The sequence below is a fragment of the Pseudomonas viridiflava genome (assembly GCF_001642795.1).
GTDB classification, from domain to species: domain Bacteria; phylum Pseudomonadota; class Gammaproteobacteria; order Pseudomonadales; family Pseudomonadaceae; genus Aquipseudomonas; species Aquipseudomonas viridiflava.
The window spans coordinates 201440-259110 of the sequence record NZ_LKEH01000019.1; the positions used below are offsets into that span (position 1 = coordinate 201440).

Genomic DNA, 57671 nt, shown 5'->3' on the forward strand with positions numbered 1-57671 from the left:
CGCAAACCCAGAGCGCTGCGCCTGAAGTCTCGGCTCCTGCCGTTACAGCGCCTGCGCACACGCAAGCACCTGCCACTGCAACGCCGCCGGCCGCATCGGCTCAGACTCCTGCAGTAGCGCCATCCGTTCCGTCCATGCCGACTACACCAACTGCCGAGCAGATTGCTCCTGTCATGCCCGGTGCAGGTCAGGTCAACGTGCAATTCACGGCCGATTGCTGGACTCAGGTGACAGACGGTAATGGCAAGGTGCTGGTCAGCGGTCTCAAGCGCAAGGGCGAGAGCCTTGACGTCAACGGCAAGCCGCCGCTGACCCTGCGTCTGGGCTTCGCCCGCGGTGCGCAAGTCAGCTACAACGGTCAGCCTGTAGACGTGGCACCTTTTACCAGCGGCGAGACTGCTCGCCTGAAACTAGGTCAATAAGTCATGCACGGCGAATCCCCGATCAAGCGTCGCGAATCCCGAAAAATATGGGTTGGTTCTGTTCCTGTCGGCGGCGACGCCCCGATTGCAGTGCAGAGCATGACCAACAGTGACACCAACGATGTGGCGGCCACGGTCGCTCAGATCAATCGGCTGGAAGCGGCCGGTGTCGACATCGTGCGGGTCTCGGTACCGGACATGGACGCGGCCGAAGCGTTCGGCCGTATCAAGCAGCTGGTAAAAGTCCCGCTGGTGGCCGACATCCACTTCGACTACAGGATCGCATTGCGCGTAGCCGAACTGGGCGTCGATTGCCTGCGCATCAACCCCGGCAACATCGGTCGTGAAGACCGGGTCCGTGCCGTGGTCGATGCCGCGCGTGATCGCGGCATCCCGATCCGCATCGGCGTGAACGCCGGTTCTCTGGAAAAAGACCTGCAGAAGAAGTACGGCGAGCCCACGCCCGCTGCGCTGGTCGAGTCCGCGTTGCGTCACGTCGAGCACCTGGAGCGGTTGAATTTCCCGGACTTCAAGGTCAGCGTGAAGGCCTCCGACGTGTTCATGGCCGTCGAAGCTTATCGCCTCCTGGCCAAGGAAATTGTCCAGCCACTGCACCTGGGTATCACCGAAGCCGGTGGATTGCGTTCAGGCACAGTGAAATCGGCCGTCGGCCTAGGTATGCTGCTCGCCGAAGGAATTGGCGATACTATCCGCATCTCGCTGGCCGCTGATCCGGTCGAAGAGGTTAAGGTCGGTTACGACATTCTCAAATCGTTGCGCCTTCGTTCCCGTGGCATCAACTTCATCGCCTGCCCGAGCTGCTCGCGGCAGAACTTCGATGTGGTCAAGACCATGAACGAGCTGGAAGGTCGTCTCGAGGATTTGCTGGTGCCGCTGGATGTTGCGGTCATCGGTTGTGTGGTCAACGGTCCTGGCGAAGCCAAGGAGGCGCATATCGGCCTCACGGGCGGTACGCCGAACCTGATCTACATCGATGGCAAGCCTGCGCAGAAGCTGACCAATGACAATCTTGTGGATGAGCTGGAACGCTTGATCCGCAAGAAAGCGGCTGAAAAGGCCGAAGCCGACGCCTCGGTCATCGTGCGCGGCTAACCCGTATTGCTAAGGATTTTTTGTGAGTAAGTCTCTGCAAGCCATTCGTGGCATGAACGACATCCTGCCTGAGCAGACGCCGCTGTGGCGTCACTTCGAAGGTACTGTCTCGCGCCTGCTCGATAACTATGGTTATCGCCAGATTCGCATGCCTATCGTCGAATTTACCGACCTGTTCAAGCGTTCCATCGGCGAAGTCACCGATATCGTCGAGAAAGAGATGTACACCTTTGCCGATCGCAACGGTGACTCGCTGACCCTGCGCCCTGAAGGCACGGCGGCGTGCGTGCGTGCAGTGCTCGAGCATGGCATCACGGGTGGCGGCCAGGTTCAGAAGCTTTGGTACATCGGGCCGATGTTTCGTCACGAGCGTCCGCAGAAAGGCCGTTATCGCCAGTTTCACCAGATCGGCGTGGAAGTCTTCAATCTCGACGGCCCGGACATCGATGCCGAACTGATCGTCATGACCTGGCGCCTATGGGGCATGCTGGGTATTCGCAACGCGGTCAAGCTCGAGCTCAACAGCCTGGGCACCAGCGAAGCCCGTGCACGCTATCGCGAGGCGCTGGTGGAGTTTCTGTCGGCACGCCTCGACCAACTGGACGAAGACAGCCAGCGCCGTCTGAAAACCAATCCGCTGCGCGTGCTCGACACCAAGCATCCCGAGACTCAGGCCGTGTTGGTGGACGCGCCGAAGCTGGCCGATTATCTCGATGAAGAATCCCGCGTTCACTTCGAAGGCCTAAAGGCCCGTCTGGACGCTGCCGGTATTCCTTACGTGATCAATCCCAAGCTGGTGCGCGGGCTGGATTACTACAGCAAGACCGTTTTCGAATGGGTTACCGATCAACTGGGTGCTCAGGGCACTGTCTGTGCGGGCGGTCGTTACGATGGTCTGGTCGAGCAGATGGGTGGCAAGCCGACAGCAGGTGTTGGCTTTGCAATGGGCATAGAGCGTCTGGTGCTGCTGCTGGAAACCCTGGAGCAGATCCCGGAAGAAATCTCCCGCCAGGTCGATGTGTACCTCTGCGCATTCGGCGAAGCTGCCGAACTGGCCGGGCTGACGCTTGCCGAGCAGGTCCGCGATCGTCTGCCGAACCTGCGTCTGCAGGTCAATGCCGGTGCCGGAAGTTTCAAGAGCCAGTTCAAGAAAGCCGACAAGAGCGGCGCGCTGTATGCTCTGATCCTCGGCGACGAAGAGCTCGCCCAGAAGATCATTGGCGTCAAACCCCTGCGTGGTCAGGGTGAACAACAAAATATTGCCTGGGACGCTCTGTCAGAGCACCTGGCCTCCTGCGTCGTGCAGGGTTGAAGCTGATTAACAGCCGTTTTAGCGAATAGGAGTATTGGGGTGTCGAGTTCTGAAGATGATGAGCTGGCGGGAGTCAAGGACTGGTGGCAGCGCAACGGCAAACCCCTGGTTGCAGGTGGCCTGCTCGCGCTGATCGTGGTCCTGGGCTGGCAGTTCTGGCAGAGATATCAGGCTAATCAGTCGCAAGGCGCCTCGATGCTCTACCAGCAGTTGCTCGAAACCGCACTGACGCCAAGTGGCCAGGCAGACACCACGCGTGTCGCCGAAATCTCCGGCAAGCTGAAAAGCGAATACGGCGGCACCACTTATGCGCAGTACGGCAGTCTTTTCGTCGCCAAGGTGGCGGTGGATACCGGTAAACTCGACGACGCAGCAGCAGAGCTGAAAGTGGTTGCCGACAAGCCTGCCAACGAAACGCTGGGTGAAATTGCCCGTCAGCGTCTGGCACGAGTGCTGGCTGCACAGAACAAGGCTGATGATGCGCTGAAACTGCTGGACGGCGACGCTGAAAAGTCGTTCCTGGCCAGCCGTGAAGAACTCAAGGGTGACCTGCTGGTTCAGCTGGGTCGTACCGACGAGGCACATGCTGCATACCAAAAGGCCAAATCCGCTCTGTCTGAAGAGGCAGCGGTCGGTGGTCTGCAAATGAAGCTCGACGATCTGGCGAAAGGGGATGCGTGACGTGATTCGTTGGAAACATGCAGCATTGCTGGCTCTGGCCATTCTGGCCGCGGGTTGCAGCAGCAACAGCAAGAAAGAACTGCCGCCTGCCGAGCTGACTGACTTCAAGGAAGAAGTGGTCCTGCAAAAGCAGTGGAGCCGCTCCATCGGTGACGGTCAGGGCAAGACGTACAACATGCTGGTTCCGGCCATCGACGGGGATCGCATCTATGCGGCCGACGTCACGGGCGAAATCGTTTCGCTGGATCGCCTGACCGGCGACGTGATCTGGAAGAAAGATCTCGAGCTGCCGGTCTCCGGCGCGGTGGGCGTAGGTTACGGCCTGGTGATGATCGGCACCCTCAAGGGTGAAGTCGTTGCCATGGACGCCATCACCGGCGAAGAAAAATGGCGCGCTCGCGTAAGCAGCGAAGTGCTGGCCCCGCCTGCCACCAACGGCAGTGTTGTCGTGGTTCAGACCCAGGATGATCGCGTGGTCGGCTTCGATGCCTCCACCGGTTCCCAGCTCTGGATCTACGAAAGCACGCCTGCGGTACTGACTTTGCGCGGTACAGGCGCTCCTTTGGCGACCAACCGTCTTGCGGTGGCCGGTCTGTCCACGGGCAAGGTTGTTGCGCTGGATATCACTAACGGCGTGCCGATCTGGGAGCAGCGTGTAGCGGTTCCACAGGGTCGTTCGGAACTGGACCGTGTGGTCGATATCGACGGCGGTCTGCTGCTGTCCGGCGGTACACTGTACGTCGCGACCTATCAGGGTCGTGTTGCAGGTCTGGAACTGGAAAGCGGTCGTGTGCTCTGGCAGCGTGACGCGTCGAGCTACTCGGGCGTTGCCCAGGGCTTCGGCAGCGTTTACGCCACCCTGGCTTCCGGCACCGTCGAAGGTATCGATGAGCGTTCTTCCTCCGCACTGTGGAGCAACGAATCTCTGGCACGCCGTCAACTGGGCGCGCCGGAAGTGTATTCCAGCTACATCGCGGTCGGCGACATGGAAGGCTATCTCCACCTGTTGAGCCAGGTAGATGGTCGTTTCGTGGGTCGTCAGCGTATCGACAGCGACGGCCTGCGTGCTCGTCCGCTGGTGGTTGGTGACATGATTTACGTGTATGGCAACAGCGGCAAACTGGAAGCCCTGACCATCAAGTAATGATTGACGAAGCCAGAGGCCCAAGGCCTCTGGCGACCTTGCTCAGGCAAGGCTGCGGTGCCCTCGGGCGCCGCTCCGAACTCCGGCCGCTGCCCTGCAGCGGCTTTTGTATTTTCTGAAATAACGAAGTGGAGAGCCTAATGGTTCCCGTAATCGCCCTGGTGGGTCGACCGAACGTCGGCAAGTCCACCATGTTCAACCGCCTGACCAGGACCCGCGACGCCATTGTCGGCGATCTGTCCGGTCTTACCCGTGATCGCCAATACGGAGAGGCGAAGTGGCAGGGGCGCTCCTACATTCTGATCGACACCGGCGGTATCTCCGGTGACGAGCATGGCATGGACGAAAAGATGGCAGAGCAGTCGCTGCTGGCCATTGAAGAAGCCGATGTGGTGCTGTTTCTGGTAGACGCCCGTGCAGGCTATACCGCTGCCGATCAGATGATTGGCGAGCACCTGCGCAAACGTAACAAGCGTTCCTACGTGGTCGCCAACAAGATCGATAACATCGACGAGAACCTGGCCCGTGCCGAGTTCAGCCCGATGGGTCTGGGTGACGCCATTCCGGTGGCCGGCGCTCATGGCCGCGGCATCTCGCAGATGCTGGAAATCGCCCTGCGCGAATTCCCGCGCGATGAAGACGACCAGGAAGACGCCGAAGTCGAAGAAGTCGCCGAAGGTCAGGAAGCCAAGCGCATTCCCGGCCCCAGCGAAAAGGACGGCATCAAGATCGCGATTATTGGTCGCCCCAACGTCGGCAAGTCGACGCTGGTCAACCGTATGCTCGGTGAAGACCGGGTTATCGTCTATGACGAGCCGGGCACCACGCGCGACAGTATCTACATTCCCTTCGAGCGTAACGAAGAGAAGTACACGCTGATCGACACTGCGGGTGTGCGCAAGCGCGGCAAGATCCACGAGGAAGTTGAAAAGTTCTCGGTGGTCAAGACGCTGCAGGCCATCAAGGACGCCAACGTGGTGATCTTCGTGATGGATGCCCGCGAGGGTGTCGTCGATCACGACCTCAACCTGTTGGGCTTTGCGCTGGAAGCTGGTCGCGCACTGGTTATCGCACTGAACAAGTGGGACGGCATGACGCCGGGCGAGCGTGACTACGTGAAGGTCGAACTGGAGCGTCGTCTGTTCTTCGTCGACTTCGCGGACATTCACTTCATCTCCGCCCTGCACGGCACGGGCGTGGGCAACCTGTATCAGTCGGTACAGAACTCGTTCAAGTCGGCAGTGACCCGCTGGCCGACCAGCCGCCTGACCCAGATTCTCGAAGACGCCGTCAGCGAGCACGCGCCGCCCATGGTCGGCAGCCGCCGCATCAAGCTGCGTTACGCTCACTTGGGTGGCGCCAACCCGCCGCTGATCGTGATTCACGGTAACCAGGTCGAGAAGGTCCCGAAATCCTACGTCCGTTACCTGGAAAATACCTATCGTCGTGTGCTCAAGCTGGTCGGTACGCCGATCCGTATCGAGTTCAAGGGCGGCGAGAACCCGTACGAAGGCAACAAGAACACGCTCACTGACCGTCAGGTCAACAAGAAGCGTCGGATGATGTCGCACCACAAGAAAGCCGACAAGAAGCGCCGCGACAAGCGCTGAATCGTCTGTAGGAAATGTACGAAAAAGGCACCTCTGGTGCCTTTTTTTATGCGCGCTCCATGGGCTATCCTGCCTGACCCGTGCCGCCGTGGTGCCGGGGGATTGCAGGGAAAGGGCTCCATGATCGACAGCAAGCTGCCTAATGTGGGCACCACCATTTTCACCGTCATGTCTCAACTGGCTGCCGAAACCGGCGCCATCAACCTGTCTCAGGGCTTTCCCGATTTCGATGGCCCGCAGGCGCTGCGCGATGCGGTGTGCCGTCATGTCATGCAGGGTCACAATCAGTATTCACCGATGACCGGTCTGCCCGCGCTTCGTCAGCAGGTCGCGGCCAAGATCGCCCGCAGCTATGGGCGCACCGTCAGCCCGGAGACTGAAATTACCATCACGCCCGGCGCGACCCAGGGCATCTTCTGTGCGATCCAGACGGTCATCCGTCCCGGCGACGAAGTGATCATTTTCGATCCGTGCTACGACAGCTACGAGCCTGCGGTCGAACTGGCGGGCGGGCGCTGCGTCCACGTGCAGTTGGGGCTTGATGATTTTTCCATCGACTGGCAGAAACTTACCGACGCGCTCAGCCCGCGCACCCGAATGATCGTCATCAACAGCCCGCACAACCCAAGCGGTGCGTTGATCAGTCGTGCCGAACTGGATCGGCTGGCCGCGCTGATTGCGGATCGGGATATCTATCTGCTCAGTGACGAGGTGTACGAACATCTGGTCTTCGACGGCCAGCGACACGTAAGCGTGCTGGATCATGAAGAGCTTTATCAGCGGGCGTTTGTTGTGAGTTCGTTCGGCAAGACCTATCACGTCACTGGCTGGAAAACCGGCTATGTGGTCGCGCCGCCTGCGTTGACCTCCGAGATGCGCAAGGTCCACCAGTACGTAAGCTTCTGCGGCGTGACCCCTCTGCAATTCGCGCTGGCCGACTTCATGGCTGAACACCCTGAGCATGTTGATGAACTGCCGGCGTTTTATCAGGCCAAGCGCGACTATTTCTGCGATCAGCTGCAAGCGTCACGCTTCGCGTTCAAGCCGGTCGGCGGCACCTATTTCCAGTTGGTGGACTATTCGCAGATTCGTCCGGACCTCAATGATGTCGACATGGCGCTGTGGATGACCCGCGAGCATGGCGTGGCCAGCATCCCAATCTCCGTGTTCTATCAACGTCCGCCTGAAGGACAGCGATTGATCCGTTTGTGCTTCGCCAAGCAAGAGGAGACGCTGCGTCTGGCAGCGGAAAAACTATGCGCGATCTGAGTCAGTTGCCGAACCTGAACCTTGCCTTGATCCAGACCACACTGGTCTGGCATGACCGGGACGCCAATCTCCAGCACTTCGAATCGCTGCTCAGCCAGGCGAAGGGCGCCGATCTGGTGATCCTGCCGGAGATGTTCACCACCGGATTCTCGATGGAGTCCGAAGCGCTGGCGGAGCCCGAGGCGGGACCGACATCCGAGTGGCTGCTGCAGCAAGCCAGGCGAATCAATGCAGTGATCACTGGCAGTGTGATCATTCGTACGGCCGATGGCAGTCATCGCAACCGTCTGCTGTGGGCGCGCCCGGATGGCGAGCTGCTGCATTACGACAAGCGCCATTTGTTTCGCATGGCCGGGGAACATGAACATTACACGCCCGGCGAACGTCAGGTGATGTTTGAACTCAAGGGATGGCGCATTCGTCCGCTGATTTGCTACGACCTTCGTTTCCCGGTGTGGAGCCGCGACGCTCAGGACACCGATCTGCTGCTGTACACCGCCAACTGGCCGGGCGCCAGACGTTTGCACTGGAACCGGCTGTTGCCTGCCAGGGCGATTGAAAATCTGTGTTATGTGGCGGCAGTGAATAGGATCGGAACCGACGGCAAGGGCTTCGCCTACACAGGCGACAGTCAGGTGCTGGATTTTCAGGGTGAGAGTCTGCTCGGCGCTGGCGAGGCGGATGGGGTGTTCCAGGCAACCCTCAGCGCGGCTGATCTTCAGGCCTATCGCACGCGTTTCCCGGCAGGATTGGACGCTGATTCATTTATTATCAATTAAATGCTTCAGAATGTTACGAGTCGGCCGATACCGTTCGCAGACAATCAGGAGATCGCCATGGTTACCATCAATACGTCCACGCTGAGCGCTTACCCGAACTCGCTGTCGTTAACAGTCAAGAATCAGGACGCGCAGACAGCTATTGCTACTGCCACCACGGACGATGATAAGAAGACCACGGAAGTGAATCTGGAAGGTGCCAAAGCAAACGGTGCGTCCGACGGCGGCAGCGTTGGTGGCTCCAGCAAAAGTGCGCTCGATTCAACCAAAGACAAAATCAAAGAGATGATCAAGCTGGCTCAGAAGCAGTTGGCTGAGCAGCAGGCTCAACTGGCTGCTGTTCAGGCCAGCCAAGGCACGCCTGACGAAAAGGCGATGAGGGCGATGGCTATCCAGACGCAGATCATGGCGACCAGCTCCAACCTGCAGACTCTTCAAGGTGCGTTGTTGCAGCTTGAGACTGAGGGCGGCGTGAAAACCACTGTCTGAAGCGCGTTTCGTGGATTATTCCACGAAACTCATCTGAAAAAGCCTCCCTTTCTCAACGAGAGGGAGGCTTTTTCAGTTCAGCGCTACGGCGCCTACTCGTTCACGTTCATGAACTTCTTCGCCCACTCGACGTAGTCTTCAGGCTGGGTGTAAGTGTGGGTCAGCTCGGTCGCGCTCATGTTCGAGGTGCTGCCCAGAATCTGCCGCTGCTCGCGCAGGCAGTCATAAGTTGCCTTGATTGCCGCAAAGTACGCCGCATGTCCATGCACGCAGACGCGCACACCCATCTCGGCCAGACGGTCATTGTCGTGCAGCTCAGGATTGCCATAGGTGACCAGCATCAGCGGCACGGTCAAGCCTTCGGAGATCTGCGCCAGGTGATCAAAGTCGCGAATGCCGACGATGGTGATGCCGTCAGCGCCAGCGGCCTGGTACTGCTGCACACGGCTGATAGCTTCCTGAACCGGAATGATCGCTGCGTTGGTGCGGGCGAAGATCGACATTTCAGGATCGACGCGTGCTTCCAGCGCTGCGCGAATCTTGCCGACACCTTCTGCTGTGGAAATCAGGTCCGTCGATTTACGGCCAAACTGCGCGGGCAGCAAGGTGTCTTCAATGGTCAGCGCCGAGATGCCGGCACGTTCCAGTTCAGTGACAGTGCGCATGACGTTAAGGGCGTTGCCGTAACCATGGTCTGCGTCTGCAATGACAGGAAGCTGTGCGACACGGCCGATGCGCGTGGCCTGCTCGACGAATTCGCTGAGCGTGATCAGGGCGAAGTCGGGCGCTGCCAGTACTTGCAGCGAAGCGACCGAACCGCCAAGGATGCCGACTTCAAAGCCAAGATCGGCGGCGATGCGCGCAGACATCGGGTCGAATACCGAGGCGGTGTGATAGCAGGATTTTGACGAGGTCAGCTCACGAAAGCTGCGGCGCAGGTCTTGATGGGAAGCCTTGGGCATAATCGCTCCAAATGTGATTGGATCAGCTCGGCGTTGACGACGCCAAAGCTGTTTTCAATGCACGGAAGGTCTGCCCGTGCATTTTCTTCGTCGGGGAAACAATGCAATAGTCGTCTTGGTTTTTATAGGAAGGTGGAGCGGGCAGGTCAATTGGGACGGGCATCTTCAGCCTATGAATGGCTGTTCGATTCAGGCCGGTCCAAGCCAAGGGCAGCATGCTACCACAGCGTCGAAAAAAAAGATTATGCCGAAACTGACAGGGTCATGCGCACAATGGAATAGCCCTTGAGGGCGCATAGCAGAGGCGGGAACGGGGTGTCGGGTTGAAAGGGCAGCGGATCAGTGTCCGCTGCCACGTTCATTCACTCAGGCTGCTTTGGCTTGCGCCTGGCTCAGCGAGCGGTTCAGCGCGCTGAACAGTGCGCGGAAGCTGGCGGTGGTGATGTTTTCATCGATGCCCACGCCGTGTACCGCCTTGTCACCGTTCACACGCAGCTCGATGTAGGCCGCGGCCTTGGCCGTGGTGCCGGAGCCGATGGCGTGTTCGTTGTAGTCCATGATTTCCACGGCAATCGGCAGACCGGCCACCAGTGCTTCCAGAGCGCCTTTGCCCTTGCCGCGCCAGTGCTGGGTTTCACCATCGACATGCACTTCGGCATCGACCGAGCTGTTGCCGTTCTCTTCCTGCAGCTTGTGGCTGATCAACGCGTAAGGTGTGTTGGCTTGCAGGTATTCACGACGCAGCAACGAGTGGATCTGCTCGGCAGTCATCTCAAGGCCCAGACGGTCTGTTTCACCCTGAACCACTTGGCTGAACTCGATCTGCATGCGGCGAGGCAGCGAGATGCCGTATTCCTGTTCCAGCAGGTAGGTGATGCCACCCTTGCCCGACTGGCTGTTGACGCGAATCACTGCCTCGTAGCTGCGACCGATATCGGCCGGGTCGATCGGCAGGTAAGGCACTTCCCACAACTCGCCTTCCTTCTGCTGAGTGAAGCCCTTGCGGATGGCATCCTGGTGCGAGCCGGAGAAGGCGGTGTGAACCAGGTCGCCCACGTAGGGGTGACGCGGGTGAACCGGAATCTGGTTGCACTCTTCGACGACCTTGCGCACACCGTCGATGTCCGAAAAGTCCAGCTCAGGGTGGATGCCCTGGGTGTAGAGGTTCAAGGCGACGGTGACCAGATCGACGTTACCGGTACGCTCGCCGTTGCCGAACAGGCAGCCTTCGACACGATCCGCACCGGCCATCAGGCCCAGCTCGGTGGCCGCGACGCCGGTGCCACGGTCATTGTGGGTATGGAGGCTGATCAGTACGCTGTCACGGCGCGTGATATGACGGCCAAACCACTCGATCTGGTCGGCATAAATGTTGGGTGTGGCCACTTCAACGGTCGCCGGCAGGTTCAGGATCACCTTGTTCTGCGGCGTCGGGTTCCAGACTTCGATCACCGCGTCGCAGACTTCCTTGGCGAACTCCAGCTCGGTGGCGCTGAAGGTCTCGGGCGAGTACTGAAAGGTCCACTGGGTTTCAGGTTGTTCAGCGGCGTATTTGACGAACAGCTTGGCAGCATTGACTGCGATGTCCTTCACGCCCGCCTTGTCCTGGTTGAACACAATGCGGCGGAACGCCGGGCAGGTCGCGTTGTACAGGTGAACAATGGCTTTTTTGGCCCCTCGCAGCGATTCGAACGTGCGAGCGATCAGGTCTTCACGCGCTTGGGTGAGCACCTGAATGGTGGTGTCATCCGGGATGTGGCCATCTTCGATCAGGGTGCGCACGAAGTCGAAATCAGTCTGCGAAGCGGACGGGAACGAGGCTTCGATTTCCTTGACGCCGACGCTGACCAACGTCTTCCAGAAGCGCAGCTTCTTGGCAGCATCCATAGGCTCGATCAGCGACTGGTTACCGTCACGCAGGTCGGAACTGCACCAGATCGGCGCCGCAGTGATGGTCTTCGAAGGCCAGGTGCGGTCAGGCAGATCAATGGTCGCAAACGCGCGGTACTTGTTCGAGGGATCTTTGAGCATGGTCATGTGAATAGTCCTTTGTACTTATAGGCCGGAAAGAGGCGGCCAACCGTTATCGCTAACTAAGGTCGAGGCACTGCAATCAAGCCCGGCAGTCGTGCACTGACCAGGCTGAGGCACCGATGTTGGCGCAACAGAAATAGGGTTGGAGAGGTTTTCATGAGACCAACCGTAACCATTGGGGTCAACGATGGCAAGCACTTGAAAATAATTGGGATAAATTCTTGTTATCTTTGATTTTTGGCTTTTTTATCGCGCGCTGAGTGTGTTTTTATCTGAGTTATTGTTGCCGGACATTGAAGTGCGCAAGATGCCGTGTTGCGACAGTTCGGTCTTGTCCGGTCAGAACCATTCGCGAGCAAGCTCGCGAATGATTGCCTGAAGATCGGAGTAAGCCATCAAGGCTGAAACGCACCGATGAAGATCGCCGGATCGACGCGGGCATCGTTCAGGCTGACGTTCCAGTGCATGTGCGGACCTGTTGCGCGGCCGGTTGCGCCTACTTCGCCAACGACACCGCCACGCGGTACGAGATCACCCTGTTTCACGCTGATCTTCGACATGTGGCAGAACATGCTGATGAAACCCTGACCGTGATCGACGAACACGGTATTGCCATTGAAGAAGTAATCGCCAATCAGGATGACCTTGCCAGCAGCCGGGGATTTGATCGGCGTGCCCGCAGGCACCGCGAAGTCCAGACCGGCGTGCGGGTTGCGTTCTTCGCCATTGAAGAAGCGTCGAACCCCGAACTTGCTCGACAGCGGGCCGTTGACCGGCTTGTCGAGAATCAGATTGCTCGGTGTGCCGGGACTGAAACTGCGGTAGGCGCGGATCTGTTCGGCCAGTTCGCCTTCGATGCGCTTGTTGTCCTCAGGGTTCGGATTGACCTGACGCTTGTTCTTCAGGGTGATGCGCTGCTCCGGGTATTTTTTGCTACCGACAGTGAAACTCAGCGAACGGCCGCCCGAGACGATCTGTTCTGTACCCGGTTTGACGGTCAGCGGAATGCCGACAATCGCCAGCCAGCGTGTGCCTTGTTCCTTGACCACCAGCACCCGCTTGCCTTGATAGGTCGCGGTCGGTGCCTGTGCGCCAGTGCCCAGATCGATGACGGCGACGCCGCCGGGAACGGGCTTGTTCAGTGCGCGGGTAATGAAGCTGTCGGCGTGAGCGGGCAGGCACAGCAGCAGAGCGAACAGCGGGGCAATAAAACGTAGCATCAGGCAGTCAGTCCAGAAGAGAAAGGGTCACGGGTGTCAGGTGATTGTCCTCGACCCGTACTTGCAGCTCGCCTTCACCCAGCTTGGCAGTCAGGCGTTGGCCGGGTCGGGTTTGTGCGGCCTTGCGGATCGCGTGACCGCGCTCATCGAGCAGAATGCTGTAACCGCGACCCAGCGTCGCGAGCGGGCTGACCACGTTCAGCGTCTGCATCTGGCTCTGCAGCTGCAGCTTGCGGGCTTTGATCTGTTCGCGGATGGCGCGGGGCAGGCGCTCGGCCAGCACGTCCAGACGCTGGCGCAGGAACGCCAGCGTGCGCCCCGGATGCTGGGCGGCGAGACGGCTTTCCATATGGGCCAGACGTACCTGACGCGTGTGCATGCTTTGCTCGAAGGCGCGGCGCATGCGCATATCCAAGTCATCGAGACGCTGGGATTGCTGGCGCAGACGTTCGCCGGGATGACGAAGGCGTCGGGAAATCCCTTCAAGGCGCAGGCGTTCGCGCATCAGACGATCCTGCATGCGGCTGACGAGCCGGCGATGCAGGTTGTCCACGCGACGGTGCAGGTCGCTGGAATCGGGAGCCAGCAGCTCGGCTGCTGCGGACGGCGTCGGTGCACGTACGTCAGCCACGAAGTCACTGATCGACACGTCGGTCTCATGTCCGACTGCGCTGACGATCGGCGTTACGCAGGCGTCGATTGCGCGGGCCACGGCTTCTTCGTTGAAGCACCACAGGTCTTCCAGCGATCCGCCGCCACGGGCCAGAATCAGCGCGTCGAAGCCACGGGAATCAGCCAGCTTGATGGCACGGACGATCTGGTTGATGGCTTCGCGGCCCTGAACGGCAGTCGGGATCAGAGTCAGTTCGACCCGCGGTGCCCGACGGCGAAACACGCTGATGATGTCGCGGATCACGGCGCCGGTCGGCGAACTGATGATGCCGATACGCTGCGGATGCAAGGGCAGGGCGACCTTGCGTTCGGCGCTGAACAGACCTTCATCGCTGAGCTTGGCTTTCAGCGCGTCGAACGCCAGACGCAACGCACCGTCACCGGCAGGCTCCACGGTGTCGAGTATCAACTGATAGTCGCCACGGCCTTCGAACAGCGACACCTTGCCGCGTACCTTGACCTGCAGACCGTCCTTGAGCGCCTGGCGCACGCGCGCTGCACTCTGGCGAAACAGCGCGCAACGCACCTGCGCGCCCGAGTCCTTCAAGGTGAAGTACACATGGCCCGAGGCGGGGCGCGAGAGGTTGGAAATCTCGCCCTCGACCCAGATGCTGCTGAACACATCCTCCAGCAACACCCGCGCACGGCCGTTGAGCTGGCTGACAGTAAGGACTTCCCGGTCGAGGCCGAGTCTTGCGAAAGGGTCTTTGATCATGTCGGGCATCATAAAGGCAATGCCGGTTGAGCGCACGAGGTCTGCGCCCCTCACGCTGATCGTTCCGCACGCTCTGCGTGGGAATGCCGCCCAGGACGCTCCGCGTCCGATCTTTCAGGCAATCCTGAGCGTGAAGGCAACACGTCGGTGTCTTTGCTAAAGTCCCTCCAGTCCCTCCAGAAAGGAAGCATCGTGGGCGATATCGGGGTGTTCGCAGCATTCTCTCAACTGGGCTTCACGCCGCTCGACTGGCTGATCATCGAGCTCAGCGTGGCCGCCGCTTATATCGTCTTCGGCATCGCCGGTTTTGGCACGGCACTGGTGGCAGGTCCCATCCTGATTCACTTCATGCCGCTGTCACGCATTATTCCCCTGCTGGTCATGCTCGATTTCCTCGCCGCCTTCGGCAATCTGCTGCCATCCCGCCAGTCGGTAGTCAAATCCGAACTGCTGCGCCTGCTCCCTTGCATGGCAGTGGGTTGTACGCTGGGTGTGCTATTTCTGCTCAATCTGAAGTCCGATCTTCTGCTTCTATTAATGGGCATCTTTGTCACGGCCTATGCGCTGTACAGTCTGGCAGTCAAGGTTCGGCCGACTCAGCTGGCCGCAGGCTGGGCCATTCCCATGGGCACCATCGGCGGGCTGTTCGGTGCGTTGTTTGGCAGCGGCGGCTTTTTATATTCGATCTACCTCAACAGCCGCCTGACGTCCAAAGAACAGGCGCGGGCCACGCAAAGTGCACTGATCAGCTGTAGCACCATCGTGCGCCTGAGCCTGTTTCTGATCGCGGGTGTCTACGCCGACATCCCGCTGCTGGTGCTCGGCGTCTGCCTGTTGCCCGCGATGCTGACGGGCTCCTGGGCGGGGAGGGTGCTGACCAAACGCTTGTCCCGCGAAACCTTCGTGCGTCTGGTGACGTGGTTGGTGCTGGTCAGCGGCATCGGCCTCATTGGGCGCTATATCGCGGGCTGAATGCAGATATCACGCTTGACCTGAAACCATGGCCGATTAAGCTGCGGCCTCAATCCGTTTCAAGCGACACACCGTCATGAACACCCAAAGCATTATCGTCCCGCAAATCTCTATCTTCCCGGCCCATGAAGCCAGGGCGCGCCTCATCCTGCGCTGGCTGATCAAACTCAACGTGGTTGAGCCGGAACTGACCACCTGCGGACGCGCTGGCAACAAAATGGCCTATGCCGTGGCGCCGGGTGCCAGACGTGTGGTGCAGAACCCGGAGGCGTTGCCGTTTGGGCAAGTCGTCAACGGCCTGGAGATTGTGACCAAGCGCTGCATCTTCACGCCCCTCGATAACTTCGCCGAAGAAGCCGGTTGCCCCGAATGCCGTCGCGAAATCGGCGAAGCGCTGTTCGACAGCCTCGAAGACTGGATGCCCGGCCACACCGACAACTTCACCTGCCCTGAATGCCGCCATGAAGACGACATCAACGGCTTTCTGTTTCTGGATGCCTGCGGTTTTTCGAACCTGGGATTCATCTTCAACAACTGGCTGGACGCGCCGTTCACCCAGACCTTTCTCGACGACTTCGCCGAACGTCTGGATCGCCCGGTGTCCTTCGTAAAAGTGCGTCTATAAACGGCTTCAATAATAGACTGAGGTTTACATTGAGCCGGGCGGGGTGTGTGGGTATAATGGCGCGCTTCCAATTTTCCCGCCCGGGAGCCCCCGCGATGCTGCGTATCAGTCAAGAAGCCCTTACATTCGACGACATTCTCCTTGTGCCCGGTTATTCCGAGGTACTGCCCAACGAAGTCAGTCTGAAAACCCGTTTGACCCGTGGCATCGAGCTGAATATTCCTTTGGTCTCCGCTGCAATGGACACCGTCACTGAGGCCCGTCTGGCAATTGCCATGGCTCAGGAAGGCGGTATCGGTATCATCCACAAGAACATGACCATCGAGCAGCAGGCTGCCGAAGTGCGCAAGGTCAAGAAGTTCGAGGCCGGTGTCGTCAAGGACCCGATCACGATCGAAGCCGACGCCACCGTTCGCGATCTGTTCGAACTCACCCGCATGCACAACATTTCCGGCGTACCCGTGCTGCATGATGGCGACCTGGTCGGCATCGTGACGTCCCGCGACGTACGTTTCGAAAACCGCCTTGATGTCCCTGTCCGCGAAGTGATGACGCCCAAAGAGCGTCTGGTCACCGTGCGCGAAGGCGCAGACAAGAACGAAGTGCGTGAACTGCTGCACAAGCACCGTCTGGAAAAAGTCCTGATCGTTGACGCGAATTTCGCGCTCAAGGGCATGATGACCGTCAAGGACATCGAAAAAGCCAAGGCCTATCCGCTGGCCAGCAAGGACGACCAGGGTCGTCTGCGTGTCGGCGCTGCAGTCGGCACCGGCAAGGACACCGGCGAGCGCGTTACCGCGCTGGTTGCCGCTGGCGTTGACGTGGTGGTTGTCGACACCGCGCACGGTCACTCCAAAGGCGTGATCGACCGCGTTCGCTGGGTCAAGGACAACTTCCCTGAAGTGCAGGTCATCGGCGGCAACATCGCCACCGGCGAAGCGGCCAAGGCGCTGGTCGCCGCTGGCGCTGACGCAGTCAAGGTCGGTATCGGCCCTGGCTCGATCTGCACCACCCGTATCGTTGCCGGTGTCGGCGTTCCACAGATCAGCGCCATCGCCAACGTTTCCGCTGCCCTTGAAGGCACCGGCGTTCCGATGATCGCCGACGGCGGTATCCGTTTCTCCGGTGACCTGTCCAAGGCCATCGTGGCTGGCGCATCCTGCGTGATGATGGGTTCGATGTTTGCCGGTACTGAAGAAGCACCGGGCGAAATCGAACTGTTCCAGGGCCGTTCCTACAAGGCCTACCGCGGCATGGGTTCGCTGGGTGCAATGTCCCAGGCGCAAGGCTCGTCCGACCGCTACTTCCAGGACTCGTCCGCCGGTGCCGAAAAGCTGGTGCCGGAAGGCATCGAAGGCCGTGTCGCCTACAAGGGCCCGCTGTCCGCCATCATCCATCAACTGATGGGCGGTCTGCGTTCCTCCATGGGTTACACCGGTAGCGCCACCATCGAAGAAATGCGCACCAAGCCTGAGTTCGTGCGCATCACCGGTGCCGGCATGGCTGAATCCCACGTCCACGACGTGCAGATCACCAAGGAAGCGCCGAACTATCGCGTTGGTTGATCCGGATTGCATCGTGGTTCACGCCTCGATGCAGCCCAGCAAGTTTCATAGCCGGGGCTGTTGACGCAGCCCCGTGTCGTTTCTGTTTTTTGACGAGATTGAGTCATGGCCCTCGACATTCACGCCCACCGTATCCTGATCCTCGACTTCGGTTCCCAGTACACCCAGCTGATCGCCCGCCGCGTGCGTGAAATCGGCGTGTACTGCGAACTGCATCCGTTCGACATGGACGACGAAGCGATTCGCGAATTCGCCCCGCGCGGCATCATCCTCGCCGGTGGCCCGGAATCCGTGCACGAAGCCAACAGCCCGCGCGCACCGCAGGCCGTGTTCGACCTCAACGTCCCGATCTTCGGCATCTGCTACGGCATGCAGACCATGGCTGAACAGCTGGGCGGCCGCGTTGCCGGTTCCGACCTGCGCGAGTTCGGTTATGCCCGCGTTGACGTCGTCGGCAAGAGCCGCATTCTCGACGGCATCGAAGACCACATCGACGCTGATGGCGTGTTCGGTCTCGACGTCTGGATGAGCCACGGCGACAAGGTCACCGAAATACCGGACGGCTTCCACGTCCTGGCCAGCACTCCGAGCTGCCCGATCGCCGGCATGGCCGACGACACTCGCGGCTACTACGGCGTGCAGTTCCACCCGGAAGTGACTCACACCAAGCAGGGCGGTCGCATCCTGTCGCGCTTCATCCTCGACATCTGCGGCTGCGAAGCCCTGTGGACGCCGTCGCACATCGCTGACGACGCCATCGCCACCATTCGCGCCCAGGTCGGCACCGACAACGTTCTGCTGGGCCTGTCCGGCGGTGTTGACTCCTCCGTGGTCGCAGCCCTGCTGCACAAGGCCATCGGCGACCAACTGACCTGCGTCTTCGTCGACAACGGTCTGCTGCGTCTGCACGAAGGCGAGCAGGTCATGGCCATGTTCGCCGAGAACATGGGCGTCAAGGTCATCCGCGCTAACGCCGAAGAGCAGTTCCTGAACAACCTGGAAGGCGAGAGCGATCCAGAGAAGAAGCGCAAGATCATCGGCCGTACCTTCATCGACGTGTTCGATGCCGAATCCTGCAAGCTGGACAACATCAAGTACCTGGCTCAGGGCACCATCTACCCGGACGTGATCGAGTCGGCTGGCGCGAAAAGCGGCAAGGCACACGTCATCAAGTCGCACCACAACGTGGGCGGCCTTCCGGAAGAAATGAACCTCAAACTGGTCGAGCCCCTGCGCGAACTGTTCAAGGACGAAGTCCGCCGTCTGGGCCTCGAACTCGGCCTGCCGTACGACATGGTCTACCGTCACCCGTTCCCCGGCCCAGGCCTGGGCGTGCGCATCCTGGGTGAAGTGAAAAAGGAATACGCTGACCTGCTGCGTCGTGCCGACCACATCTTCATCGAAGAACTGCGCAAGGCCGACTGGTACCACAAAGTCAGCCAGGCCTTCGTCGTGTTCCAGCCCGTCAAATCGGTAGGCGTCGTCGGCGACGGCCGCCGCTACGCATGGGTCGTCGCACTGCGTGCCGTAGAAACCATCGACTTCATGACCGCACGCTGGGCACACCTGCCTTACGAGCTGCTGGAGACCGTGAGTGGCCGCATCATCAACGAGATCGAGGGTATTTCCCGCGTGACGTATGACGTGTCGAGCAAGCCGCCTGCGACGATTGAGTGGGAATGATTGGACGTCCGGCATTGCCGGGCACCAATTAGCAATAAATGCCCTGAAGCCCGCTTAATTGCGGGCTTCTGGCTTTTTTGGTCTGGCAAGCTCTGGCAACTTTGTGCATCGCCAAGCACCGTGTTTATGTGGCATGGTACGGGGCATTGACTGAGCCAAATGCCATGCTTGGTACTCGATACCATGTCTCCTTAGCAGGGAAAGACATGGTATCAAATCTCATGATTGGCTCGGTTTCATTGGGTTTTATCGTGATGCGTGAGTGCTTTTCTTAGCATGGTATTTTTTACAAGGAATTCGTGACTGCCATGCTGACCGATACCAAGCTGCGTAACCTCAAACCGAAAGAAAAACTCTACAAGGTGAACGATCGCGACGGGCTGTACGTGGCCGTCACCGTTGCTGGTTCTATCTCATTTCGCTACAACTACTCTATCAACGGCCGTCAGGAGACCATTACGTTTGGTCGCTATGGCGTGGGTGGCATCACACTTGCGGAAGCCAGAGAACGCTTGGGTGAGGCTAAAAAGATGGTTTCGGCGGGAAAGTCACCTGCCAAAGAGAAAGCCCGTGCCAAGGCACGCACCAAAGGGGCAGAGACGTTTGATGCGTGGGCTGAGAAATGGCTGCGTGGGTATCAGATGGCTGACTCTACCCGTGACATGCGCCGTTCTGTTTACGAGCGCGAGCTCAAGCCGCAATTCGGCAATCAGAAACTGGTGGAAATCAATCATGAGGACCTGCGAACGCTGACTGATGCAATCGTAGAGCGTGGAGCTCCAGCCACGGCCGTGCACTCCCGCGAGATTGTGATGCAGGTGTTCCGATGGGCGATTGAGCGTGGCCAGAAGGTAGAGAACCCGGCTGATCTGGTACGTCCTGCAAGCATCGCTAAATTCGAGCCACGTGACCGCGCTTTAGGGCCTGACGAAATTGCGTTGATGTACCAGTACCTGGACCGCATCGGCACCGCGTCCTCGGTAAGGGCGGCCGCTAAGCTGCTGTTGCTCACCATGGTGCGCAAAAGTGAGCTGACTAATGCCACCTGGAACGAGATCAATTTCAGCGAAGCCTTGTGGACTATTCCGAAAGAGCGGATGAAACGCCGCAACCCCCATTTGGTGTTCTTATCTCAGCAGGCGTTGGATTTTTTCATTGCTCTGAAGACGTTTGCCGGTGGTTCGGATTACGTTTTTCCCTCTCGGTACGATTCCGATTTGCCAATGAGCACCGCGACGATTAATCAGGTGCTGACGCTGACCTATCGGCTTGCGCAGAAAGAGGGGAAGCCGTTGAGCAAGTTCGGACCGCATGATTTGAGGCGGACAGCAAGCACGCTGCTGCATGAAGCGGGTTATAACTCAGACTGGATTGAGAAGTGCCTTGCGCACGAGCAGAAGGGCGTCCGGGCCGTCTATAACAAGGCTGAATACCGCGATCAGCGTCGGGCTATGTTGCAGGATTGGGCGGATATGATTGACGAGTGGACCCTTCACCGGCCACGTCGAAGCAATGGCGGCCAAGAATAAAGTTAGAAATTCAATCTGTCAGCTTTCGAGTTCGCCGTCTGATGGCCGCAGAGATTGCTTGGCGCGATACGCCAAGCTCCCGAGCGATTTCAGATTGGTTCGTAACGCCTCGGTTTAACAAATCATCCAGCGAGCTTGTTGGCGATTTGAGTGTTTGGAGTTGGACGTAGGCCTTTTTCCTGACATCTGCCCATGTTTCTATATCCCACCTACGAAGCACGGCAGCTCCTTGTGCCCATATTTGGGCAATCAGTTCCTCATACTCGAGTGCAAACCTACGGTCGCGCTGATAGGCGCGGCGAGCTTCATCGCTACGCCGCGGATTATGAGCTTCGCAGTAGAGTTTGCTCGGTCTGGCTGCGCCTTCAGGCTGGCCCGGCAGGGTCGCAGGTCTCAGTAATTCGCCGTCTTCCGCCCAGGTAGAAACGAGCATTCGGCGCTCCACATGCTCGCGGAATGCAGCTACCGAAAAGTCTCCGCGCAATTCCTGCATATCGCAGTATCTCAACAGCATCCGGGAGGGCCCATATTTGCCAAACTCCCCCCTCAATGCCTGTTCGTAACGAGCAACCAATATATCGGCTTTTTTCTGAGCCCTTGTACGAACAGATTCTGTTAAGGGCACCACTTTGACATTTTCGCGCTTTAAGCGCTTGAAGACCTTTGGCGCCGCCATGCTGATCGCATATTCGGTGGACCGCCAGCAAAGCTCGCAGAAGCACCAGTCGTAGTGGTTACTCAATTTCGACCGGATGCGATCAGACGATGTGTCGCTCTCCCTAACCAGCAGTTGCAGAAGCGGGTCGTAGGTGCTCGACGGTTTTAAGTTTTTTCCCATCCTTAGATGATAGCCCCGATTGACAACCATATTCTAACTTTTTTGCGCCCTAGTTCTGGCCCTCGAAGGCATTGTCAAGCATCTGACAACTTCGAAGGAAAGCGACCCCGTGGAGACCAAACCAAAGAGCAAAACACTCATCAACCGTAAAAAATTGCATGCGATGATCCCGCTGGCTGAGCGCACGATTTACAACATGGAACAAAGGGGTGATTTCCCACGCCGTATCGCTTTGACCAGCCGGAATGTTGCTTGGGATCTGGCTGAAGTCGAAGAATGGATTGATGCGTGCAAAGCTTCTGGCCCGGCTCCCAGACCTGGAATTGGAGCCTGAGTAGTGCGGACCGGGCCCGATCCAGGGCCCATTTCGCAGCAGCATAGTAGGACTACGCATGCTCAACATCAACGCTCACAGCTTGCGCTGTTCAGTTCACAGGACGAGGCGCAGACGTACCACGACAGCACCCGGAGCGGCTTTTTTTCTCTCCTTGTTGATGTGTGTGGCGACAAGCGCCAGTCGTCTCACTTGTTGGCAGATATGCCGACCGTTCTCGGTCTGGTAGACAAAACCCGTGACACATGGATGTCACAGGCCGAATTCATCCGCCCCAACCGGCGCGTCGTGAATCTATCGCGCTTGGGATTGCTGTTCGCCGATCTCGACACCTATCGCGTTCCTGCGCTCGCTGGTTTCTCGCCCGACGCCCTGGCCAGCTATGTGATGTACTTCTGCGCAGAGGAAGGCATACCTGCCCCGTCCATGCTGATTTACAGCGGCCGCGGAATCCAAGCCAAGTGGCTTTTGGAGGGCACGATTCCGCGTCAGGCATTGCCGCGCTGGAACGCCTGCCAGCGCTACCTTGTTGAGCGCTTGGCGCACGTTGGGGCCGATCGTATGGCGAAGGATGCAAGCCGCGTGCTGCGTACCGTGGAAACCGTCAACAGCAAGAGCGGCGAAGTGTGCCGCGTGGTGCATGTTCAGAGCGGCATCGACGGCCAGCCGGTGCGTTACAACTTCGAGTATCTGGCCGAGTCGCTGCTGCCTACTGCGCGTTGGACAATAGAACAGCAGCGGCAAGCGCAGGCCGAACGTATCCAGCGCAAGCCCTTCAAGCTTGTATCGGTACTCGGCGGCAAGACCAACAACCTACGGGGATTCTCCGGCCGCCAGCTCGCGTGGGATCGACTGGAGGACTTGCGCAAGCTGGCCGACCTGCGCGGTGGTGTCAGCGAAGGCTGCCGAATGCAGCACCTGTTCTGGCGGCTAAATTTCCTGTTGCTTTCTGGCGCAACCAACAGCAAACAGATGTACCACGAAGCATCCGCGCTGGCCCGTGAGCTAGACCCGCAATGGAATAGCCGCTCCAGAGAGCTGATGACGTTGTTCAGCAAAGCCAAGGCGTTCGAGGCAGGCGAGAAAGTTAGCTTTGAGGGCAGGGACTATGCCCCGCTGTACACGCCCAGGAACGACACGCTGATCAATCTGTTCAGGATTACGCCAGACGAGCAGCGGCAGCTTAGGACTGTAATTAGCCCGCGCGAGGCCGCAGAACGCCACAGGAAGCGCGAGGAAGGCCGTAGGCGTGCCGCCGGGGCTGTAGATAGGGAAATATACCTAGAAGTGACCGCCGACCGTCGAGCTGAGGCCCTAACACTTCGAGCTCAGGGATTGAGCATCCGTGCTATCGCGGCCCGCATTGGCGTCAGCAAGACAGCCGTAGGGCGTTATGTAAATGATGCCGTCGAGCGTTCCACTGCCGTGCATATTACTAATTGCGGAGTGCCATTGGCGGAGGCCCAGTCGCGTCGATCCGACGGCGTTTGAGGTGTACTCGTGGCGAGGTTAAAGGTGTCCCGGGTCCGTGCGTATTACTAATGGCGAAGCCTCCGCGCTTTGGCGTGGTCCGTTTCTGCAGATCCACGAGTACCCTGAAGTCTGGAAGAATTGTCCGCTAAGCTAGCTGAGCTTTATTGCACCTACACTCAGCGTTGTGCCTGTTGATGGTTAGACTTGCGGTAGTAAGGACAATTAGAGGCGAGCAGATGGGCAGAATAATCGGATACGCAGTGGAAAGTGATTTAGAGGGAGGTTTTCTCGTGCATGCGTCGCCGAGCGTTTGGGTCTCATGCTTGGAAAGTGCCGTGCGTTACGAGACCGCTGCCCTGGCATGGGCTTCGGCGAAACGGCGTGGTAGCTCGCTCGCTTCTGCTATAGCAGTCATCGAGCGCGACGATGGGTCATTGTCGTGGGAGCCGATCCCTGATCCTTCAAAGGCCTCAGGCGGCGATTGGCTCGTATGGTTTGAGCTTGAGCAAGGAGCGAGACGCCTTTACGTCGTCAAGACCGGCAAGCGCATAGCTGCTTCAAACGACCCAGGCGATGCCAAAGGTTATAAAACCATGGGGGCTGCCAAAGAAGTAGCCGAGAAATTGTCTTTCGGCGGCAGCCTTTCAGGGGTTCAGCAGATCACGGCCGATATCGTCCCAATAAGGTAAAGCGGTATTGGGTGGCGGGCTACATTTGATCAGTCGTAGTTGCTTCCCGTTCATGTGGCATCTGGCTGGTAGGTGTTCAAAGTCCGTGCATATTACAGCACGTTAAGGGGATGGCCGATGATAGCGCAGGTCTAGGCGGAGTCTGATGATAAGGTCCGGCAAGGCAAGCGACGGATGGGAAAAATCAAGGGCGTGCTAAGCGGTGCTGCCACAGCAATACAAACCCCGCACTGTGGCGGGGCTAGTAATATTCCGGGCTAGCGATCAGCGAATTTTAGCCTTCTCGTTTTTGTGTAGGCTGTTCGGCGCGCATCGCCACCAGAATCTGCTTTGTCAGAGCTGCGTTACTTTTGCTTCCCAGCAGAGGTAGGCGATTCATGCTATGTGCTCCCGCAATCATGCGATATGAAGCTGATAGGGCCAGCGGGCTTACCCTGAGCTGGAGCGCTGTGTACTGGCGATCCAGCTTATCGAGTTGCGGTCCGTAGCCCTTGCTGCGTAGCCATCTGCCAAGCGCCCACAGGCCAATGCCGAGCGTAAAGACCAACGCTGCGAATCCAGCGAATATCAGAATGTCTGTCATGGTTATTTCTCCAGAGGGTCGTTGTTCGATGCCGTACCGGCCACGTTGAGCGAAGCGAGGCGTCCGTGATTCGTGCTGGTGTCAGAGGCGGGACGGATCACATTAGATTCCGTGCCGTCGGGGCCGGGGGGCGTTTCAGTTTCCTTGTTCTGAGCGACCGGGCTGTCATTGGCAACAGGAAAAAGAAATGAGGCGTGCGCATTCTCCATACCTGGCACGGCCAGTGACGCCATAACGCCGAGCACCTTTGCAGTTCCACCAGCAGCTTGGGAAATTGCATCGCCAGTCCGGACTGCTTCCCCTTTTGGTGCCGGTTGCTGTGGGTCTTTGTTTTCGGCTGCTTGTGTGGCCTTACCGCTTTGTTTAGCTGCATGCTGGGAGAATTTGCCGCTTTCCGCCGCTGGTCTAGACGAAGTTGCGTCAGACGGGCTGCCTCCAGTCTTTGACGCCGCTGGTATCGGGCCCTTGGTAGCGCCTCCGCCACTTATTGACGTTGACGCTCCGCCGCCCGCTGAGCTTGCGGCGTTGGCAAAACTAGAGTTGATCGCGCCCGCCAGCCCGCTGCCAGCGGTAGCACCTGCACCACTACTGGCTGCACCCAGTGCGCCGGCTGCAATTGGTGCTGCGGCACCCGCCGTGGCGACGGTGGCGATTGCGGCGGCAGCGCCCGCCGCTCCGGCCGTTGCCATTCCTCCGATGGCCGAACCTCCGCCCATCGACGAACCACTGATCATGCCGCCGATAAGGTCTGGAATTGTCTTGGTCAGGTAGGCGCAAATTAAGGCCAGACCCGCCATAGTAATCACGGAGGCTTCATTGTTCTGGTACGCAGCTGACCACTCACGGCTTGCTTGTAAAATCAGGCCGATAATCAGGGTCAAGACGAACAACTTAGCGCCGACTGCAAGGGCGAAACGGATGGGGGCAATCGCATATTCCCGTGTCCATTGGGAACCACCGAAGCCGAAGAACAATACAGATGCGTTAATGATTACGTAGGACTCAACGAGAGTCACGAACATGAAGGCTGCAATGAATGCAAAACAGATCAGCACTAAAAATGCCGCGAGGCTGATGGCGAGCGCTTGCCCTGGAGAAAAAAACGAAATGCTTGCCAGGATTGCGCGTGAAAATTCCACTGCCATTGCGAACACGTCTCCGGGCTGCAATGCCCGTTCAAGGCCGCTCGCGGCGGCTCCAGCGTCACGAAAGCTATCGACAATGGCGGTAGCCCACTCCACAGCATATTTAATCAGTGCTAAAAAGAAGCCAGTCACCAAAATGAAGCGTACCAGTTCGCCTGCAATCTCACCTATATCAGCTTGTTTCAAAACTAATGGCATAAATGTCCAGACAAGCTGAATAGTTGCCAGGAGCCAGAATAGGTTAATCGCATAGCCGTGCAGTCGTTGTGACCACTGACCTGACTGGTTGAGTATTAAGTCTAGGAGGCCATCAACTGACGTATCCGGTTGTGCAAGATTTGTATCAGCTAGCGCATTACCAGCAATGAAGATGCCTATGAACGCGAAAAACCACAAGAGACGACGATCCATAACTAATATCCCTTTGATCCACCACGGTGGGTAGGCTGGTTTTTGAAGGCTGAGTCTGCATTTTTTTGATCACTGCTTGCTGTGCATTCAGCTCTGCTCAAAAGCATGATTGTAGTAGCTGATGCGGCAACAGCTGACCCAGCACACATCAGAACTAAAAGCCATTTCGATATGCCCATAATTAGTACCCCTTTGAGCCGCCGCGAATAGTAGGTTCGTCTTTGAATTTTTGTTCGGTTGCTTCATGGATGTCGCTACGGTCGACCTGTTGCGCCATATAGTTGCCTTGCAGATTTATCTGCGTCGCTAAGAGGTCGCGCAGTTTTTGGAGTTGCTGAACATTTTGTGAGGCTATTTCATTGCCTGCCTGGATCGCTTGCATACGACCGACTGCCGACTGTGAGCGGGCGACCATGTTAGCCAACTTGGTATCTTCAGATTCAAAGCTGCTCGTATTTAGATTTGCTGCCTCAAGCGCTGATCTCACGTTGTCACGACCTTGCTGTGACCAGTTCTGATACTGCTCCTCTGTAGTGAGAGCAGTATAGTTCGCCGCGCCGTTCAGATAAGACTGAAAGCCGGGGAATTTATCGTTGAACTGCGTATCAATGTTCTGAAGTTCTCTGCCCAAGCTCTGCGAGCGATTATAGATGCTAACCACGCTTTTCAGATCTGTCGCGATACTGCCAAACATAGAGTTGGGCAAGCTTTTGCTCTGTGTGATCATGTTCTGATATTGCTGGATTTGCTTCTTTAACTGTTCGGCTGTATTGAGTGACGTATTGAGTTCCTCAGCATATTGGAACATCTGCTGATAGAAGGTTGAACAGTTGGAGCAATATATCGCGTAAGCAGCGGAAGAGTAAAAAGCCATGCCAGCGAGGCTGGTCGCAGCTATTGTGATGGCCAGCATGGTACTTCGAGAGGTTTTGTAGGCAGTTGGGTAGGAGCGTTCTTTCGATCCCTGCTTCATATCGAATACCTGATTATGTCAGTTGTCGTGTAATCGATTATCTCGCGTCACGCTGGAATCTCAAATAGACGGATAATTTTCCATCCGGCTCCAGCCGGTCAGAGTTGTCCGTAAATTGTCCGCTAATTGAACTTGGTGTGCTTGCTAGCTCGTATGGAGAAGTTCGCAAGAGTGCCGATCGTTGGCGTTGATTTTTAGTTGTGGGGGTAAGTTCATTAGTTAAGTCGATTCTATGCGATGGTGCGCGACAATGTGCGAGTTAACGCGATTCAACGCGAAGGTATGCGAAGGTATGCGATTCAATGCGAAGGTATGCGATTTTGTTTTTTTGAGCTGACGATATCGATCAGATCGCATAGAGTCGCACACGATTGGACGGCAAGATGTGTGTTGTGGGTCCACAGGCTTCGCCTGCTGTACCCCACCACCTACACTTATTCGCCTTCGGCTCAACGGATTTTGTTCTGCGAGGCTCTCAGCCGCTGCCGCGCTCTGGAGATAGTTGCTCGGGTGCGTGATTATAAATTCGCTGTGTAAGGATGATTCGTTCGGGGAAAGGGGTAGGGGTAGGGCGGGTATGTTTTGCGGACATAAATTAAGTTGTCACACCAGGCGATTAATTTCTTCGCCTGATGCGTAAATATTTAGAGGGCGTTATTTTGCTATTTTATCCTTGTCGACGATTCTGGTGCTGATCCAAGCATCGTCCCAGCATACTGTGCCAAAACCTGACCTACTTTGGGTGTCTATTTTGGAGAGAGTCATCCGCTTAGGGTCCGACTTTTTTACTATAGGTTGGGTGACGATGTTCTGGTCATCTAAGGTGTCGATAGCATCCAATTCCTCATCCTTTTCAGACTTTTGCTCACACAAAGGTCCAAACGCTAATCCACATGCTACATCTTGGTAAGCCGCTTTGTCCGCAAGTGACAGACTAGAACAAACGAGAAATCTTGACGGAGCAGAGTTCGAAAGCTCCAGAATTCTTTGATGGAACCAACGGCCTACACTGACCCCTACATCTAAGATCGGAACAAAAACCCAATCCGGTTGATAGTTTCCAATAACGTACTCTGCCATAGGAGAAGCATTTAAATCCTGGCAGATCAAAATAATGCAACGCCCGAAACCATCTAGGTCTGCAACTATGAGTTCTTCGCCCGAGGCATTGTCTTCCACCAATCTAGGTGCAGAAGTATCTAAGCCAAATTCTTTTGCTCTTGCACTAGGTATATCAGCAAGCCATATTTTTCTTTGTCCAAAAACAAGCCCGCCAGCGCCGTTATACAGGTTGGAATTATTCCATGCCTGGCCTTTTTCTTTGCTGAGAGTGTGACCGCTCCCCGCTACAAACGCTCGAAAGCGACCGGTGTTGATTCTTATCCCTGCCTCAATCAGTTTTGAGTCTGTTTCGGATACCACCAGCTCCGGCGCCATTATGATATCTGAATAACCAATCTGATGAATAATGTCTAAAGTTTTTTTCGGGATATCTATGTCAGAGCAGGCTTTGAAATCTACAAAAGATATATTTTGTTTAGTGCGCTGATTAACCGATAGATCGCTCTCGACTTCAGCGAGTGGCATGAATGCTATATGCCTATCCTTGTACACTCCTTCCGTGGCGATACCTTGAGGTGAATTTGCTATTTTTACCTTCATTGAGATAGAGACCGGTACCTCATTAACTGAGGTACTGTTTTCCACGACCGATAGTGCGCTGAATCTATCACGAAAGCAGTCGGCGCTAGACGCGCTTATAGGTCTGAAGTCTCTCGTTAGCGGACCCCGTGGTATAAGTTTTCGTCCGCCTAAATTGCAATAGCAGCCTGTTAAGATTCGCGTTGTTTGCAGGTGTTTGAGCCAGTGGAGCTTCTCAAGATTTATATATGACATATCTGTATCATATAAAGTTCTTGGATGAATTTGATAGAAAAATTGGTCGATGACCTCCATCAAGACAAGTATTCTTCCTCGTCTCTTTCCATCCTTGGAATTTTTTACCAGAGCATCAATTTTTGCAGTAGATATAGGCCCATCTGCAATTTTCAAAAGCTCAAATAGTTCATCCCTAAATGCTGGGCTCGGGCGCTGAACATTAGCTATGAGACTTGCTTTCCATTTTGCAGCCAACTTCCAATAGTTGAGGAATAATAAAGCAGGAGTAATGATCGTATTAGTCATAACTTTATTCCGCAGACCCATCTGTCGGTAATCTTCTATGGGTAAATAATCTACCCATTCTGATATCACTACTCCATTGGAATTCTATACCTACAACTTCGAATAGCTGCTGTAGTTCAATTAGCTGCTCTTGCATGTAAGCTCTAAGATTCTCCCCGCCAGTTTGGCGCCGCCGATCAAGTGCTTTAACCAGTCTTAGCGATAGATCTGAAAAGACTTTCAGCAAATTTCTTATGTTTGCTGGTTCAAAGCTATTAACTAGTACTTCAGATAGTCGAACAAATATGTCTAAAAGAACTCCTCCGGATTTTGTGTTTCTTCCGTAAAGATTTGCGAAATAAACTTGATAGCGGGACTCGTCCACCGCTTCGACAAAAGCATTGCAAAATCTTAAGCATTCTAAAGGTCCTGCGCGCAAAACGGCTTCAGCAAGCGTGCAAAAATCAGTCATTCCCTGATGGTTGTATGGAATAAGGGCAATCGCATCAGTAGCGTAATCAGCGGCAGAGAGAACGTCTACTTCCCCCTTAAATTTAGTCGCTAATTTAAAGCTTGCTTCGTAGCGAAGTCCGTTAAAACGCGATAGCTCTGATCGTCCTTTAAATTCGTCCGCGCCATTCAGGGCCTCTTTTAATAGTCTTATAGCGCCTGGGTTATCGTTTTCAGCTGCGACGACCTCTGCTCTTAATATCTTGGTCTCTACTAACGCCACATTCAATGCGTCGAGTTGCTCTGGAGAAAACTTTACAGAAGAGCTCAGAATTTCTTTACGCTGCTCTAAAATATCGGCCACAGCTTGAATTGTAGATGAATGCTCCCCGCGCTCTAATAAAATACGAGCAATTCTGCGGCGATATTCAATCCTCTTAATCCGATGAACCAGCTGGCCCGACTCGGCCAATAGGCCATCTATCTCTTCAAGTAATGCAATCAGTTCTTCTTGTTCTATAAAGAAAGGGAAGTCAGCGATATCTTCCATTGCAGAAATTAAGAATGGCTTCCATTCAGAGCCATCAACAATGCAAAGTCCGCGTAATAAATCTACACCACGCATTTTCAAGTCGGCGGATTCAATTGGCGAGATCTTATCTGAGAGCGAGTTGATAGATTGTATTAAAGCATGTATATAATCTGCATCGATGGCCTCTCCGCCGAGTACAGCATCATATGCGCTATCAACATAAGTTTGTATTTCAGCAAGACCTCGATCGGGATCCGCCTCGCTTAGGTTGGTTAAATACTCAACCGTGACAAGTTTCGGTATCAACCTGCGTTTTATAAGGCTTACGGCATCTGGATGAAATTCTGGTACGTAAAGGTTTTGGCCTGCCACGCTGCTAGCAAGTCTTAAATAGTTTTGAGTTAATGGGTCGAAATTGGGTGTCGTCGCTACGAAGACTGAAAGCGTCTCGTAAAAGGGGACGTCGTCATACGCCCGAATTGAGAGGCTCTTGATATCTTCTTGAACTGCACTTAATGTAAATCCGCCAATTTTAGTTAGTTCAGCGATTGCGCGTGCTGTTGCGTCACTCACTTCAGAAGATTCGGCGCGAGCAACCCTCATGGGCACTGCATGCAGCTCCACTTCATCTTTTCTTATGTCTCTAATCGCAGCCGAAACTCTCGCAATACCATCGATATTTTGTCTATTGAGCACGAAGCACAAAGCGACTTCGTCCGGTAATTGCATCGTACAAATACCCGCTACGTCAGCGAATCCTGTACGGCTGTCAATGAGAATAAGGTCATACTCTTTCTTTGCCCACTCCTTCAAAGAATTTAGGACAAATCCGCCAGCGTTATCTGAGAAAAACTCAGACCAAGAAAATTTTGTAAGCGCTTCTTCATAAGATATATCCCGCGCCTTGCCAATTAAACGGCTACCCGCACCTATATAGTCTAAGCGAAGTTTTTCCTCGAACAAGTCATCAGCTATAAGCGGTTTTACGCAATTGGCAAATGGGATAGCTTTGCCCATTTCATCTATTTTAGCTTGTGTTTCTTCAGCGCTAGACTCTTTTAAAAGATCCAGCCTCCAATCCCATAGAACGTCTAATAAGCCAGGAGAGTCTTTGAACTCTTTTGCCGCAGAGGGTTCTACCAAGCCGCGGAAATAGTAAGCGAGCCCGGGCGCCTCTAAGTCCCAATCCATGACTAGAACTTTTTTATTGTTTGCTGCCGCTAAAAAGGCGATGTTTGCAAGAGCCATCGTTCTGCCTACGCCACCTTTATAAGAATAAAAGGTTACGATTTTACCTGGCTTCTTTTGTTCTTCTTTCATGACCCTGTCCTGCCAAAGCCTATAAATACTTTCATTACGGGTGGAATTGTTTTTGATGCATCATTAAGTTGTTCTTTAACTTTCTTTGTTACTTTTTCAACGCCTGACTCAGGCATGTTTTTCTCAAGCATTGCTCGAGCATAAGGTGTAAGGAAGTTTAAAACGTTCACACCTTCTCGCCTGTAATCAACTAGCCCTAACTCTCTGAGTTTTCTCAGGCGTCTGCTTACAGTTTCAACTCTGTAACCGGTAATTTCCGCTAGCTCGGTATTGCTAGCGTCCTCGTGGTAGAGCGAGCAGAGGTATTTCCGCGTTGTTTTGTCTAATAGTTCTTCCTTTCCATTATCGTTAATTCTTTTAGATAACAGTGCGCCTGAGATAATGTGTGCAAAACTAAATTGCCCCAGCATAAATGCTGAACGCAGGTTATTAAGTGCGTCTTCATCGAAAACGGCGTCCACCACCTCTGTAGGAGCGATCTTCACGGACTCTTGAAAAAGCTCGGTGACATCGTCCGAGATTTCTGCGAGAGGCCCTCGATTGCTATTTATTATCGCTTCGCTAAGGTAGGTCGCGACGACGGACGAGATAGAGGGATTCACCCCCAGCGGGCTTAGAGGGGAAGGGGATAGGTCCCTGAAAAAAACGTTGCGCGCTTGTGTCATGCGGAATCCTCGATTGGACAGTGACTATAGAGCCGAATCAATGACCGATCAATGACGGTCTTGGGGTTTCGACATCGCGACACTACAAAGAATCACATCCGCTGGTCTGTTTTTTTAGATATTCCCCAAATTGGCTGTCTGAGGGGGGGATTTATCTTGACGTTTTCGTTTGTGTTTGATCTCAGTCGTGGCTTTTAGTCGCAGTCAGATACGAAACACCAGAGTGGCAACCTTCAAGCGGTGAAATCAATGCACGGCCGCAGTCGGGAGCTATACCGGAGCTTTCCAGCTTTCCAGCTTTCCAGCTTTGGCCGCTTATGCGGCTAAATTGCTTGATGAAGTCTGCTGTGCTGCTCTTGGCGATGATCTGGCAGCGTAGAGGTGTCAGCTTTTGTTTTCATCCCAGGCTCGCCGGTGATTTGGCTTACCGCAGTTGATTACCGCGCCCTAGGAGTAATGCAGTGCGTGCACAAAAAAATTCCGTTCATGGCATCTTTCATGGTATTGGATGATGTGCTGATGATAGGTATCTGATTCTAAATGATTTTTTAATATTGTTTATGTTAGAGTGGGAATGATTGGATGTCCGGCACTGCCCGGCACGATCTAGCAAGAAATGCCCTGTAGCCCGCGTAATTGCGGGCTTTTGGCTTTTTGGGTCTGGCAAATTCTGGCAGCTTTTTGCATCGCCACGTGCCGCGTTTTTGTGGCTTGGTATGGGGTATACAAATAGTGGTGAACGCGTGTGTTTGCTGCGTCCCAATGGCGTACATGTCTCGACTGCGAGAGAGCGACATCGGTACCCTGTCCCTGATAGGGAGCGCCGGCATGGTATCGAGAACGCTTGGCCGCGCGGGTTTAAGAAGCAGCTGTTTGTCGGTACCGGTAAGTAATCACCGACCACGGCATTTTTATCGGCTGCGACCGGTCCACAGACTCCGTTTTTCGGTAAGCGTACGAGCTCAGGCTGTGTTAAAGCACACATTGACACTCAGTCAATCAGTCTGCTAAGCGGTCGATGTCCATCTTGGGTTACCTCGACCATCGCCGAAAGCATCACGCTATCCGCGCCGTCCTGGGTAAGGACGGTCCAGAGTTCCGGTGGTTGGAACCGCACGCCGAAGGTTCCTGACTTCGCCACCACATAGACGTTTAGCACCTGACCGGCTTTCATCAGTGTTTCATCATTGACGGGGCTCTTATAACCGAGCACCTGAGGATTTTGAATCCGCATCTGGCCCATGGAGTATCCCACTAGCTCACGCACGGCCACCACTTGGTAGGCGTCAAGCTCCTGCTGAATGGCAGCGCCCACTTTAGACAACCGCTCGCCAGCCCGAATCTGGGCAATACCTTTTCGCAGCGCGCGTCGAGCTGTCATCAATAGTTGCTGCTGTTGTTCAGTTGCATTGGGGGTCGCGAATGTCCATGCCTGGGCTACATGTGCCTGTGGCGATGCAGCTACCAGCTCTACTTTCACAAGTGCAGCATCCGGAAATGGCGCGTCAGTAGGTGGGGCATTTGCCACTTGATGATTCACCGAAACCGACACCGCTTCTGGGTATCCCTTATAGCCCACTAACATCGGCCGCCAGCCATACTGCGAAAACTGCTTTAGTAAAAACTCTTGGATCGCTTCACCGCTATCACCCCGGCGGATCATCGGTTTGACCTTAAGCAACATGTCACTGGCAAGGGGTGCTATCCGACTCTCCTCAGCTAAAATCACCTCGCTATCCAGTTGACTGATCCTGGCCCCAAGCTCTCTGTTGCCTGCGGCGTAGCGGTCATATTTCGATTCTGTAGCAAAAGCACTTGTAAGAAAAAACAATGGAAGTAGTACGATCTTTTTCATGACGTGACGCCCTGAGCGTATTTTCAATGTCGCTAATCGTGTGCATGTGGGTGAGCTGGATCTATACCAGATCCAGGATAAGGAATGTCGATAGAGTATCGAAAAAATTTAGCCACGCTGACGTCAGCGGGAGCTGTTTGCGAAATGCGGTTATCGACAAATGCTGCACCGGCTCACAGGGCGTCCCTTTTAGTGATGCGCTACCGATGTCTTTCTCTCACTCACCGTTGATTCGTCGATGCTGCCTTCCTTGCACAGGTAGAGATTATCCGGCGAGAGTCCTGCGTCTTTGCACATACCCAGACTACGGGCTTTACCATCAGCCTGAAACAACAAAACCCGCATAGGCGGGCTTTGTTGTTTCACGCAAACACGTTGATCAGAAGTCGTAACGCACGTTCGCCGTGAAGGTGTCGGCGTCGAAACCGCTGCTGGTCAGGTAGTTGTAAGTCCCGCCCACGCTCCACGCGCCCACACGGTAGTTTGCGCCAAGTCCCAGCTCGTAGCTGTCGCGCGCCGGTGTGGCACCGGTGGTGGTGAAAGGGGTGCCGCCGAGCACGAAGGTGGAGGTGGTGCCGGCTTTGTCGCCGATGAAATCGTGCCAGGCCATCAGCTTGGCTTCCGGCTCCAGGCTACCCACGCCTACGTCAAAAGCGGCTGCCAGACGAGCGCCTAGGCCCATTTCGCCGATTTCGTAGCGCTGGCTACCGACGTTCAAAGCCGAGCCTCCGCCGCCTCTGGTTCCAGCCTATACGGTCCTGCGGCCGAAGCTGAGTTTCCCGCTACTGGTCTTTCCGGTGCTTTTACGCCAGGTGCCGTTAGGGTTGATCGCAATGTTGCTGCTGTTCATGGCGGTGTCACCCCAGGATCAGCAGAGCAAAGAGTGGGTTGTTGTCATGTTCGGCTCTGTGGTGATGGCGCTCATGGCATCGAGGGTTATCGTAGGCATCTACCAGCGTACGTCGCTCACGGTAGATCGGTCAGGTAACGCGGTGGTCGCAGGCGTTGAGCGCGCGTACCGGACGCCCCTTCGTGTGGTGATCAGTTGCGATTTCTTCCGCGTGCTCAGTTTTCGTACCTTTATCGTCTACGAGAATGGAAAACTGTTGGTGGCCTGTCATCACGACACGGTGCAGGACCGTGAGCACGCCCGCACCCTTGCAGCCTACCTGGGCGTGTCTGCTTACCACGAGAGCCGCTCTCAGGGACTCAGGAAGATCAGGGCGCCTGCCTGAACGTTTTGCCATGTTGTTTGCGTCTATCCTGCCGTCATCAAGCTGAACGACACGGGGCAGGGCGTCGCTGCTTCTCTTTTTTTAACAGCTCAGTGTTCGCGTTACTTCTTGACCCTTATCTTTCCTCAAATGCAGGTGTATCGTATTCGCCCCCGCGCACCGGCCCTCCGGACGCGCCCTGCAGTCGTTTCGAGGTCTTCGCTTTATGTCGTTCACCCGCCGCCAAATCCTTACAGGCATCGCCGGTCTTGCCGTGGTCGGGCTGGGTGCGGGTGGTGCTTCGCGTTATTGGCTGGGGCGCAAGGAGTCGGAAGCCGGTTCTGATTTCGTGCTGATCGCTGCGCCGCTGGACGTCGAGTTGGTTCCTGGCCACAAGACGCCTGCCTGGGCGTTCGGTGGTTCTGCGCCGGGGACGGAGTTGCGGGTGCGGCAGGGCGAGTGGTTGCGGTTGCGGTTCATCAATCAGTTGCCGGTCGAGACGACGATTCACTGGCATGGCATTCGGCTGCCGCTGGAGATGGACGGTGTGCCATACGTCTCGCAGTTGCCGGTCAAGCCGGGTGAGTATTTCGATTACAAGTTCCGGGTGCCGGACGCCGGTAGCTACTGGTATCACCCGCATGTCAGCAGCAGCGAAGAGCTGGGGCGTGGGCTGGTCGGGCCGTTGATCGTTGAAGAGCGTGAGCCGACCGGCTTCAGCCATGAGCGCACGGTCAGTCTGAAAAGCTGGCACGTGGACGAAGAGGGGGCGTTTACCGAGTTCAGCGTATTGCGCGAGGCGGCGCGTGAGGGTACGGCGGGGCGGCTTTCGACGTTGAACGGTGTTCCACAGGCGGTCATTGAGTTGCCTGCCGGGCAGATTACCCGTGTGCGGCTGCTCAATCTCGACAATACCGTGACCTATCGCCTCAATCTGCCCGATGCCGAGGCGCAGATCTATGCGCTGGATGGCAATCCGGTTACGCCGCGTCCGTTTGGCGACGAGTACTGGCTTGGGCCTGGCATGCGGATCTGTCTGGCGATCAAGGCACCGGCGGCTGGCGAGGAGATCTCGCTGCGTAACGGTCCGGTGCGGCTGGGCACGTTTCGTTCGGTCGCCAACAACGACGCGCCGGGCGAATGGCCGCCGGAGTTGCCGGCCAACCCGGTTGCCGAGCCGGATCTGGAGCGCGCCGAGAAGATCAATTTCAATGTCGAATGGGTGGGTTCTGTGTCGGCCAACACCGATAACGGCAAGCCACCGAGCCTGTGGCAGATCAACGGCGAGGCCTGGGACATCACCGACAAGACCTGCGCGGATCGGCCGATTGCCAAACTGAAGCTGGGCCAGAGCTATATCTTCGAATTGAAGAATATGACCCAGTACCAACACCCGATTCACCTGCACGGTATGAGCTTCAAGGTGATCGCGTCCAATCGGCGCAAGATCATTCCGTACTTTACCGATACCTTCCTGCTGGGTCGTAACGAGCGGGCGCGGGTGGCGCTGGTCGCTGATAACCCTGGCGTCTGGATGTTTCACTGCCACGTCATCGACCACATGGAAACCGGTCTCATGGCCGCCATCGAGGTGTCGTGATGCGCCAGCCGCCGATTATCGATCGCAGCAACGATCAATATTTCATGCGCGAGGCGCTGGCGCTCGCTGCGCAAGGCGCGTTGCTGGGTGAGGTGCCGGTGGGCGCTGTGGTCGTGCAGAACGGCGAGATCATTGGTCGTGGTTATAACTGCCCGATCAGTGGCAGCGACCCGAGTGCCCATGCCGAGATGGTTGCTATCAGGGAGGCTGCAAAGGCGGTGGACAATTATCGTCTGCCCGGCAGCACGCTCTATGTGACGCTTGAGCCGTGCAGCATGTGCGCGGGCCTGATCGTGCATTCCCGTGTGGCACGTGTGGTCTACGGCGCGTTAGAGCCCAAGGCGGGCATTGTGCAGAGCCAGGGACAGTTCTTCACCCAAGGGTTTCTCAACCATCGCGTGTTGTTCGAAGGCGGCGTGCTGGGGGAGGAGTGCAGTGGGATGCTGAGCGAATTCTTCAGGTTGCGGCGTGCGGCGAAGGATGCTGAGAAGGGTAAGGCTTAGAGCGCGCTCTTGTCGTCGCTGGCGGCAGGTTCGGGAGTTGAGTCTGATGTCGGTTTGGTCTTGTCGACGCCGGGCACATGCAGATTGCCCTCTGCGACCTGATCGCCTTCGAGCTGCGGCTGTGTGACCCAGGTCAGAATGTCGTAGTAGCGACGGATGTTGGCAACGAAATGCACCGGCTCACCGCCACGGGCATAGCCATAACGCGTTTTGCTGTACCACTTCTTCTGCGAAAGGCGCGGCAGCATTTTTTTCACGTCGAGCCATTTGTTAGGGTTCAAACCCTCGCTTTCCGCCAGCTTGCGCGCATCTTCCAGATGGCCGCTGCCTACGTTGTAGGAAGCAAGAGCCAACCAGGTGCGATCCGGCTCTTCTATCTTGTCGTCCAGCTGTTCCTTAACGTAGGCAAAGTACTTGGCTCCGCCCTGAATGCTCTGTCGTGCGTCCAGCCTATTGGTGACGCCCATGGCCTGCGCGGTGTTCTGGGTCAGCATCATCAGGCCGCGTACGCCAGTCTTGGACGTCACTGCAGGTTGCCACATCGATTCCTGATAGCCGATGGCCGCCAGCAGACGCCAGTCCACCTGTTCTTTCTTGGCGGACGACTGGAAGTGCTTCTCGTATTTGGGCAGGCGTTCCTGCAGATGCTGGGCGAAGGTGTACGCGCCGACATAACCCAGTACGTCGACATGGCCGTAGTAACGGTCTTTCAGACGCTGCAGGGTGCCGTTCTTCTCGACCTTGTCCAGATAGGCATTTATTTCGTTGAGCAAGCTGTTGTCTTCGCCCGGCCCCACAGCCCAGCGCTGTTCGCGGGCTTCACCCAGGTCGAAGGCGACGCGCACGTTGGGGAAATAGACCTGGTTCATTGCCAGTTCGTTGGAATCGACCAGCGTGAGGTCAATCTGGCCTTCATCGACCATGCGCAGCAAGTCGACGACTTCTACCGCGTCGGATTCTTCGTATTCAATGCCGGGATTCTGTACTTTCAGCGCGGCGAGCTGTTCGGCGTGGCTGCTGCCTTTGAGGACGACAATACGTTTGCCGACCAGATCACCCGCATCGGTCGGGCGTGACTGGCCGTTGCGATAGACGACCTGCGGCGTGACTTCGAGGTAAGAGTGGGAGAAGCGGGCCTGCTGCCTGCGCTTTTCCGTGTCGATCAGACCGGCGGCGCCCAGTACCGGGCCTCCCGGCTTGTTCATCTGGTCGAAAAGGTCGTCCAGGTTATCGGCGGTTTCGATCTTCAGTTCCACGCCCAGATCTTCGGCAAAGCGCTTCACCAGCTCGTATTCGAAGCCGGTTTCACCGTTGCGATCCTGAAAGTAGGTGGCCGGACTGTTGCGGGTGACCACGCGCAGCACGCCGTCCTCCTTGACCCGCTCCAGTGTGTTGGGTTTATCCACACAGGCGCTGAGCATCAGGAAGAGTCCGGTTGCGATGAGCCACTTGGCGCAACGAGTGCGGAAATCGGGTCTGAAGAACATCGGTGCAGTATACGCAAAGCGCACCGGGCGCCATATCTCGACAGCGATGCTTGCGTCTGATAGGCAACGGCATTTTGATAGCATTTGTCGCGTTTTCGAAGGTGGAGTGACATTCGGGCGCATGGAATGCTGCCGTTTTGGGTGATCAACGTCCCAGTTTAGGCTAGAATACGCGGCCTCAAAGCACACCCCCTTCCCGAGGCTGTCCCGAAGATGTTGATCCTGCGCGGTGCTCCTGCCCTTTCTGCCTTCCGCCACAGCAAATTACTAGAACAACTGAAACAAAAAGTTTCAGCTGTCAGTGGCTTGTACGCTGAATTCGCTCACTTCGCCGACGTCACTGACGCTCTGTCCAGCGAAGAACAGCAGGTTCTCGACCGTCTCTTGAAATACGGCCCAAGCGTGCCGGTTCAAGAGCCGAGTGGCCGTCTGTTTCTGGTGTTGCCACGGTTTGGCACCATTTCGCCATGGTCGAGCAAGGCCAGCGACATCGCTCGCAACTGCGGTCTGGCGAAGATTCAACGCATCGAACGCGGGATCGCCTTCTATGTAGAAGGCCAGTTCAGCGACGCCGACGCTCAGTCCATTGCCGACAGCCTGCACGACCGCATGACTCAACTGGTCCTGGGCGACCACGAGCAGGCTGCCGGTCTGTTCAGCCACGCTCAGCCCAAGCCGTTGACGGCGATTGATATCCTGGGTGGCGGTCGCGCTGCGCTGGAAAAGGCCAACGTTGAATTGGGTCTGGCTCTGGCCGAAGACGAAATCGACTATCTCGTCACCAGCTTCAACGGGCTGGGTCGCAACCCGCACGACATCGAACTGATGATGTTTGCCCAGGCCAACTCCGAGCACTGCCGCCACAAGATTTTCAACGCCAGTTGGGACATCGACGGCCAGAGCCAGGAAAAAAGCCTGTTCGGCATGATCAAGAACACCTATCAGATGCACAGCGAAGGCGTTCTGTCTGCTTATAAGGACAACGCTTCGGTGATCGTCGGCAATGTCGCCGGTCGCTTCTTCCCGGATCCGGAAACCCGCCAGTACGGCGCGGTGCAGGAGCCGGTGCATATTCTGATGAAGGTCGAGACGCACAACCACCCGACCGCAATCGCTCCGTTCCCGGGCGCATCGACCGGTTCCGGTGGCGAGATTCGCGACGAAGGTGCAACCGGTCGCGGCGCCAAGCCGAAGGCGGGTCTCACCGGTTTCACCGTTTCCAACCTGCAGATTCCGGGCTTCGTGCAACCCTGGGAGAAGCCTTACGGCAAGCCCGAGCGTATCGTGACGGCGCTGGACATCATGATTGAAGGCCCGCTGGGTGGCGCGGCGTTCAACAACGAGTTCGGCCGTCCTGCGCTGACCGGTTACTTCCGTACCTTCGAGCAATCGATCACCACACCGCATGGCGACGAAGTCCGCGGTTACCACAAGCCGATCATGCTGGCTGGCGGTATGGGCAACATTCGCGAAGATCACGTCCAGAAGGGCGAGATCACTGTCGGTTCCAAGCTGATTGTGCTGGGCGGTCCGGCCATGCTGATCGGTCTGGGCGGCGGTGCTGCTTCATCGATGGCGACCGGCACCAGTTCTGCCGATCTGGATTTTGCTTCGGTTCAGCGTGAAAACCCTGAAATGGAGCGTCGTTGCCAGGAAGTCATCGACCGTTGCTGGCAGTTGGGCGACCGTAACCCGATCAGCTTCATCCATGACGTGGGTGCCGGTGGTCTTTCCAACGCTTTCCCTGAGCTGGTCAACGATGGCGGTCGTGGCGGTCGTTTCGAGCTGCGTAACGTTCCAAACGACGAGCCGGGCATGGCCCCGCTGGAAATCTGGAGCAACGAATCCCAGGAGCGTTACGTTCTGGCGGTGGGCGTTGAAGACTTCGACCGCTTCAAGGCGATCTGTGAGCGCGAGCGCTGCCCGTTCGCTGTGGTGGGCGAGGCGACTGCCGAGCCACAACTGACCGTGACCGACAGCCATTTCGGCAACAACCCGGTGGACATGCCGCTGGAAGTGCTGCTGGGCAAGGCCCCGCGCATGCACCGTTCGGTCGAGCGTGAAGCCGAGATGGGCGACGATTTCGATCCGAGCACCCTGGACATCGAAGAAAGCGTTCAGCGCGTGCTGCGTCATCCGGCGGTTGCCAGCAAGAGCTTTTTGATCACCATCGGCGACCGCAGCATTACCGGCCTTGTGGCCCGCGATCAGATGGTCGGTCCGTGGCAGGTGCCTGTCGCTGACTGCGCTGTGACGGCCACCAGCTTCGACGTCAATACCGGCGAAGCCATGGCCATGGGCGAGCGGACTCCGCTGGCGCTGCTGGATGCCCCGGCATCGGGTCGCATGGCCATCGGCGAAACCCTGACCAACATCGCGGCCTCGCGCATCGAGAAGCTGTCCGACATCAAGCTGTCGGCCAACTGGATGTCGGCGGCGGGTCACCCGGGTGAAGACGCCCGTCTGTACGACACCGTGAAAGCGGTCGGTATGGAACTGTGCCCTGAGCTGGGCCTGACTATTCCGGTGGGCAAGGACTCCATGTCCATGAAGACCCGCTGGAGCGATGACAGCGAAGAGAAGAGCGTCACGTCGCCGCTGTCGCTGATCGTGACCGGCTTCGCGCCTGTGGTTGATATTCGCAAGACCCTGACCCCAGAGCTGCGCATGGACAAGGGCATCACTGACCTGATCCTGATCGATCTGGGTCGTGGCCAGAACCGTATGGGCGCCTCCATTCTTGCCCAGACTCACGGCAAGCTGGGTCGCCTGGCTCCGGACGTCGATGACGCTGAAGACCTCAAGGCGTTCTTCGCCGTGGTTCAGGGTCTGAATGCCGACGGCCACATCCTGTCCTACCACGACCGTTCCGACGGTGGTTTGCTGGTCAGCACCCTGGAAATGGCCTTCGCCGGTCATTGCGGCCTCAAGCTGCACCTCGACGGTCTGGCTGACAATGCTTCCGAACTGAACGAGATTCTGTTCAACGAAGAACTGGGTGCGGTCATCCAGGTTCGTCAGGACGCCACGCCGCTGGTGCTGGCTCAGTTCAGCGCGGCCGGTCTGGCAGATTGTGTGTCGGTCATCGGTCAGCCGGTGAACAACGATGAAGTTGTCATCAGCTTCGCGGGCGAGCCGGTCTTCATCGGTCAGCGCCGTCTGCTGCAGCGTCAGTGGGCTGAGACCAGCTATCAGATCCAGCGTCTTCGCGACAACGCGGAATGCGCCGATCAGGAATTCGACGCGCTGCTGGAAGAAGATAACCCTGGCCTGACCGTCAAGCTGGGCTTCGATGTCAACGATGACATCGCCGCCCCGTACATCAAAACCGGTGTGCGTCCTCAGGTGGCTGTGCTGCGTGAGCAGGGCGTCAACGGTCAGGTTGAAATGGCTGCTGCGTTCGACCGCGCTGGCTTCAACGCCATTGACGTGCACATGAGCGACATCCTGGCCGGTCGTGTCGATCTAAACGACTTCAAGGGCATGGTTGCCTGTGGCGGCTTCTCTTACGGCGACGTATTGGGTGCCGGTGAAGGCTGGGCCAAGTCTGCGCTGTTCAACAGCCGTGCCCGTGATGCGTTCCAGGGCTTCTTCGAACGTACCGACAGCTTCACCCTGGGTGTGTGCAACGGTTGCCAGATGCTCTCCAACCTGCACGAACTGATTCCGGGCAGCGAGTTCTGGCCGCACTTCGTACGCAACCGCTCCGAGCAGTTCGAAGCCCGCGTTGCGATGGTGCAGATCCAGGAGTCGCCGTCGATCTTCCTGCAAGGCATGGCCGGTTCGCGCATGCCGATCGCCATCGCTCACGGCGAAGGCCACGCAGAGTTCCGCAACGCTGATGCGCTGCTGGAAGCTGACGTGTCCGGAACGGTCGCACTGCGGTTCGTGGACAACCACGGCAAGGTCACCGAAACCTACCCGGCCAACCCGAATGGCTCGCCGCGCGGTATCGGCGGTCTGACCACCCTCGACGGTCGCGTCACCATCATGATGCCGCACCCTGAGCGTGTGTTCCGCGCTGTTCAGAACTCGTGGCGTCCTGAGGACTGGAATGAAGACGGCGCCTGGATGCGCATGTTCCGCAACGCCCGCGCCTGGGTTAACTAAGGCGGGCTGGCGGCAGATGTACAAGCTGGCCTTCTTTGTTCCGCCGAGCCATGTGGACGAGGTCAAAAATGCCGTATTCGCTGCTGGTGCAGGGCGGATCGGCGCTTACGACCAATGTTGCTGGCAAGTGCTCGGCCACGGTCAGTTCCGCCCGCTGGATGGCAGTCAGCCATTTATCGGGCAGGACGGCGTGGTTGAGCAGGTGGAAGAGTGGAAGGTCGAGCTGGTTGTGGCCGATGAGCTGATTCAGCAGGCAGTGGCGGCGCTCAAGCAGAGTCATCCCTACGAAACGCCGGCTTATGAAGTGTGGCGGCTGGAAGCGTTCTAGGTTCTGTCGCTGAAATGCCTGTGTGTCAGCACGAATGGGACGCGGAGCGTCCCGGGCTGCATACCCATGCGGAGCATGGGCACGATCAGTGTGCAGGGGTAGCAAGCGTCCCGGGCTGCATGCCCTGCGGAGCGTCGGCACGATCAGTAGGAGGTCTTGAGCGTCCCATGATGCATGGCCGCGCAGAGCGCGGGCGCTATCCGGGAGATCATGATCGTTCCCACGCTGCGTGGTAACGCCTCTCAGGACGCTCCGCGTCCGGTCTCAAGTTCACACCGAGTCTGACTGGTCTGACTAAGGCCTTATCTCGATCATCGTCCCGTCTTTCACCAGATCCCATATCTCGCGCATGTCGTTGTTCTTCAGCGCGATGCAGCCGTTGGTCCAGTCGAGGGTATGGAAATACCACTCCGGGTACTCCTCATCCACCGGCGTGCCGTGAATCATGATCATGCTGCCCGGCTTTACGCCCTCACGCCGTGCGCGCGCCGAGTCCGAAATGTTCGGGTAGGAGATGTGCATCGAGAGGTTGTAGTTACCGCTTGGCTGACGCCAGTCGAGCCAGTAGAAACCTTCAGGCGTACGCTGGTCGCCTTCCTGAAGTTTGGTGCCCTTGGGGTTCTTGCCCAGAGAAATCCGATAGGTCTTCAACGCTTCGCCGCCGCTGATCAGTTGCAACTGACGCACCGACTTGAGCACCAGCACCTTGTCGATTTTCTTGTCGGCGATGCTTTCGGTGTTGATCACCTTATTGTTGATGATCTTCTGTTCACTGCCCTTGGGCACGATGGTTTGAGTGAAAGCAGCCTGGGACAGCGGGACGAACAACATGCAGACGAAAGCGAGCAACCAGCGCATTACCATTTCCCTGAGGGCTCAAGAGAGCCAATCTCGATTGCGAAGCTGAATTAAGAAACCTGCATTGGGCGTGAAGGGGGAAGGGCACTGGTATGAACCGGGTAAACCTGCCGACGCCGATCCGCGAAGAAGCATTCTAGGGTACGCCTGACCGTCATGAAAGCCAGGTCTTGCCACGGAATGTCGGCTTCTTCGAATAATTGCACTTCAAGGCTTTCAATACCGGCAGCGAAGTCCTCGGTTGCCATCTCTGCGCGGTAGAACACATGCACCTGATTGATGTGTGGCACATCGATCACTGAGTACAGATGCAGCTCGCCCAGGGTCGCACAGGCTTCTTCGACTGTCTCGCGCCGTGCCGCCTGTTCGATGGTCTCGCCGTTCTCCATGAACCCGGCTGGCAGTGTCCAGAAGCCCAGGCGCGGCTCGATGGCGCGACGGCACAGCAACACCTTGTCGCCCAGCGTCACCAGACAACCGGCGACGATGTTGGGATTCTGATAATGAATGGTGTGGCAATGCTCGCAGACATACCGCAGGCGGCTGTCGCCTTCGGGGATACGCTGGATGACGGGGTTGCCACACTGGCTGCAAAATTTCATGGTGTCGGTCGATAGTGAATGCAGGCGCTATCTTGGCTTGTCCCGCCGCCGATGAGCAAGCGTCTATGTGGGGCGACTTGTCCTACAAGGGCTTGGGCACTTCGCAGCTTTGGTGCATAGTGCCGGTAAGCAACAGATCGAGATTTGCCATGCTGGATGAGCTACTTCGCCGTGTAGTCAGTCATACGCCGGACACCCTTGAGACGGATCGCTCCTTTCCCGAGGCCGCAGTGCTGGTGCCTGTCACTCGCAGTGACGAACCGGAGTTGATTCTGACCCTGCGCGCCAGCGGGCTTTCGACCCATGGCGGCGAAGTCGCCTTCCCCGGCGGGCGGCGTGATCCCGAAGACCCGGACCTGATTTTCACGGCCTTGCGCGAGGCCGAAGAAGAGATTGGCCTGCCACCCGGTCTGGTGGAAATCGTCGGCCCGTTGAGCCCGCTGATCTCCAAGCATGGCATCAAGGTCACGCCTTACGTGGGCGTGATTCCCGACTTTGTCGAGTACCGGCCCAATGATGGTGAAATCGCCGCCGTGTTCAGTGTGCCGCTGGAGTTCTTTCGTCAGGACACCCGCGAACACACGCACCGGATCGACTACGAAGGACGCAGTTGGTACGTCCCCAGCTACCGTTATGGCGAGTACAAGATCTGGGGGCTGACCGCAATCATGATCGTCGAACTGGTCAACGTGATGTACGGCACGCAGATCAGCCTGCATCATCCGCCCGAACGTTCTACCACCTGAGCACCGTGTCATCCATAAAGCGTCATGCCCAGGAGCATGGCCAGCCTGAGGAAACCGCATGAAATACCGACTGGGAGATTCCCGCGTCCAGACCGATCCGCAAAGCTGGGTCGCACCCAATGCGGTGCTGATCGGCAAGGTCAGGCTGGAGGCGGGGGCCAGTGTGTGGTTCAACACCGTGTTGCGGGGCGATAACGAACTGATTCATATCGGCGAAAACAGTAACGTGCAGGACGGCACAGTGATGCACACCGACATGGGCTCGCCGCTGAACATCGGCAAGGGCGTGACCATAGGCCACAACGCCATGCTTCACGGCTGCAGCGTTGACGATTACAGCCTGATCGGTATCAACGCGGTCATCCTCAATGGCGCGAAAATCGGGAAGTACTGCATCATCGGCGCGAATTCACTGATCGGCGAGGGCAAGGTCATTCCTGATGGTTCGCTGGTGATGGGCTCGCCGGGCAAGATTGTCCGCGAGCTGACCGATGTGCAGAAGAACATGCTCGAAGCCAGCGCTGCCCATTACGTCCACAACGCCCAACGCTATGCCCGCGACCTGGCGGTGCAGGAAGATTGATGAGCACTGAATCGATAGTCGAAAAGCCGGTCCGTTCGCCCTGCGTCAGCATTTGCGCGCTGGACGAAGATGATATCTGCACCGGCTGCCAGCGCACCGTCAGCGAAATCACCCGCTGGAGTCGCATGAGCAATGACGAGCGTCGTGTTGTGCTCGGCCTTTGTGATGATCGGGCCAGGGCCAGCGGGATGATGTGGACGGTGGGTGGCAAGGGTTGAGCCCTGCCGAATCATAGCGCCGTCTCTTATCAAACAACCTGTAAATTACTGAAGAAACGCGATTTTGTGGGAGCGGACTTGTCCGCGAATACTGCGTTTCAGGCGATGAATATTCGTCGGATGTACTGGCCTTTTCGCTGACAAGTCCCCACGCGTTTGCTTCCGATCAAGCCAGCAGCGCTTTGGTTACTCCCACCCCGGCTTTCCCTGCTGCTACCATTGGCACCCATTTTTCAGGCAACAGTACCCGCACATGCTTTTTCTGATCGCCTACATCGGCAGCGTCGTGCTGATCAACTTCGCGTTTTCCAGTGCACCTCATCTGGACATCATCTGGTCGGCCTGGGGCGGGCTGGTGTTCGTGCTGCGCGACATGGTGCAGATCCGGTTCGGCCACGGCGCGATTCTCGCCATGCTGGCGGCGCTGGTGCTGTCCTATGTCACCAGCGATCCGACCATTGCCCTGGCCAGTGCCACAGCATTTGCGGTATCCGAATGCATCGACTGGCTGGTATTCAGCATCACCAGGCGACCACTGCGCGATCGTCTGTGGATCAGTTCGGCGTTGAGCATTCCGCTGGACACCTTCATCTTCTTCGGCATGATCGACGCCCTGACAACACCCGTGATTCTGACCGCGCTGCTCTCCAAGTTTGCCGGAGTGACCGTTGTCTGGATGATCATGGCCTGGCGGGCACGCAACAACGCTTGTCCGGGTTGAGCCCCCATTTGTCGGGGCTTCATGGTAAATTGCGCGCCTTTCTCCACAGCGGTTGCTCGCACACGGCGGGCTACCCTCGATATCTGCTCCACGAGGACCTGAGATGACTCAAATCGGAACTCCACTGTCGCCTACCGCGACGCGCGTACTGTTCTGCGGCAGCGGCGAGCTGGGCAAGGAAGTCGTGATCGAGCTGCAACGCCTGGGCGTCGAAGTGATTGCGGTCGACCGCTATGCCAACGCCCCGGCCATGCAGGTTGCGCACCGCAGCCACGTGGTCAACATGCTCGACGGCGCCGCGCTGCGCGCAGTGATCGAGGCCGAGAAGCCGCATTTCATCGTTCCGGAAATCGAGGCCATCGCCACCGCCACGCTGGTAGAGCTGGAGGCCGAAGGTTTCACCGTCATCCCGACCGCTCGCGCTGCACAGCTGACCATGAACCGCGAAGGCATCCGTCGTCTGGCCGCTGAAGAGCTGAAGCTGCCGACTTCGCCTTACCACTTTGCCGACACCTTCGAGGCGTACAGCAAGGCTGTCGATGATTTGGGCTTCCCATGTGTGGTCAAGCCGGTCATGAGTTCGTCGGGCAAGGGCCAGAGCCTGCTCAAAAGCGCTGACGACGTACAGAAAGCCTGGGATTACGCCCAGGAAGGCGGTCGTGCCGGTAAAGGCCGTGTGATCGTCGAGGGGTTCATCGACTTCGATTACGAAATCACCCTGCTGACCGTGCGTCATGTCGGCGGCACCACATTCTGTGCGCCGGTCGGCCATCGTCAGGAGAAGGGCGATTACCAGGAATCCTGGCAGCCACAGGCCATGAGCCCGGCAGCGCTGGCAGAGTCCGAGCGCGTGGCCAAGGCTGTGACCGAGGCGCTGGGCGGTCGCGGCATCTTCGGTGTCGAGCTGTTCATCAAGGGCGATCAGGTGTGGTTCAGCGAAGTGTCGCCGCGCCCGCATGACACCGGTCTGGTGACACTGATTTCCCAGGACCTGTCGCAGTTCGCCTTGCACGCCCGCGCCATTCTGGGCCTGCCGGTTCCGTTGATCCGCCAGTTCGGCCCGTCGGCTTCGGCTGTGATTCTGGTCGAAGGTCAGTCGACGCAGACCGCGTTCTCCAACCTCGGTGCAGCATTGGCCGAGCCGGACACTGCGTTGCGTCTGTTCGGCAAGCCGGAAGTCAATGGTCAGCGCCGCATGGGCGTAGCCCTGGCGCGTGACGAGTCCATCGAAGCCGCCCGCGCCAAAGCCACCCGCGCATCGCAGGCGGTCAAGGTCGAGCTGTAACGTTATCCCTGATCGTGCCCAAGGGCACGATCAGGGATGTGTTCAACCCACCTGATTCAAGTCCTCATGGCGTGTCTCTTTCAGGCACAGCACCGCCAGCACGCTGATCAGCGCCGCCGCCGACACATACCCGCCCACCCAGCTCAGTCCTCCCATCGCTACCAGTTTCTGGGCGAAGAAGGGTGCGACCGAAGCCCCGACGATTCCCCCCAGGTTGTAGGCAGCCGATGCCCCGGTGTAACGCACTTGCGTCGGAAACAGCTCCGGTAGCAATGCGCCCATCGGTGCGAAGGTGACGCCCATCAGGAACAGTTCGATGCACAGGAACAGCGCCACGCCCCATGTGGTGCCGTGGGTCAGGAGCGGTTCCATGGCAAAGCCCGACAGAATCGCCAGCACGCCACCGACCAGCAGCACCGGTTTGCGTCCGAAACGGTCGCTCGCCAGCGCTGCCAGCGGCGTGGCAGCTGCCATGAACAGGACAGCGAAGCACAGCAGCCCCAGGAAGGTTTCCCGCGTATAGCCCAGTGTCGAGACGCCGTAGCTCAGGGAAAACACCGTCGAGATATAGAACAGCGCATAGCACACCACCATCGAAGCGGCGCCCAGCAGCATTGGCTTCCAGTGATCGCGGAAGGTTTCCACGATGGGCATTCTGACCCGCTCATGACGAGCCATGGCCTTGGCGAAAACCGGGGTTTCTTCAAGCTTCAGGCGCACGTACAGCCCGACCATGACCAGCAAGGCGCTGAGCAGAAACGGAATCCGCCAGCCCCAGGCTCGGAACTGCTCGTCGCTCAGGGTCATCGCCAGAGTCAGAAACAGACCGTTGGCAGCAAGAAAGCCGATCGAAGGACCCAGCTGCGGAAACATGCCGAACCAGGCGCGCTTGCCCTTGGGCGCGTTTTCCGTCGCCAGAAGCGCAGCGCCGCCCCATTCGCCACCCAGTCCAAGCCCCTGGCCGAAACGCAGCACGCACAGCAGGATCGGCGCCCAGGCACCGATGGTTGCGTAGCCCGGCAATACGCCAATGAGGGTGGTGCAGATGCCCATCAGCAGTAGCGAAGCGACCAGTGTCGATTTGCGGCCGATGCGATCACCAAAGTGGCCGAACAGTGCCGAGCCCAGCGGGCGCGCGAGGAAGGCGATACCGAAGGTCAGAAATGACGACAGCATCTGTGCGGTGCCGGACGTTTGCGGGAAGAACACCGGGCCGATCACCAGTGCGGCGGCAGTGGCGTAAACGTAGAAATCATAGAACTCGATGGCCGTGCCGATGAAGCTGGCCGTGGCGACGCGAGTCGCGGAGTTGGCAGGCGGCGCGGCTGCGTTGTCTTCGTGAGCGGTTGAGGTGCTGGTCATGCGGTTATCCCTGACGGTCATCTTGCCGGTCGGCAGGGCATGCGCGACGGCAAGTCTTCGTTATTGTGGTTGTTACGTCATTATGGCGCAGCGCTGAGCAGCGTAGCCCGGTTGGGCGAGAGGGCAAAGGCCGCGCTCATGGGTAAGGGCGCGAGCCAGAGAAATTGAAGCGTTCAGGCTACAGGCCTATCGTCTGGCGTGCGGGTAGCACAACGACGGCCGGGCTGGATAAGCGTCTCGATTATAGGAAGCGGACTGGACCTGAAACAAGTGCTTACACGGCGCTGAGTCGTTCCTTACTTGAAAACCAGGCTCGGCGCGTTCTGCCACATGGCGACGCGCGTGACGCGGTTGTCTTCGGTTTCCAGAATTTCCAGTCGGTATGGACCAATTTTCAGGCAGACCGGCGCTTCGGGAATGGTCTCCAGTGCCTCGGTGACCAGTCCGTTCAGGGTTTTCGGGCCGTCAGACGGCAAGTGCCAGCCCAGGCTCTTGTTCAAATCGCGGATGGAGGCGGCACCTTCCACTTCCAGACGGCCGTCTTCCTGACGTTTGATGTGCGGATTGTCGAGCGTCTGCTCGCTTTCGAACTCGCCGACGATTTCCTCGAGAATGTCCTCGAGCGTCACTATGCCCAGCACTTCGCCATACTCATCGACGACTACGCCAAGGCGACGCTGCTGCTTGTGGAAGTTGAGCAGTTGCAGTTGCAACGGCGTGCTTTCTGGTACGAAGTACGGTTCATAGCAGACCGACAGCAGCTGTTCCTTGGTCAGCGTGCCCTTGGGCAGCAGGTGGCTGATGTCGCGGGTGTTGATGATGCCTTGCACCTGATTGATGTCGTTGTGAAACACCGGCAGGCGCGTGTGACGGGAAATGATCAGGCGCTCGATGATCAGCTCGATGGAGTCGTCAAGGTTGACGCCGTCCACTTCGCTGCGCGGAATCAGGATGTCATTCACGGTGATGCTGTTCAGTGCGTGAATGCCGGACAGCACGTTAGCGCGTGGGTAATGTTCCTGAACGCCGTCGTGATGAGGGGTTTGCTGTGCTTCTTCGTCGAACTCCCGGCCAGGGTCCTGCACATTGCCCTTGAGAACCGGACGCAGCAGGGTTTTCGCAAGGGTATTGAACACCCAGGTCACCGGGCGGACGATCATCATCGGCAGGCGCAGCAGGCCGTTGCCCAAGTGCAGTGTCGAGACGGGGTAGCGACTGGCCAGACGACGCGGCATGTACTCGCCAAACACCAGCAACACGCCAGCGGTGCCCAGCCAGGCCACGGTCGGCCCGTTGTAGAACCGGTAATCGGCGGCAATCAGGGTCGCAATGACGGTGATCAGCACCCTGATCAACGTATTACAGAGAATCAGGCTGTTGAGGTTGAAGGCCAGCTCAGGCAGTGTCGAGTCGCCGGGACGGCTGCCTGCGCGCATGATCTTGAGTTGCTGGTGCGCGTTCTCCACCGCCGTGAACAGGCCGGACCAGAGTATCAATAGCGCCAGAACGCCAAGCAGCGGGGCGATAGGCAGGTTATCCATGATCATCGCCCGTCAGATATGCAGAATGAATTCGCGTACCAGCTTGCTGCCGAAATAGGCCAGCATCAGCAGGCAGAAGCCACCCAGCGTCCAGCGGATGGCCTTGTGTCCACGCCAGCCGAGGCGGTTACGGCCCCACAGCAGCACGCTGAACACGATCCAGGCAAGACAGGCCAGCAGCGTCTTGTGCGCCAGATGCTGAGCGAACAGATTTTCGACGAACACCCAGCCGGAAATCAGCGACAGCGACAGCAGTATCCAGCCTGCCCACAGGAAACCGAACAACAGGCTTTCCATCGTCTGCAAGGGCGGGAAATTCTTGATCAGGCCCAGCGGATGCTTGTGCTTGAGCTGGTAATCCTGCACCAGCAACAGCAGGGACTGGAATGCTGCGATGGTAAACATGCCATAGGCCAGCAGCGACAGCAGAATATGGCTGAGAATGCCGGGCTCTTCGTCGATCGGCTGCACCGTGCCACTCGGCGCAAACTGCGCCAGCAGGGCGGTGATCATGCCGAGAGGGAACAGCAGAACAAGCAGGTTTTCCACCGGGATGCGGGTGGTAGCGATCAGGGTCACGACGATCACCGACGCAGCAATCAGGCTGGCCGAATTGAAGAAATCCAGACCAAGGCCGACCGGGCGTGCCAGTTGCGAGAACAGGCCAATGGCATGGACGATCACGGCAAGCGTGCCGAGCAGGTACAGCAGCCGCTTGTCAGGCCTGACGCTCTGGCTCAGACGAAGACCCTGATAGACGGTCGCAGCGGCGTAAAGACTGGCGGCGGCGAGGCTGGGGAGCAGGCTGGGTGGCAAAGGGGACATAGATCCTGATGGACGGGCCTGAAAAGACGCTGAGTTTGGCATAGAACCGGCAAATCACGAAAGACCACAGAAGCAGTCTGCGTGGTGTCCGTGCAGCGGAGTCTTCGCTATAATCCGCCACCTGCTCAAGCCGCAGGCTCGCCGAGCGCCATTTCTGCATCACGGGCCGGGCCGCATCAACCGGGGTTCGACGAGAGCCTGAAAGGATCGCCCATGTTTGAAAATCTGACAGACCGCCTCTCGCAGACGCTTCGCCACGTAACTGGCAAGGCCAAGCTGAACGAGGACAATATCAAGGACACGCTGCGCGAAGTGCGCATGGCCTTGCTCGAAGCCGACGTCGCGCTGCCGGTGGTGAAGGACTTCGTCAACAACGTCAAGGAACGTGCGGTCGGCACCGAAGTGTCGCGCAGCCTGACGCCGGGCCAGGCGTTCGTGAAGATCGTCCAGGCCGAACTCGAAAGCCTGATGGGCGCCGCCAACGAAGATCTGGTGCTCAACGTCACGCCGCCAGCCGTCGTGCTGATGGCCGGTCTGCAGGGTGCGGGTAAAACCACGACTGCCGGCAAGCTGGCGCGCTTCCTTAAAGAGCGCAAGAAGAAAACCGTGATGGTGGTTTCGGTCGACGTTTACCGTCCCGCCGCCATCAAGCAGCTTGAAACCCTGGCCAACGATATCGGCGTGACGTTCTTTGCGTCCGACATCAGCCAGAAGCCGGTGGACATCGCCCAGGCTGCTATTAAGGAAGCCAAACTCAAATTCATTGATGTGGTGATCGTCGACACCGCCGGCCGTCTGCACATCGACGCCGAGATGATGGGCGAGATCCAGTCGCTGCACGCGGCGGTCAAGCCGGCCGAGACGCTGTTCGTCGTCGACGCCATGACCGGCCAGGATGCTGCCAACACCGCCAAGGCATTCGGCGATGCGCTGCCGCTGACCGGCGTGATCCTGACCAAGGTCGACGGTGATGCACGTGGCGGTGCCGCGTTGTCGGTACGGGCCATCACTGGCAAGCCGATCAAGTTCATCGGTATGGGCGAGAAGAGCGACGCGCTCGAGCCGTTCCACCCGGACCGTATCGCTTCGCGAATCCTCGGCATGGGCGACGTGCTCAGCCTGATCGAGCAGGCCGAACAGACCCTCGACAAGGACAAGGCCGACAAACTGGCCAAGAAGCTGAAGAAGGGCAAGGGCTTCGACCTCGAAGACTTCCGCGATCAACTGCAACAGATGAAGAACATGGGCGGCCTTGGCGGCCTGATGGACAAACTGCCGAGCATCGGCGGCGTCAACCTGTCGCAGATGGGTAACGCGCAGGGTGCAGCCGAGAAGCAGTTCAAGCAGATGGAAGCCATCATCAATTCGATGACGCCGGCCGAGCGCCGTGACCCCGATCTGATCAGCGGTTCGCGCAAGCGCCGCATTTCGATGGGGTCGGGGACTCAGGTTCAGGACATCGGGCGTCTGATCAAGCAGCACAAACAGATGCAGAAGATGATGAAGAAGTTCTCCGCCAAGGGCGGAATGGCAAAAATGATGCGCGGCATGGGTGGAATGTTCCCCGGCGGCGGCATGCCAAAGATGTGATTGTGTCGCGCGCGTAGTGTCTTGCGCGCGTCCCGCATGGGGGGCGACCCCCGCTCAGCCCGCGTTGTGCGGGCTTCTACCCGCTGTCATACCGACAGCGCTCCAGCAAATCTGGACGGCACGCCTATAGGCGCCGGAAAAAGACATTTGCAAAAGTCGGGATATTCCTTAGAATATGCGGCCTTTCGGGCACCTATGCCCGCTGTGCATCTTAGATTTGCAGCACCGACTACAGGAACGATGTTCAATGCTAACCATCCGTCTTGCCCTTGGCGGCTCCAAAAAGCGCCCGTTTTACCACTTGACCGTAACCGACAGCCGCAACGCTCGTGACGGTTCCCACAAGGAACAAATTGGTTTCTTCAACCCGGTTGCCCGTGGTCAGGAAATCCGTTTGTCCGTTAACGAAGAGCGCGTCAACTACTGGTTGAGCGTAGGTGCACAAACTTCTGAGCGCGTTGCACAGCTGCTCAAAGAGCACAACAAGGCAAAGGCTGCGGCCTGAGTCTTATGAACGCGACGCCTGCACCTGCCGACGATCTGATCGTCATTGGCAAGATTTACTCAGTTCATGGCGTTCGCGGCGAAGTGAAGGTTTTTTCCTTTACTGATCCGATTGGAAACCTGTTGGACTACAAAACCTGGACGCTTCGGCGCGAAGGCAGCGTTGAGAAGCAGGTTGAGCTGGTCAGCGGACGCTTGCAAAGCAAGTTTCTGGTCGCAAAGCTCAAGGGTCTCGATGATCGTGAAGAAGCCCGTCTTCTCTCCGGTTACGAAATCTGCGTGCCGCGTAACCTGTTCCCTGATCTGGACGATGGCGAGTACTACTGGTACCAGCTTGAAGGCCTCAAGGTTATTGACCAACTCGGACAACTGCTCGGGAAAATCGATCACCTGCTCGAAACCGGTTCGAACGATGTAATGGTTGTAAAGCCCTGCGCGGGCAGTCTGGATGATCGTGAACGCCTGTTGCCCTATACGGAGCAATGCGTGTTGGCAGTCGACCTGGGTGCTGGCGAGATGAAGGTGGATTGGGATGCGGACTTCTGAGTGCCATGGCTAGCCTACGCATAGAAGTCATCAGTCTGTTTCCCGAGATGTTTTCCGCCATCAGCGAATACGGCATCACCAGCCGTGCGGTGAAACAGGGGCTGTTGCAGCTTACCTGTTGGAATCCGCGGGATTACACCACTGATCGCCATCACACTGTGGATGATCGCCCATTTGGCGGTGGTCCGGGCATGGTGATGAAGATCAAGCCCCTTGAAGATGCTCTGGTTCAGGCCAGGCAGGCGGCGGGGGATGCGGCGAAGGTGATTTACCTGTCGCCACAAGGCCGCAAGCTGGATCAGTCTGCGGTACGCGAACTGGCGCAGGAGGACGCGATTATCCTCATCGCCGGTCGTTATGAAGGCATTGACGAGCGCTTTATTGAGGCTCATGTCGATGAAGAGTGGTCGATTGGTGACTATGTTCTTTCCGGTGGCGAGCTGCCGGCGATGGTCCTGATTGACGCGGTTACGCGGCTGCTGCCTGGAGCTTTAGGGCATGTGGACTCCGCGGAGGAAGATTCCTTCACGGACGGTCTGCTGGATTGCCCGCATTACACCCGACCTGAGGTGTATGCGGATCAGCGTGTTCCCGACGTGTTGCTAAGTGGCAATCACGCGCACATCCGGCGTTGGCGTTTACAGCAGTCCCTTGGGCGGACCTATGAACGACGCGCTGATCTTCTGGAAAGCCGCTCGCTTTCTGGAGAAGAGAAGAAGCTGCTGGCGGAATACATCCGCGAGCGGGACGATAGTTAACGTATCGATGGTCGATCCAGACGGATTACCTTAGGAGCACCAGCATGACTAACAAAATCATTCTTGCCCTCGAAGCAGAGCAGATGACCAAAGAGATCCCTACCTTTGCCCCGGGCGACACCGTTGTCGTTCAGGTGAAAGTGAAGGAAGGCGACCGCGCTCGTCTGCAGGCCTTTGAAGGCGTTGTAATTGCCAAGCGTAACCGTGGCGTGAACAGTGCTTTCACTGTTCGTAAAATCTCCAACGGTGTTGGCGTTGAGCGTACTTTCCAGACCTACAGCCCGCAAATCGACAGCATGGCTGTGAAACGTCGCGGTGACGTTCGCAAGGCCAAACTGTACTACCTGCGTGACCTGTCCGGTAAAGCAGCTCGCATCAAGGAAAAACTGTCCTGATACAGTTTTTCGATGCATGAAAAAAGCAGCCTTCGGGCTGCTTTTTTATTGTCTGGTGTTTAATGATGCATCTTCGTCCTGCTGCATAAGCCCGAGTACCCATGCCTGCCATCGACCACCCGCTGATTGACCAGTTTCTCGACGCCCTCTGGTTGGAGAAGGGCCTGTCCGACAACACCCGAGACGCCTATCGCAGCGATCTGGCCCTGTTTCACGGCTGGCTGCAGGAACGCAACGTAGACCTGGCCACTGCCGGGCGCGAGGCCATTCTCGATCATCTGGCCTGGCGGGTGGATCAGGCCTACAAGCCGCGCTCGACCGCGCGGTTTCTGTCGGGCGCGCGCGGTTTCTATCGCTACCTGCTGCGCGAAAAGCTGATCGCTGTCGATCCCACCCTGCAGGTCGACATGCCGCAACTGGGCAAGCCGCTGCCCAAGTCGCTGTCCGAAGCTGACGTAGAAGCGCTGCTGGCGGCGCCGGACCTGAGTGAAGCCATTGGCGAACGGGATCGCGCAATGCTTGAAGTGCTCTATGCCTGCGGTCTGCGGGTGACCGAGCTGATCAGTCTGACGCTGGAGCAGGTCAATCTGCGTCAGGGCGTGCTGCGGGTGATGGGCAAGGGCAGCAAGGAACGTCTGGTACCGATGGGCGAGGAAGCCATTGTCTGGGTTGAGCGTTACATGCGGGGTGCCCGGGACGAGCTGTTGAACGGTCGTCCCAGTGATGTGCTGTTTCCCAGTCAGCGCGGGGAACAGATGACCCGGCAGACCTTCTGGCATCGGATCAAGCATCAGGCCATGGTCGCGGGCATCGATAAATCCCTATCCCCGCATACGCTGCGCCATGCGTTTGCCACGCATCTGCTCAACCACGGTGCCGATCTTCGTGTGGTGCAAATGTTGCTGGGTCACAGCGATCTGTCAACGACGCAAATCTATACGCATGTGGCACGTGCCAGGCTTCAGGATCTGCATGCCAGGCACCATCCGCGAGGATAGTTCCGGTTGCAAATTACCCGGCGTCCTGACGTCGTCCGGGTCGGTGTTACGGGCCTTATGTGATAGGCTTTGCCGGTTTCGCAGAACCAGGCCGACCTGCTACGTTTGCGCAGTGGTCGTCCTGTCCGCCGTCGATAGGAGTTTTCATGCGCTTGCCCCAGATTTTTGCTGCTGCCGTTGTTGCACTGGCTGGTACGTTCAGCACGTTTGTCCTGGCCGATGCCGCTCCTGAGCAGGCCATTCGCAAGACCCTCGATACGCTCAAACTGGAACTTCCGGTGGAAAGCATCGCACCGAGTCCGCTCAATGGTCTTTACGAGGTCAAGCTCAAGGGTGGCCGCGTGCTGTATGCCAGCGCCGACGGGCAATTCGTGGTTCAGGGTTACCTGTTTCAGGTCCAGAACGGCAAGCCGGTCAACCTGACCGAGAAAACCGAGCGTCTGGCCATTTCCAAGACCATCAATGCCATTCCGGCCGCCGAGATGGTGGTTTACCCGGCTGTGGGTGAAACCAAATCGCACATCACCGTGTTCACCGATACCACGTGCCCCTATTGCCACAAGCTTCATGAAGAAGTCGGCGAGCTGAACAAGATGGGCGTTGAAGTGCGTTATCTCGCCTTCCCGCGTCAGGGTCTGGGTTCTCCGGGTGACGAGCAGTTGCAGGCCGT

The 57671-nt window shown here is 57.4% G+C and carries 51 protein-coding genes and 2 pseudogenes (2 of these 53 running past the window's edge); 34 read left to right on the top strand and 19 right to left on the bottom strand.

The window, feature by feature from the left end; translation table 11 throughout:
- The 9 genes from AO065_RS07250 to AO065_RS07290 all read left to right on the top strand — a co-directional run.
- Positions 1 to 422, top strand: partial view of a RodZ domain-containing protein gene (locus AO065_RS07250; protein ID WP_032650116.1) — the final stretch only. The gene continues 580 nt to the left of window position 1, outside the view; 422 of the gene's 1002 nt are visible here — the last part of the coding sequence; its start codon lies off the left edge, out of view; its stop codon occupies positions 420 to 422.
- Positions 423 to 425: 3 nt separating this feature from the next.
- A complete protein-coding gene (gene ispG / locus AO065_RS07255; protein WP_004878752.1) occupies positions 426 to 1535 on the top strand; it encodes a flavodoxin-dependent (E)-4-hydroxy-3-methylbut-2-enyl-diphosphate synthase in 1110 nt (369 codons plus the stop codon).
- A gap of 22 nt (positions 1536 to 1557) precedes the next feature.
- A complete protein-coding gene (gene hisS / locus AO065_RS07260) occupies positions 1558 to 2847 on the top strand; it encodes a histidine--tRNA ligase (protein ID WP_004878755.1) in 1290 nt (429 codons plus the stop codon).
- Positions 2848 to 2886: 39 nt separating this feature from the next.
- On the top strand, positions 2887 to 3528 hold the full coding sequence (locus AO065_RS07265; protein WP_004878756.1) for a tetratricopeptide repeat protein: 642 nt from the start codon (positions 2887 to 2889) through the stop codon (positions 3526 to 3528).
- Positions 3521 to 4672: an outer membrane protein assembly factor BamB gene (gene bamB / locus AO065_RS07270; RefSeq protein ID WP_032650118.1), complete on the top strand. Its 1152-nt coding sequence runs from the start codon at positions 3521 to 3523 to the stop codon at positions 4670 to 4672. The genes AO065_RS07265 and bamB overlap by 8 nt, the downstream gene beginning before the upstream one ends.
- Before the next feature lie 140 nt (positions 4673 to 4812).
- Complete coding sequence (der, locus tag AO065_RS07275; protein ID WP_004878760.1) at positions 4813 to 6282, top strand: ribosome biogenesis GTPase Der; 1470 nt, start codon at positions 4813 to 4815, stop codon at positions 6280 to 6282.
- Between the two features lie 120 nt (positions 6283 to 6402).
- Positions 6403 to 7551 carry a pyridoxal phosphate-dependent aminotransferase gene (locus AO065_RS07280; protein ID WP_004878762.1) on the top strand — a complete coding sequence of 383 codons (1149 nt, stop codon included), beginning with the start codon at positions 6403 to 6405 and terminating at the stop codon, positions 7549 to 7551.
- A complete protein-coding gene (locus AO065_RS07285; protein ID WP_004878764.1) occupies positions 7539 to 8330 on the top strand; it encodes an amidohydrolase in 792 nt (263 codons plus the stop codon). Before AO065_RS07280 ends, AO065_RS07285 begins: the two co-directional genes overlap by 13 nt.
- A 57-nt stretch (positions 8331 to 8387) precedes the next feature.
- A complete protein-coding gene (locus tag AO065_RS07290) occupies positions 8388 to 8819 on the top strand; it encodes a hypothetical protein (RefSeq protein ID WP_004878766.1) in 432 nt (143 codons plus the stop codon).
- Between the two features lie 92 nt (positions 8820 to 8911).
- On the opposite strand, the gene AO065_RS07295 is transcribed toward AO065_RS07290, so the two are convergent.
- The 4 genes from AO065_RS07295 to xseA form a co-directional block, all read right to left on the bottom strand.
- A complete protein-coding gene (locus AO065_RS07295; protein ID WP_004878768.1) occupies positions 8912 to 9781 on the bottom strand; it encodes an isocitrate lyase/PEP mutase family protein in 870 nt (289 codons plus the stop codon).
- Between the two features lie 366 nt (positions 9782 to 10147).
- Positions 10148 to 11818, bottom strand: a complete 1671-nt coding sequence (gene leuA, locus AO065_RS07300; protein ID WP_004878770.1) for a 2-isopropylmalate synthase — start codon at positions 11816 to 11818, stop codon at positions 10148 to 10150.
- 392 nt (positions 11819 to 12210) lie between these two features.
- Positions 12211 to 13035: a peptidoglycan DD-metalloendopeptidase family protein gene (locus AO065_RS07305; RefSeq protein WP_004878772.1), complete on the bottom strand. Its 825-nt coding sequence runs from the start codon at positions 13033 to 13035 to the stop codon at positions 12211 to 12213.
- Between the two features lie 7 nt (positions 13036 to 13042).
- Positions 13043 to 14422, bottom strand: a complete 1380-nt coding sequence (gene xseA / locus AO065_RS07310; protein ID WP_004878774.1) for an exodeoxyribonuclease VII large subunit — start codon at positions 14420 to 14422, stop codon at positions 13043 to 13045.
- A 192-nt stretch (positions 14423 to 14614) separates the two neighbouring features.
- On the opposite strand from xseA, the gene AO065_RS07315 reads away from it, so the two are divergent.
- The 5 genes from AO065_RS07315 to AO065_RS07335 all read left to right on the top strand — a co-directional run bounded on the left by AO065_RS07315 (position 14615) and on the right by AO065_RS07335 (position 20796).
- Positions 14615 to 15394: a sulfite exporter TauE/SafE family protein gene (locus tag AO065_RS07315; protein ID WP_004878779.1), complete on the top strand. Its 780-nt coding sequence runs from the start codon at positions 14615 to 14617 to the stop codon at positions 15392 to 15394.
- Between the two features lie 76 nt (positions 15395 to 15470).
- Entirely contained in the window at positions 15471 to 16019 is a 549-nt protein-coding gene (locus AO065_RS07320) for a hypothetical protein (protein ID WP_004878780.1), read from the top strand.
- A gap of 95 nt (positions 16020 to 16114) precedes the next feature.
- Positions 16115 to 17584, top strand: coding sequence for an IMP dehydrogenase (guaB, locus tag AO065_RS07325; RefSeq protein ID WP_004878782.1), 1470 nt, complete (start codon positions 16115 to 16117; stop codon positions 17582 to 17584).
- Between the two features lie 105 nt (positions 17585 to 17689).
- The gene (gene guaA, locus AO065_RS07330) at positions 17690 to 19267 is read left to right on the top strand and encodes a glutamine-hydrolyzing GMP synthase (protein ID WP_004878783.1); all 1578 of its coding nucleotides are present in this window, start codon (positions 17690 to 17692) and stop codon (positions 19265 to 19267) included.
- Positions 19268 to 19575: 308 nt separating this feature from the next.
- Complete coding sequence (locus tag AO065_RS07335; protein WP_004878787.1) at positions 19576 to 20796, top strand: tyrosine-type recombinase/integrase; 1221 nt, start codon at positions 19576 to 19578, stop codon at positions 20794 to 20796.
- A gap of 10 nt (positions 20797 to 20806) precedes the next feature.
- Here AO065_RS07335 and AO065_RS07340 read toward each other — a convergent pair whose 3' ends face one another.
- Positions 20807 to 21664, bottom strand: coding sequence for a hypothetical protein (locus AO065_RS07340; protein ID WP_004878788.1), 858 nt, complete (start codon positions 21662 to 21664; stop codon positions 20807 to 20809).
- Between the two features lie 79 nt (positions 21665 to 21743).
- Here AO065_RS07340 and AO065_RS26510 point away from each other — a divergent pair, with 79 nt between their 5' ends.
- The 3 genes from AO065_RS26510 to AO065_RS07350 all read left to right on the top strand — a co-directional run bounded on the left by AO065_RS26510 (position 21744) and on the right by AO065_RS07350 (position 24130).
- On the top strand, positions 21744 to 21968 hold the full coding sequence (locus AO065_RS26510; RefSeq protein WP_004878789.1) for a helix-turn-helix transcriptional regulator: 225 nt from the start codon (positions 21744 to 21746) through the stop codon (positions 21966 to 21968).
- Between the two features lie 204 nt (positions 21969 to 22172).
- Positions 22173 to 23459 (top strand): helix-turn-helix domain-containing protein, encoded by a 1287-nt coding sequence (locus tag AO065_RS07345; protein ID WP_235811620.1) that lies wholly within the window; start codon positions 22173 to 22175, stop codon positions 23457 to 23459.
- Between the two features lie 317 nt (positions 23460 to 23776).
- On the top strand, positions 23777 to 24130 hold the full coding sequence (locus AO065_RS07350; RefSeq protein WP_155500400.1) for a hypothetical protein: 354 nt from the start codon (positions 23777 to 23779) through the stop codon (positions 24128 to 24130).
- 274 nt (positions 24131 to 24404) lie between these two features.
- On the opposite strand, the gene AO065_RS07355 is transcribed toward AO065_RS07350, so the two are convergent.
- The 8 genes and pseudogenes from AO065_RS07355 to AO065_RS07390 form a co-directional block, all read right to left on the bottom strand.
- Positions 24405 to 24713, bottom strand: a complete 309-nt coding sequence (locus AO065_RS07355; protein WP_004878799.1) for a hypothetical protein — start codon at positions 24711 to 24713, stop codon at positions 24405 to 24407.
- 2 nt (positions 24714 to 24715) lie between these two features.
- The gene (trbL, locus tag AO065_RS07360; RefSeq protein WP_054540851.1) at positions 24716 to 26269 is read right to left on the bottom strand and encodes a P-type conjugative transfer protein TrbL; all 1554 of its coding nucleotides are present in this window, start codon (positions 26267 to 26269) and stop codon (positions 24716 to 24718) included.
- Positions 26270 to 26450: 181 nt separating this feature from the next.
- Positions 26451 to 27242: a P-type conjugative transfer protein TrbJ gene (gene trbJ, locus AO065_RS07365; protein ID WP_004878824.1), complete on the bottom strand. Its 792-nt coding sequence runs from the start codon at positions 27240 to 27242 to the stop codon at positions 26451 to 26453.
- A 654-nt stretch (positions 27243 to 27896) separates the two neighbouring features.
- Positions 27897 to 29426 (bottom strand): hypothetical protein, encoded by a 1530-nt coding sequence (locus tag AO065_RS07370; RefSeq protein ID WP_155500401.1) that lies wholly within the window; start codon positions 29424 to 29426, stop codon positions 27897 to 27899.
- Positions 29427 to 29430: 4 nt separating this feature from the next.
- The gene (locus AO065_RS07375) at positions 29431 to 31707 is read right to left on the bottom strand and encodes a KGGVGR-motif variant AAA ATPase (RefSeq protein ID WP_004878827.1); all 2277 of its coding nucleotides are present in this window, start codon (positions 31705 to 31707) and stop codon (positions 29431 to 29433) included.
- Positions 31704 to 32372, bottom strand: a complete 669-nt coding sequence (locus AO065_RS07380; protein ID WP_004878828.1) for a helix-turn-helix domain-containing protein — start codon at positions 32370 to 32372, stop codon at positions 31704 to 31706. The genes AO065_RS07375 and AO065_RS07380 overlap by 4 nt, the downstream gene beginning before the upstream one ends.
- Before the next feature lie 991 nt (positions 32373 to 33363).
- Positions 33364 to 34227: a type I methionyl aminopeptidase gene (locus tag AO065_RS07385; protein ID WP_004878831.1), complete on the bottom strand. Its 864-nt coding sequence runs from the start codon at positions 34225 to 34227 to the stop codon at positions 33364 to 33366.
- A gap of 379 nt (positions 34228 to 34606) precedes the next feature.
- Positions 34607 to 34960 (bottom strand): annotated as a pseudogene (locus tag AO065_RS07390) (autotransporter outer membrane beta-barrel domain-containing protein); the annotation flags it as partial.
- A 100-nt stretch (positions 34961 to 35060) separates the two neighbouring features.
- On the opposite strand from AO065_RS07390, the gene AO065_RS07395 reads away from it, so the two are divergent.
- From AO065_RS07395 to tadA, 3 genes are all read left to right on the top strand, one after another.
- Positions 35061 to 35462: a hypothetical protein gene (locus AO065_RS07395; protein ID WP_032650147.1), complete on the top strand. Its 402-nt coding sequence runs from the start codon at positions 35061 to 35063 to the stop codon at positions 35460 to 35462.
- Between the two features lie 205 nt (positions 35463 to 35667).
- Positions 35668 to 37041: a multicopper oxidase family protein gene (locus AO065_RS07400; protein ID WP_004878837.1), complete on the top strand. Its 1374-nt coding sequence runs from the start codon at positions 35668 to 35670 to the stop codon at positions 37039 to 37041.
- Positions 37041 to 37544, top strand: a complete 504-nt coding sequence (gene tadA, locus AO065_RS07405) for a tRNA adenosine(34) deaminase TadA (RefSeq protein WP_004878839.1) — start codon at positions 37041 to 37043, stop codon at positions 37542 to 37544. Before AO065_RS07400 ends, tadA begins: the two co-directional genes overlap by 1 nt.
- Here tadA and mltF read toward each other — a convergent pair.
- Positions 37541 to 39031, bottom strand: a complete 1491-nt coding sequence (mltF, locus tag AO065_RS07410) for a membrane-bound lytic murein transglycosylase MltF (RefSeq protein WP_080597859.1) — start codon at positions 39029 to 39031, stop codon at positions 37541 to 37543. The two genes, tadA and mltF, sit on opposite strands and share 4 nt — an antisense overlap.
- Positions 39032 to 39244: 213 nt before the next feature.
- Between mltF and purL the strand changes: the two genes are divergently transcribed.
- Positions 39245 to 43141: a phosphoribosylformylglycinamidine synthase gene (purL, locus tag AO065_RS07415; protein ID WP_004878843.1), complete on the top strand. Its 3897-nt coding sequence runs from the start codon at positions 39245 to 39247 to the stop codon at positions 43139 to 43141.
- 16 nt (positions 43142 to 43157) lie between these two features.
- Entirely contained in the window at positions 43158 to 43469 is a 312-nt protein-coding gene (locus AO065_RS07420; RefSeq protein WP_004878845.1) for a YqfO family protein, read from the top strand.
- A gap of 294 nt (positions 43470 to 43763) precedes the next feature.
- On the opposite strand, the pseudogene AO065_RS07425 reads toward AO065_RS07420, so the two are convergent.
- Together AO065_RS07425 and AO065_RS07430 are read right to left on the bottom strand one after the other, a co-directional pair.
- Positions 43764 to 44186, bottom strand: a pseudogene (locus AO065_RS07425) (L,D-transpeptidase family protein); the annotation flags it as partial.
- Positions 44187 to 44377: 191 nt separating this feature from the next.
- A complete protein-coding gene (locus tag AO065_RS07430; protein WP_004878849.1) occupies positions 44378 to 44929 on the bottom strand; it encodes an NUDIX hydrolase in 552 nt (183 codons plus the stop codon).
- Between the two features lie 149 nt (positions 44930 to 45078).
- Here AO065_RS07430 and AO065_RS07435 point away from each other — a divergent pair, with 149 nt between their 5' ends.
- The 5 genes from AO065_RS07435 (at position 45079) to purT (ending at position 48482) form a co-directional block, all read left to right on the top strand.
- Positions 45079 to 45675: a CoA pyrophosphatase gene (locus tag AO065_RS07435; RefSeq protein ID WP_004878851.1), complete on the top strand. Its 597-nt coding sequence runs from the start codon at positions 45079 to 45081 to the stop codon at positions 45673 to 45675.
- 58 nt (positions 45676 to 45733) lie between these two features.
- Positions 45734 to 46258 (top strand): gamma carbonic anhydrase family protein, encoded by a 525-nt coding sequence (locus tag AO065_RS07440; protein ID WP_004878853.1) that lies wholly within the window; start codon positions 45734 to 45736, stop codon positions 46256 to 46258.
- Positions 46258 to 46476 carry a DUF1289 domain-containing protein gene (locus AO065_RS07445; RefSeq protein WP_004878855.1) on the top strand — a complete coding sequence of 73 codons (219 nt, stop codon included), beginning with the start codon at positions 46258 to 46260 and terminating at the stop codon, positions 46474 to 46476. Before AO065_RS07440 ends, AO065_RS07445 begins: the two co-directional genes overlap by 1 nt.
- A 253-nt stretch (positions 46477 to 46729) precedes the next feature.
- The gene (locus AO065_RS07450; protein ID WP_004878860.1) at positions 46730 to 47197 is read left to right on the top strand and encodes a VUT family protein; all 468 of its coding nucleotides are present in this window, start codon (positions 46730 to 46732) and stop codon (positions 47195 to 47197) included.
- Between the two features lie 103 nt (positions 47198 to 47300).
- Positions 47301 to 48482: a formate-dependent phosphoribosylglycinamide formyltransferase gene (purT, locus tag AO065_RS07455; RefSeq protein WP_004878862.1), complete on the top strand. Its 1182-nt coding sequence runs from the start codon at positions 47301 to 47303 to the stop codon at positions 48480 to 48482.
- Between the two features lie 42 nt (positions 48483 to 48524).
- Here purT and AO065_RS07460 read toward each other — a convergent pair whose 3' ends face one another.
- The 3 genes from AO065_RS07460 to AO065_RS07470 all read right to left on the bottom strand — a co-directional run bounded on the left by AO065_RS07460 (position 48525) and on the right by AO065_RS07470 (position 52210).
- Positions 48525 to 49844 (bottom strand): MFS transporter, encoded by a 1320-nt coding sequence (locus AO065_RS07460; protein ID WP_004878863.1) that lies wholly within the window; start codon positions 49842 to 49844, stop codon positions 48525 to 48527.
- Between the two features lie 296 nt (positions 49845 to 50140).
- Positions 50141 to 51385: a transporter associated domain-containing protein gene (locus AO065_RS07465; RefSeq protein ID WP_004878865.1), complete on the bottom strand. Its 1245-nt coding sequence runs from the start codon at positions 51383 to 51385 to the stop codon at positions 50141 to 50143.
- Positions 51386 to 51397: 12 nt separating this feature from the next.
- Positions 51398 to 52210, bottom strand: coding sequence for a cytochrome C assembly family protein (locus tag AO065_RS07470; protein WP_032650150.1), 813 nt, complete (start codon positions 52208 to 52210; stop codon positions 51398 to 51400).
- Positions 52211 to 52423: 213 nt separating this feature from the next.
- On the opposite strand from AO065_RS07470, the gene ffh reads away from it, so the two are divergent.
- The 7 genes from ffh to dsbC form a co-directional block, all read left to right on the top strand.
- Positions 52424 to 53800, top strand: coding sequence for a signal recognition particle protein (gene ffh / locus AO065_RS07475; RefSeq protein ID WP_004878868.1), 1377 nt, complete (start codon positions 52424 to 52426; stop codon positions 53798 to 53800).
- Positions 53801 to 54047: 247 nt separating this feature from the next.
- Positions 54048 to 54305 (top strand): 30S ribosomal protein S16, encoded by a 258-nt coding sequence (gene rpsP / locus AO065_RS07480; RefSeq protein ID WP_004878869.1) that lies wholly within the window; start codon positions 54048 to 54050, stop codon positions 54303 to 54305.
- Between the two features lie 5 nt (positions 54306 to 54310).
- On the top strand, positions 54311 to 54850 hold the full coding sequence (gene rimM, locus AO065_RS07485) for a ribosome maturation factor RimM (RefSeq protein WP_004878870.1): 540 nt from the start codon (positions 54311 to 54313) through the stop codon (positions 54848 to 54850).
- A gap of 5 nt (positions 54851 to 54855) precedes the next feature.
- A complete protein-coding gene (gene trmD / locus AO065_RS07490; protein ID WP_004878872.1) occupies positions 54856 to 55608 on the top strand; it encodes a tRNA (guanosine(37)-N1)-methyltransferase TrmD in 753 nt (250 codons plus the stop codon).
- 44 nt (positions 55609 to 55652) lie between these two features.
- The gene (gene rplS / locus AO065_RS07495; RefSeq protein ID WP_004878874.1) at positions 55653 to 56003 is read left to right on the top strand and encodes a 50S ribosomal protein L19; all 351 of its coding nucleotides are present in this window, start codon (positions 55653 to 55655) and stop codon (positions 56001 to 56003) included.
- A gap of 101 nt (positions 56004 to 56104) precedes the next feature.
- A complete protein-coding gene (xerD, locus tag AO065_RS07500) occupies positions 56105 to 57001 on the top strand; it encodes a site-specific tyrosine recombinase XerD (protein WP_004878876.1) in 897 nt (298 codons plus the stop codon).
- Between the two features lie 146 nt (positions 57002 to 57147).
- On the top strand, positions 57148 to 57671 hold the 5' portion of the coding sequence (dsbC, locus tag AO065_RS07505; RefSeq protein WP_004878878.1) for a bifunctional protein-disulfide isomerase/oxidoreductase DsbC. 217 nt of this gene lie beyond the right edge of the window; 524 of the gene's 741 nt are visible here — the first part of the coding sequence; its start codon is at positions 57148 to 57150; its stop codon lies beyond the right edge, outside the window.

Coding starts and splice junctions, on each gene's coding strand:
- AO065_RS07465 (WP_004878865.1), bottom strand. CDS start 51,385: ATGGATAACCTGCCTATCGCCCCGCTGCTTGGCGTTCTGGCGCTATTG.
- AO065_RS07420 (WP_004878845.1), top strand. CDS start 43,158: ATGTACAAGCTGGCCTTCTTTGTTCCGCCGAGCCATGTGGACGAGGTC.
- AO065_RS07335 (WP_004878787.1), top strand. CDS start 19,576: ATGCTGACCGATACCAAGCTGCGTAACCTCAAACCGAAAGAAAAACTC.
- AO065_RS07340 (WP_004878788.1), bottom strand. CDS start 21,664: ATGGTTGTCAATCGGGGCTATCATCTAAGGATGGGAAAAAACTTAAAA.
- AO065_RS07430 (WP_004878849.1), bottom strand. CDS start 44,929: ATGAAATTTTGCAGCCAGTGTGGCAACCCCGTCATCCAGCGTATCCCC.
- AO065_RS07295 (WP_004878768.1), bottom strand. CDS start 9,781: ATGCCCAAGGCTTCCCATCAAGACCTGCGCCGCAGCTTTCGTGAGCTG.
- der (WP_004878760.1), top strand. CDS start 4,813: ATGGTTCCCGTAATCGCCCTGGTGGGTCGACCGAACGTCGGCAAGTCC.
- AO065_RS07285 (WP_004878764.1), top strand. CDS start 7,539: ATGCGCGATCTGAGTCAGTTGCCGAACCTGAACCTTGCCTTGATCCAG.
- AO065_RS07290 (WP_004878766.1), top strand. CDS start 8,388: ATGGTTACCATCAATACGTCCACGCTGAGCGCTTACCCGAACTCGCTG.
- purT (WP_004878862.1), top strand. CDS start 47,301: ATGACTCAAATCGGAACTCCACTGTCGCCTACCGCGACGCGCGTACTG.
- xerD (WP_004878876.1), top strand. CDS start 56,105: ATGCCTGCCATCGACCACCCGCTGATTGACCAGTTTCTCGACGCCCTC.
- trbJ (WP_004878824.1), bottom strand. CDS start 27,242: ATGAAGCAGGGATCGAAAGAACGCTCCTACCCAACTGCCTACAAAACC.
- guaB (WP_004878782.1), top strand. CDS start 16,115: ATGCTGCGTATCAGTCAAGAAGCCCTTACATTCGACGACATTCTCCTT.
- AO065_RS07320 (WP_004878780.1), top strand. CDS start 15,471: ATGAACACCCAAAGCATTATCGTCCCGCAAATCTCTATCTTCCCGGCC.
- rimM (WP_004878870.1), top strand. CDS start 54,311: ATGAACGCGACGCCTGCACCTGCCGACGATCTGATCGTCATTGGCAAG.
- AO065_RS07305 (WP_004878772.1), bottom strand. CDS start 13,035: ATGCTACGTTTTATTGCCCCGCTGTTCGCTCTGCTGCTGTGCCTGCCC.
- AO065_RS07370 (WP_155500401.1), bottom strand. CDS start 29,426: ATGACTAATACGATCATTACTCCTGCTTTATTATTCCTCAACTATTGG.
- AO065_RS07395 (WP_032650147.1), top strand. CDS start 35,061: ATGTTGCTGCTGTTCATGGCGGTGTCACCCCAGGATCAGCAGAGCAAA.
- AO065_RS07385 (WP_004878831.1), bottom strand. CDS start 34,227: ATGAAAAAGATCGTACTACTTCCATTGTTTTTTCTTACAAGTGCTTTT.
- mltF (WP_080597859.1), bottom strand. CDS start 39,031: ATGTTCTTCAGACCCGATTTCCGCACTCGTTGCGCCAAGTGGCTCATC.
- AO065_RS07445 (WP_004878855.1), top strand. CDS start 46,258: ATGAGCACTGAATCGATAGTCGAAAAGCCGGTCCGTTCGCCCTGCGTC.
- rplS (WP_004878874.1), top strand. CDS start 55,653: ATGACTAACAAAATCATTCTTGCCCTCGAAGCAGAGCAGATGACCAAA.
- guaA (WP_004878783.1), top strand. CDS start 17,690: ATGGCCCTCGACATTCACGCCCACCGTATCCTGATCCTCGACTTCGGT.
- leuA (WP_004878770.1), bottom strand. CDS start 11,818: ATGACCATGCTCAAAGATCCCTCGAACAAGTACCGCGCGTTTGCGACC.
- AO065_RS07435 (WP_004878851.1), top strand. CDS start 45,079: ATGCTGGATGAGCTACTTCGCCGTGTAGTCAGTCATACGCCGGACACC.
- AO065_RS07355 (WP_004878799.1), bottom strand. CDS start 24,713: ATGACAGACATTCTGATATTCGCTGGATTCGCAGCGTTGGTCTTTACG.
- AO065_RS07460 (WP_004878863.1), bottom strand. CDS start 49,844: ATGACCAGCACCTCAACCGCTCACGAAGACAACGCAGCCGCGCCGCCT.
- tadA (WP_004878839.1), top strand. CDS start 37,041: ATGCGCCAGCCGCCGATTATCGATCGCAGCAACGATCAATATTTCATG.
- AO065_RS07280 (WP_004878762.1), top strand. CDS start 6,403: ATGATCGACAGCAAGCTGCCTAATGTGGGCACCACCATTTTCACCGTC.
- trmD (WP_004878872.1), top strand. CDS start 54,856: ATGGCTAGCCTACGCATAGAAGTCATCAGTCTGTTTCCCGAGATGTTT.
- ispG (WP_004878752.1), top strand. CDS start 426: ATGCACGGCGAATCCCCGATCAAGCGTCGCGAATCCCGAAAAATATGG.
- xseA (WP_004878774.1), bottom strand. CDS start 14,422: ATGATCAAAGACCCTTTCGCAAGACTCGGCCTCGACCGGGAAGTCCTT.
- AO065_RS07450 (WP_004878860.1), top strand. CDS start 46,730: ATGCTTTTTCTGATCGCCTACATCGGCAGCGTCGTGCTGATCAACTTC.
- AO065_RS07470 (WP_032650150.1), bottom strand. CDS start 52,210: ATGTCCCCTTTGCCACCCAGCCTGCTCCCCAGCCTCGCCGCCGCCAGT.
- AO065_RS07400 (WP_004878837.1), top strand. CDS start 35,668: ATGTCGTTCACCCGCCGCCAAATCCTTACAGGCATCGCCGGTCTTGCC.
- bamB (WP_032650118.1), top strand. CDS start 3,521: ATGCGTGACGTGATTCGTTGGAAACATGCAGCATTGCTGGCTCTGGCC.
- trbL (WP_054540851.1), bottom strand. CDS start 26,269: ATGGATCGTCGTCTCTTGTGGTTTTTCGCGTTCATAGGCATCTTCATT.
- AO065_RS07345 (WP_235811620.1), top strand. CDS start 22,173: ATGCCGACCGTTCTCGGTCTGGTAGACAAAACCCGTGACACATGGATG.
- ffh (WP_004878868.1), top strand. CDS start 52,424: ATGTTTGAAAATCTGACAGACCGCCTCTCGCAGACGCTTCGCCACGTA.
- rpsP (WP_004878869.1), top strand. CDS start 54,048: ATGCTAACCATCCGTCTTGCCCTTGGCGGCTCCAAAAAGCGCCCGTTT.
- AO065_RS07440 (WP_004878853.1), top strand. CDS start 45,734: ATGAAATACCGACTGGGAGATTCCCGCGTCCAGACCGATCCGCAAAGC.
- purL (WP_004878843.1), top strand. CDS start 39,245: ATGTTGATCCTGCGCGGTGCTCCTGCCCTTTCTGCCTTCCGCCACAGC.
- AO065_RS07375 (WP_004878827.1), bottom strand. CDS start 31,707: ATGAAAGAAGAACAAAAGAAGCCAGGTAAAATCGTAACCTTTTATTCT.
- AO065_RS07380 (WP_004878828.1), bottom strand. CDS start 32,372: ATGACACAAGCGCGCAACGTTTTTTTCAGGGACCTATCCCCTTCCCCT.